Source organism: Stenotrophomonas capsici (genome assembly GCF_034961085.1).
GTDB classification, from domain to species: Bacteria; Pseudomonadota; Gammaproteobacteria; order Xanthomonadales; family Xanthomonadaceae; genus Stenotrophomonas; species Stenotrophomonas capsici.
The window spans coordinates 1-56,287 of the sequence record NZ_JAYFUH010000061.1 but is presented as its reverse complement, the minus strand read 5'-3'; the positions used below and the strand labels follow the sequence as shown (position 1 = coordinate 56,287).

Below are 56,287 nucleotides of genomic sequence, written 5' to 3'. Positions count from 1 at the left end.
CACCGGCAGGCAGACCGGTGCGGGAGGGAAAAATGAACAGGGCCGGACACGGTAACGCCGCGCGGCCATATCGCGCCTGTTTATCCGGACATGAACCCGCGTCAGCCCGCGGTACCGGCCTCCCCGCCCACCGCGTGCAACGCGCGATCTTCGGGCCGGGAACGGAATGGTAATCTAAGCCGGTGCGCAGGTCTGCCCCGGGCTATAATCGGCGGGCTGTACGAACACGGTGGGAGAAGCGGCTGACCCCGCTGCCGAAGGCGCAAACGCCCGTAAATCGCTCAGGCCCGATACCACCTGCACCAAAACTCTGGAGAGACCGGTTCAATCCGGCGCCGAAGGGGCACGAAGCACACGATCCTCGTCGCGTTGCTTCCAAACTCTCAGGCAAAAGGACAGAGGGGCGCGAGGCAAGCCACCGGCTTGCCGGCCGTGATGCCGCCTGCGCGGCAGCGGGGCCGTACCGGTGCTTGCCTGGCTCACCGCCCCAGCCCTGCATGCCTTCTCCGGACGTCAGCCATGACCCAGAACACCCCTTCGCTGCGCGAACTCGAACACTCCTCCGCGTTCGTCGACCGCCACATCGGCCCCAACGATGCAGAAATCGCGCAGATGCTGCGCACCGTTGGCCATGATTCGCTTGAAGCCCTGACCGACGCCATCGTGCCGGGCTCGATCAAGTCGCCGGCACCGCTGGCGCTGCCCGAATCGCTCACCGAGGTCGAGGCGCTGGCCAAGATCCGCGCCATCGCCGGCAAGAACAAGGTGCTGCGCAGCTTCATCGGCCAGGGCTACTACGGCACCCACACGCCGAACGTCATCCTGCGCAACATCCTGGAAAACCCGGCCTGGTACACCGCCTACACCCCGTACCAGGCGGAGATCTCGCAGGGCCGCATGGAAGCGCTGATCAACTTCCAGACCCTGGTCGCCGACCTGACCGGCATGGAGATCGCCAACGCCTCGCTGCTGGACGAAGCCACCGCTGCCGCCGAGGCGATGACCCTGGCCAAGCGTTCGGCCAAGTCCAGGTCCAAGGTGTTCTTCGTGCACGACGCCGTGCACCCGCAGACGCTGGAACTGCTACGCACCCGCGCCGAGCCGATGGGCATCGAGCTGCAGGTCGGCACCCCGGCCGAAGCCATGACCGCCGACGTGTTCGGCGTGCTGCTGCAGTACCCCGACACCACCGGCCACATCGGTGACCACAAGGCGCTGGTGGAGGCCATCCATGCCCGCCAGGGCCTGGTCGCCGTGGCCACCGACCTGCTCGCGCTGACCCTGATCGCCGCTCCCGGCGAATGGGGCGCGGACATCGCCATCGGCAACAGCCAGCGTTTCGGCGTGCCGTTCGGCTTCGGCGGCCCGCATGCGGCCTTCATGGCCTGCCGTGACGCCTACAAGCGCTCGATGCCGGGCCGCCTGATCGGCGTGTCGGTCGATGCCGAAGGCAAGCCGGCCTACCGCCTGACCCTGCAGACCCGCGAGCAGCACATCCGCCGCGAGAAAGCCACCTCCAACATCTGCACCGCCCAGGTGCTGCTGGCGGTGATGGCCTCGATGTACGCCGTCTACCACGGCCCGGAAGGCCTGCTGCGCATCGCCCGCCGCACCCACCGCCTGGCCGCGATCCTGGCCAGCGCACTGCGTACCGCTGGCGTTGCGGTCGGCAATGACTTCTTCGACACCCTGCACGTCACCGGCGTCGACGCCGCGGCGGTACAGGCCAAGGCCGTGGCCGCGGGCATCAACGTGCGCGTGATCGATGCAGGCGCGGTCGGCATCAGCCTGGACGAAACCGCCACCCGCGCCGACATCGTCGCGCTGGGCCAGCTGTTTGGCGCCACGGTCGACGTCGATGCACTGGACGCCGCCACCGCCGATGCCCTGCCCAAGGGCCTGCTGCGCACCAGTGCGTTCCTGACCCACCCGGTGTTCAACACGCACCACAGCGAGCACGAGATGCTGCGCTACCTGCGCTCGCTGGCCGACAAGGACCTGGCGATGGATCGCACCATGATCCCGCTGGGCAGCTGCACCATGAAGCTCAACGCCACCGCCGAGATGATCCCGGTGACCTGGCCGGAGTTCGCCAACATCCACCCGCTGGCACCGGCCGACCAGGCGCAGGGCTACAAGGAGCTGATCGACGGTCTGGAAGCGATGCTGGTCGAATGCACCGGCTACGACGCGGTGAGCCTGCAGCCCAATTCCGGCGCGCAGGGCGAGTACGCCGGCCTGCTGGCGATCCGCGCCTACCACCGCTCGCGCGGCGAAGGCCATCGCGACATCTGCCTGATCCCGGATTCGGCGCACGGCACCAACCCGGCCTCGGCGCAGATGTGCGGCATGACCGTGGTGGTCACCAAGACCGATGCCAACGGCAACGTCGATGTCGATGACATCCGCCGCAACGCCGAGAAGTACAGCGACCGCCTGGCCGCGATCATGATGACCTACCCGTCCACGCACGGCGTGTTCGAGGAAGAGGTGGTCGAGATCTGCCAGATCATCCACCAGCATGGCGGCCAGGTGTACACCGACGGTGCCAACATGAACGCCCTGGTCGGCGTGGCCAAGCCCGGCAAGTGGGGCTCGGACGTGTCGCACCTTAACCTGCACAAGACCTTCTGCATCCCGCACGGCGGCGGCGGCCCGGGCGTGGGCCCGTGCGCGGTCAAGTCGCACCTTGCCCCGTACCTGCCGGGCAAGCTCGGTGACAACGGCCCGGTCGGCATGGTCAGCGCGGCCAGCTTCGGCAGCGCCTCGATCCTGCCGATCAGCTGGATGTACATCACCCTGATGGGCACCGCCGGCCTGCGCAAGGCCACCCAGGTGGCACTGCTCAATGCCAACTACATCGCCAAGCGCTTGGCCCCGCACTACAAGACGCTGTACACCGGCCGCAACGGCCTGGTGGCACACGAGTGCATCCTGGACGTGCGTCCGCTGGAGAAGACCTCCGGCATCGGCGCCGAGGACGTGGCCAAGCGCCTGATCGACTTCGGCTTCCACGCCCCGACCCTGAGCTTCCCGGTCGCCGGCACGCTGATGGTGGAGCCGACCGAGAGCGAATCGCAGCACGAGCTGGACCGCTTCATCGACGCGATGATCCAGATCCGCGAGGAGATCCAGGCCATCGAGGACGGTCGCCTGGACCGCGAGGACAACCCGCTCAAGCACGCCCCGCACACCGCCGGCGCGGTGTCGGCCAGCGAGTGGACCCACGCCTATCCGCGCGAACTGGCCGCCTTCCCGCTGCCGTCGCTGAAGCTGCAGAAGTACTGGCCGCCGGTGGCACGCGTGGACAACGTGTACGGCGACAAGAACATCATGTGCGCCTGCATCCCGGTGGATGCGTACAAGGAAGACGTGGAAGCCTGATCGGCTTCTGCGTTGGCCTGATGTGACAAAGCCAGCCGGTGCGAACCGGCTGGCTTTTTGTTTGGGCGCTGGGGGCTGAGAGCTAGAAGCTGCCCTCACCCCAACCCCTCTCCCGTACACGGGAGAGGGGCTTCAAAGCAGCAATTGCGAGTAATGCTTCAACCTGCAGGGAACTGAGCTCCTCTCCCGCCTGCGGGAGAGGGGTTGGGGTGAGGGCCGCGTCACCGCTTCACCGCAACAACTCAGCCCCCATTTTCTCAATACCCGTTCTTCCGCAACCAGGCATCCACCTGCGGCTTGCGCTCGGCGCGCAGCTTCACCCGCGTCTGGATGCCGGCGATCACCGTCTCCGCATCGCGGCGCGAGGTGGCGGCGATGTACTTGTCGGCGAAGGCGTTGATCTTGTCGACCATCTGCAGGTTGTCGGCCGAGGCCCCCAGCTGCGGGAAGTAGCCTGCCCGCGAGGTACCGTCCACCAGCGTCTCCACCTTCTCGCGGTTGGCCACCGCGAAGTCGAAGGCCAGGTCCGGGTGCTCGCGCGACACGCCGCCGATCATGCCGGCACCGTTGGTCGCGCCCGGCTCTTCGGTCAAGGCCATGTCCAGTGCACGCTGCGCCAGCGCCACGTCCTTGCTCTGCGCCAGCAGGTGGTAGTACTGGTCCCGCACCATCGAGGACGTCTCCTTCTTCGCCAGGGCATGCAACTGCTCCCAGGTCGCGGCATCGGCGTGTCGTGCGACCACGCCCAGCACGGTGCGGCGCAACTCCGGCGACAGCGATTCGGGCTTGGCCAGGAAGGCGGCGAAGCGGCGGCGCGCTTCGGCGATCACCTGCGGGTCGTCCATCGCGCCGAGCATGGCGATCAGGCCGCCGCGCAGCTGGCGCGTCTGCGCCGATTCGCCATCCCGGTCATCCCAGCCCAGCGAGGCCAGCACCGGCTCCAGGCGGGCGTAGGCGTACTTGCGGAATGCCGCCTGGCGCGTGGCATCACCTTCGAACAGGTCGTCCAACCCACCCAGCGTGCGCGACACGCGCTGCCACAGGTCCGGCGGCGCATCGCCGGCCACCTTGGCGGTGAGGTCCAGCGTATCGGCCTCCGGCTGCAGGCCGACGGCTGCCAGCGCGCTGGCATCCATCATCACGCCGAGCTGGTCGACCACCGGCAGGCGCTCGAAGCCGTCGCTCAATGCCTTGAACTGCTCCGGCGAGTACAGCGTGCGGTAGTAGCCCTTCTGCCCGGCGTTGACCAGTACCGGCCCGGCGCAGCCCGGCAGGTCGACGGTGGCGCTGCCGTCGACCAGGGTACGCACGTCCTTGCCGTCGGCGCCGCGCACGGTCACCGGCACGCGCCAGCGCAACGGCTGCTTGTCCTTGCGGTCGATGGTGTACTCGCCCTGCTGCAGCGTCACCCGCGTCTTGCCGTCGATGCAGGCGCTGGCGCTGCGGATCAGCGGGATGCCCGGCTGCAGGGTGAAATCGTGTGCCACTTCGATGAACTGCTTGTCCGGCGCCGCCTTGGCGATCTCGCGCCAGAGGTCATCGGTGACCGCATTGCCGTAGGCATGAGCGCGCACGTAGCTGCGCACGCCATCGCGCCATGCGTCGCTGCCCACGTAGTCCTCGAACATGCTGATCACCGCCGCGCCCTTGCCGTAGGTGATGCCGTCGAAGGCCTGGCTGGCCTGCTCCACGGTGGCCACGTGCTGCACGATCGGATGCGTGGTCGCCATCGCATCGCGCCCCATCGCACCACGGCTGGTCATGGCGGCGTCGACGTTGTTCAGGTCCCACTCCGGATGCAGCTTGCGGGTGGTGCGGCCTTCCATCCAGGTGGCGAAGCCTTCGTTGAGCCACAGGTCGTCCCACCACGCCATGGTCACCAGGTTGCCGAACCACTGGTGCGCGATCTCGTGCGCGGCGATGCTGAAGACCGCCTGCTTGTCCGAGACGCTGGAAACCGCCGGGTCCAGCAACAGCGCGTATTCGAAGGTGAAGATCGCGCCCCAGTTCTCCATCGCGCTGAAGAACTGGCTGCCGCCCGGCGCGGCCACGTTGTCGAGCTTGGGCAGCGGATACGGCACGCCGAAGTAGTCGTTGTACTCGGCGATCACGTCACGGCTGGCGTCCAGCGCGAACTGCGCCTGCGACAGCTTGCCGGCCGGCACCACCACGCCGATCTCGGTGCCGTTGTCGGCGGTGACGGCGCTGCGCTCGAACTCGCCGGCCGACATGAAGAGCAGGTAGGTCGACATCTTCGGCGTGGTCTGGAAGACCACCTGCTTGAGCCCGTTGCCCAGCTCGCGGGTGGCGGTGGCCGGCATGTTGCTCACCGCCATCTGCGCGCTGGGCACGTTGAGGGTCAGGTCGAAGGTGGCCTTGAACCCCGGCTCGTCCCACGAGGGGATGAAGCGCCGCGCATCGGAGTTCTCGAACTGGGTGAACAGCGCGCGCTTCTTGCCCGAGTCGGTCGGGTAATCCAGCGCGAACAGCCCGTTGGCCTGGGTATTGATGGTGCCGCGGTACGCGGTGCTCAGCGTGTAGCGCCCCGGTGCCAGCGGCTTGTCGAAGGCGAAGGTGGCGGTCTGGTTGTCGGCATCGACGCTGACCTTGGCGACCAGCGGCTGGCCCTTGCCGCCATCACTGAGGCGGCTGTCGCCGAACTCCAGCGCAGCGGCCTGCAGCACGATGCGGTCGGTGGCCGACAACACCTCGATGTCGATGCTCACCTTGCCGTCGAAACGCATCTGCTCCGCATGCGGGGTGATCTCCACCCGGTAGTGCAGCGGCTTGGCCGTGCGCGGCAGCTGGGTGGTGATCTCGGCGACGCCCGGCGCCGAGGGAGCGACCTGCGCGAACGAAGGAACGGCAACAGTGGCCAACGCCACCGCAATGGCTGCAGCAAGGGAGCAACGCATCAAGTCTTCTCCTGGACGGAAGAAACATAGGGATGAACGACAGTGCGCCGATCATCCGCTTCGCCCAGGGGTGCCGACAGCGCCGGAAGTCATACCGGCGCCGATGCACGCGTTGCCGGCGGCGCCGTGGATCTCAAATCATCACGACGCAACGGCGATTACTTCCACTCCATCTCACCCTTGGCCACCTTGGCACTAAGCGCCAGCGAGTCGGCGCCCTTCAGGGCCGGATAGCGCTTCTGCATGGCCTCGACCAACTGCGCGGCATCCTTCGCCTTGGCGGCCTCCTCGTCGAAGGCACGGATGTAGTCGGCGGTGAACGTCACCGCGGCCAGATCCTGCGGCGCGCCTTCGGCGTAGTGGCCGGGGATCACGCGCGCCGGCTGCAGCGCGGTGATGCGCTCCAGCGCGGCCAGCCAGTCCTGGTGCGACTGCGGCGTCTGCGTATCGGCCATGAACACATGTTGCCCGGCATCCACCAGCACGCCGCCCATCACCGTGCGGATCGACGGCACCCACAGTGCGGTGCGCTCTGGGCTGGGGCCCTCCAGGCCGATGACCTTCAGCGCCTGCCCTTCCAGCGTCAGCGTGTCGCCCTGCAGCGGCGTCGGCACCAGCAGCTCGGCCGGCGCGTTCGCGCCGAGTTGTGGCCCCCACACCTTCAGCTTGGCGTCCTTGGTCGCCTGGATGTGCGCCACCGTCTGCGGCGTGGCAACGATCCGCGCGTCCGGGAATGCGGCATGCAGCGTGGACAGGCCGAAATAGAAGTCCGGGTCGCCGTGGCTGATGTAGATGGTGGTCAGCTGCTTGCCGGACGCCTTGATCTTCTCCACCAGTTGGGCGGCCTCGGCGGTGGAGAACTGCGCATCGACCAGGATGGCCTCGCGCGCGCCACTGACCAGTTCGGAGGACACCGCGAAGATGGCGCGCTCACCCGGGTTGAACACCTCCACCGACAAGGGCGCCGGCGCAGGCGTCACCGCTTCCCCGGCGGCCACCGCCGGGACCTGTGGGGCATCCGTCGTGGCCGGCGCATTCCGGTCACAGGCCGCCAGCAGGGCCGTGGTCAGCAACAGGCCAAACGGCAGCAGGTGTTGGGGGTTCGTCTTGAGCTTCATGGGGTCTCCCGGGTTCGGATCGACACCGCCGCGACGGTGGGCGGCAGCGTGCAGTGGTGCGTGCAGGCCGGCAATGCTGGCAAGGCAACGGTTAGCGGGCCGTCAAACGGCCGGCGCGTGCCCCGATGCACGCCCACAAAAAAGCCCGCCAGCGAACTGGCGGGCCATCCGGCTTGCATCAACGCGCGGGGGAGAGCGTCGTGCCGACGAGGATCAGCCGAACACCTTGAAGCGGGCTTCGTCTTCCATGTAGGTCTTTTCGCCGTGCGGGGCCTCGTTGGAACCGAACGGCATCTGCGCGCGCAGGGTCCAATGGGCCGGCACGCCCCAGGCTTCACGCACGCCCTGGTCCACCAGCGGGTTGTAGTGCTGCAGGCTGGCACCGATGTCGGCGTCGGCCAGCGCGGTCCAGACCGCGAACTGCGCCATGCCGTTGGACTGCTCGGCCCAGACCGGGAAGTTGTCGGCATACAGGGCGAACTGCTCCTGCAGGCCCTTGACCACGTCGGTGTCGACGAAGAACAGCACGGTGCCCGCGCCGGCGGCGAAGCTGTTGAGTTTGCCTTCGGTGGCGGCGAACGCTTCGGCCGGGACGATCTTGCGCAGTTCGTCCTTGGCACGCTCCCAGAACTTCTGGCTCTCGGCACCGAACAGGATCACCGCACGCGAGGACTGCGCGTTGAAGGCCGACGGCGCCTCGCGCACGGCCTGCTTGATCAGGTGGGTGACGTCGTTCTGGCTCACCGGCAGGCTCTTGCCCAGGGCGTACTGCGAACGGCGCTTCTTGAACAGGGAAATGGCTTGGCTGGACACGGTCGAATCCTCTTGGAGATGGAAGCAGACCGGCGGGCTGCCGATCCGTGCTTGACGGGGCCCATTTTATTTGCCGACAAATTCAGAACAATTACCCATTGGCCAATAAATCGTTTCATTTTCAGAACAAATATCGCAGCCACCTGCGATCCAAGGCCCGGCCAGCGGCGGCAGGCCCTGGCGCGGCCTGCTGATAACCCCCCGTTTCCAGCACAGAACCGCTGGTCATCAGCGCGCATGCGCCGCGCTAACGGTTACTGGCGATACTTTCCTGATCCCTGCAACGCGCTGTACCCATGACGCTCAACGACTTCCCCTACCTGCACGGCTTCTCCGCCACCGAGCAGGCCCGGCTGCGCAAACAGGCGCGGCTGTTCGAACCGTCCATCTTCCAGGACATCGACTTCGGCAACTCCCGCCACGTGCTCGAAGTGGGCAGCGGGGTGGGCGCGCAGACCGAGATCCTGCTGCGCCGCTTCCCGGACCTGCAGGTCACCGGCATCGACCTCAACGAGCGCCAGCTGGCCGCCGCCAACGAACACATGGCGCAGATGCCGTGGCTGCGCGAGCGCTGCAGCTTCCAGCGTGCCGATGCCACCGACCTGCCGTTCGAGCCACGCAGCTTCGACGGTGCGTTCCTGTGCTGGGTGCTCGAACACGTCCCCTCCCCGGCCCGTGCACTGGCCGAAGTACGGCGCGTGCTCAGCCCCGGCGCGCCGGTGTACGTGACCGAGGTGATGAACGCCTCGTTCCTGCTGGACCCGTACTCGCCCAACCTGTGGCGCTACTGGATGGCCTTCAACGACTTCCAGATCGACAGCGGCGGCGACCCGTTCGTCGGCGCCAAGCTGGGCAACCTGCTGCTGGCCGGCGGCTTCCGCGACGTGCAGACCCGCACCAAGACCGTGCACCTGGACAACCGCGAGCCGGCCCGGCGCAAGGTGATGTTCGCCCTGTGGGAGGAGCTGCTGCTGTCGGCCGCCGACCAGTTGCTGGAAGCCGGCAAGGTCGACGCGGCCACGGTCGACGGCATGCGCCGCGAGTTCGGCCAGGTACAGAACGACCCGAATGCGGTGTTCTTCTATTCCTACGTGCAGGCCCAGGCCACGGTCTACTGAACGCCCGCGGCGGTCGGCCGGTCCTGCGGGGCCTGCCAGATCCGCTGCCACACCTGCCCCAGCCGCTGCCGCAGCACGCCGCGGTTGCCGGCTTGCCGGTAGGCCGGCAGCACCTGGCGCGGCGCGATGCCCCGCCAGCCATCCCCGTCGGCCGCAGCCACCGCGAAGTTGAAGTTGTAGTCCGGCTCCAGCCCCATGCGCAGGTCACTGAGCACCAGCTCGCCGTCCTGCACCTGGGCGCGCATGAAACCGTGGTTGAACCAGGCCAGCCGCGCGACCGCGGGCAAGTCCGCGGCCTGGCGCAGGGCCTGCACGTTCGACGGATGGCCGCTGAACTGCATCGGGCCGTGGTCGGCCCACAGCGAGCGGTCGCCGACGACATAGCCCTGCGGGGTCATCGCCACCACCCGCCACAGGACGGTATTGAAGGGCATCGGTACCGAGAAGCGCGGCGCGTCGGCCAGCCCCATGCGGGCCAGCGCCTGGTGGGCGGCGCGATCGACCTGCGCCTTGGCCAGCAGCGACCAGCCCAGGTAGCCCGTGCTCAGTACCAACCCCAGCACCAGTGCCCGCTGCGCCAGCGGCCTGGCCCGCGCGAACCACGCCACCGTACAGCCAAGCAGCAACCACACGGTGTACAGCGGGTCGATGATGAAGACGCTGGACCACATCGTCGGTGGCGGTGCCAGCGGCCACCACAGCTGCGTGCCGTAGACGGTGAAGGCATCCAGCAGCGGATGGGTGACCAGCGCCAGCACGATCGCCCACCACCAGCGCGCCGGCGCGGCGGCTACCCGGCCCTTGCCGTAGCGGCGGAACAGCCACCAGATCAGCGTGCCCAGCAACGGCAGCACGAACAGCGAGTGGCTGAAGCTGCGGTGGATGGTCATCAGGCTCACCGGGTTGTCGGTGAAGGCCCAGATCAGCGCCCCATCCAGGTCTGGCAACGTGGCCAGCGCCGCACCTGCCAGCAGGGCGGCACGACGGTGGGCGGCAGGCGTGATGGCGGCGGCGATGGCACCGCCAAGGACGATCTGGCTGAGGGAATCCATGCGCCGATGCTAGCAGCCGTCCGGCCGCCGCTTCACCCCCGCGGGGTGCCGCGCAACCGCCAGCAGGCCAGTGCGCCGTAGAGCAGCGCCAGCAGCCCCAGGTTGAGTAGCTCCCCGCCCACCTCCGGCAGCCGCGCGCCCATCTGCTGGGCCCGGACGATGGCGTTGATGCCGGGGGTGGTTGGCAGCAGCTTGGCCAGGGCCACCAGCAGCGGCGGCGAGGCCAGCGCCGGCCAGGACAGGTTGGACAGGAAGAACAGCGGGATCGACACCCCGGTGACGTACTGGAAGGCGCGTTCGCGGGTGCTGAAGAAGCTGCCGACGAACAGCCCGAACGGCACCGTCGCCAGTGCGAACAACAGCACCGACAGCATCAGCACCGGCACGTTGCCACCGCGCGGGTAGTCCTGCACCCAGGCGGTGAAGCCCACGTAGTACAGCAACCCGCACACGCCCACCAGCACGAACGCCGCGCCCATCCCGAGCAGCGAGGGCGCGTCGAACCGCAGGCGACGGCCCAGCTGCGCGCGCCGGCTGCCCAGCAGCACGCCGATGCCGAGCAGCAGCGTCTGGTGCACGATCAGCTCCGACACGCCCGGCACCACGCTGCTGCCATAACCTTCGCGGGTGTTGTAGAGCGGGCGTTGCACCAGCACCAGCGGCGCCGCCTGCGGCGCCCCCATGAACGCGGCCTGGTGCACCGCCTGCTGGCGCGCGAACGCGGTGACGCCTTCGGCCAGCCCACTGAGGATCGCGCTGGCCCGGCTCAGGTAGGCACCGTTGCCCAGCAGCTCCAGTTCACCGCTGCCACCGCGCAGGATGTCGCGTTCCAAGCGCGCCGGAATCAACACGATGCCGTCCACCTGCCCGGCCTCCAACTGCGCCCTGGCCTGGGCCAGATCCGCCGGTTGCGATACCACCTGCACCGCGCGCAACGCATCGACATGGCGGACCAGCGCGCGGCTGGTCGCGCTGCGGTCGGCATCGACCACTGCGATCGGCAGCGCGCTGGCCACCTGGTGCCGGTACGCGGCCGGGTAGAAGAACGAGTACAGCAGCACCGCGCCGACCATCACCGTCACCGCCGCCTGGTCGGCGAACACCGCCAACAGCGTGGTGCGGAAGGCGGCCAGCACGCGCCTCATGCTGGCACCGGCGCACGCGCGGCACGCAGCAGGCGCAGCCCGCCCAAGCCACCGCTGACCACCGCCATCAGCAACAGCACCGCCAGCGGTTTCAGCGATACCTGCCATGGCGAACCCATGAACATCTGCTGCATCTGCACCTGCACGTAGGCGGTCAGCGGCAGCAGGGCGTTCCATACCCGGGTGAACAGCGGTGCCTCGATCACCGGGAACGTCGCCCCGGAGAACGCCAGTGCCGTGCCGATGGTCAGGCCCACCAGCGACAGGCCGCTGCCCATGTCGCGCGCCACCGCGACAAACAGCAACCCGAAGCAACAGCAGGCCAGGTAGAACAAGGGCTGGGCCAGCAGCAACAGGCCCAGGCTGCCGTTGATGCCGTCGCCGCGCAGGTAACCCAGGTACAGCACGCCCAGCCCGCCGTACAGCGAGAACAGCGCCACGTAGGGAAACAGCTTGCCGGTAATCGCCGCCCACGGCCGTTGTCCCAGCCAGTCGGCCAACAGGCCGTCGCGACGCTCGCGGCCGAACGCACCGCCGGCCGCCAGCGCGGCCAGCAGCGACAACACCGCCGGGAAGACCAGCGGCAGCAGGAACAATTCATAGCTGCGCGCCGGGTTGTGCAACACCGTGGCCTGCACGCTGACCGGTGCCGCGCGCAGCTTGTCCGGCCCGGTCTGGCGGGCGATCTGCTCCTTCAGCAGGCGTGCGTTGTAGGCTGCGACCGCATCGGCGATATCACGCCCGGCCGATTGACCGGTGGCCATGTAGGTGGCGTTGTAGAACGCATAGACCGGCGCCTCCTCGCCCCGCAGTGCACGCCGGCTCATGTCGCGCGGCACCAGCACCACGGCGAATACCTCCAGCGCGCGCAGCTGTGCCTGCGCCTCCTGCAGCGAGGCCGGCTGGCTGACGATCGCCAGCCCGGGGCTGGCATCGAGCGTGCGCGCCAGCCCGCGGCTGGCCGGGCTGGCGTCCAGGTCCACCAACGCCACCGGCACCTGCCGCAGCACGGCGCCGGAGAACAACCACATCATCAGCGCCATCAACAGCCACGGCAGCAGGGTGACCAGGCCCAGCTCCCAGCGGTCGCCGCGCCAATGGCGCAGCTCGCGCCGTACCGAGGCGATGAACGCGCTGCCCGGGCTCAGCCCTGCGGCCATGCGAACAGCACGCTCATGCCGGGGCGGAAACCCTCGATGGGCTGGCGCGGCCGCACCCGCACCTCGAAGCTGCGCACGTCATAACCGGACGACTGGCGGGTGCTGCGCCAGGTCGCGTAGTCACCGGCCGGGTTGATGAAGTACACCTCGAACGCGGCCTGGCGGCCGCCCAGCGCCGGAATGCTGCCCTCCACCACCGCACCGGGCTTGAGGCCATGCAACTGGTCCTCGCGCAGGTGCATGGCCACCCACATCCGGTCGATGTCCACCAGCGTGAACACCGGGTAGCCGGCCGGCACCAGTTCGCCGACATCGGACATGCGCTTGCCCACCTCGCCGGCCTGCGGCGCGCGGCCCAGGGTCTCCTGCCGCGCGGCATCCACCTCGGCCTTGGCCCCCTCGGCCTGGCGCACCTGCGCCAGCGCGGCCTGCTTGTCCTGGGTACGGGCACCGGCCAGGGCCAGGTCGTACTGCGCGCGCGCGGCACGGGCCAGTTCCTCCGAACTGCGCGCCTGCGCCTGCGCCTCGTCGCGCTTCTGCCGGGTCATCACGCCTTCGCGGTACAGGTTGTCCAGCCGCCGGAAAGTGCTGGTGGCCAGCTCGGCGCCGGCCAGCGCGCGCCGCCAGTTGGCCTCGGCGGCACGGATGTCCTCGCTGCGTGCGCCCTCCTCCGCCTTGGCCGCCATCGCCTGCGCCGCGGCCACCACCGCCTCGGCCTGGCGCTCCTTGGCCGCCACCTCCGGGCTATCCAGCTCGAACAGCACCTGGCCGGCGCTCACCCGGTCGCCCTCGCGCACCCGCAGGCGCTCCAGCCGCGCGGTGACCTTGGCCGAGACATTGATGTTGTCGGCATCGGCCATGCCCTGCACCTGGTCGCGCGGCGTGCGCAGCCCCAGCCACAGGCCGATCACGACCAGCAGCAACAACAGCACGCCACCGATGGCGAAGAGGCGGCGTTGCCGCGGGTTGGCTTCCGCCTGCAGGGAGTCGCTCATTCCAGCACCTTGTCCGCACGCCGGCGGAAGTCGTCATACCGTTGCAGTTGCCCGCTCACTTCCAGCAGCTGGGCCAGCGCCACGTCGAACTGGTAGGCGGCCTGGGCGCGCTCCACCCGCGCCCCGCCCAGTGCCAGCCGCGCGTCGATCACGTCCAGCGAGGTGGCCTGCCCTTCGCGGAAGGACAGCTCCTGCAGGCGCAGGTTCTCCTCGGCCTGGGCGATGCTGCTGTCGAGCAGGCGGAACTGCGCGCGCGCGGTGTCCAGTTCGTTCCAGGCCTTGCTGACGCCGAGCTGCAGCTGGTTCTCCACTTCGCTGATGCCGGACTGCGCCTGCTCCAGCTGCGCGCGCGCGGCGCTGACCTGCAGTGGCCGCGCGTTGGGCGAGAGGAAGGTGTAGCGCAGGCCGATCCCGAACGCCCAGTCGGCGTCGGTCAGCAGTGCATCGCGGCGGCGCAGGTCGTACTGGCCGAACAGGTACAGCTGCGGCTTGAGCTTGGCCTGTTGCACGCGCACGCCCTGCTCGGCCTGCGCCGCCAGCGCACGCATGCGGTCGACCTGCGGATGGCGCTGCAGCGCGCTGCGCTCGAATTCCTCGCGCGTGCCGAGCGGTGCGCTGATGACGAACAGCGGCGAGCTCGTGCCCACCGTGCCGCCACTGCGCAGCAGGGTTGCCAGCGCCTGCTGCAGCGTGGCCAGGTCGTTGACCGCCTTCTGGTACTCGCGCTCGGCCTTGTCGCGCGCGACGTTGGCCTGCAGCCGTTGCGCCTTGGTGGCGAAGCCCTCGCGCTCGAGCTTCTGCGCGTCCTGCAGGTGGCGCTCCAGGCCATCGCGCACCTCGCGCCGCACCTGCACCGCCTGCTCCGCCAGCTGCTGGCCGAAGTAGGCCTGCACCAGCTGCAGCGACAACGATTGCCGCTGCGCCTCGCGCTCGGCCTGCGCCATCGTGGTGGCAGCCTGCGCTGCCTGCTGGGCGGCGGGAATCAACCCGCCGCTGTACAGCGGCAGCGTTGCGGTGATGATCGGCCGGGTGCGCCAGTCCCGCTCCACGAACTCCAGCGGGGACTCGATGCCGAATGCCTCGGCCACCGGCGCCAGCGAGCCCAGCGGCAGGTTGAGGGTCTTCTGGAACTGCATGCGACGCACGTCACCGGTGATCTCCGGCAAGCGCAGGTAATGGGTGGCGTCCTGCAGGTCCTGCTTGTTGCGCACCCCGGCCTGGGCCGCGGCCAGGGCATCGGAAACCTGCTCCAGCCGCTCGCGGGCCTGCTCGAAGCTCAGCGCCGGCACATCCGCTGCCAGGGCGGCCGGTGCCAGCCACGCACAGGCCATCGCCAGGCAGATCCTTATCGTTACCGGCTGTTTCGCTGCCACCCGGACACTCCCTGTTTCCACAGCTGGCGCCAGCATAGCTGGCTGTCCAGTCATGAAAAAGGCAAGACGGGCGGTTCAGGCCACCCGCGCCAGCCCGGCCGCCCCGGGCAGGCAGGCCAGGCTGTTGCCGGCATGGTCGAGCAGGCGCAGGCTGCCGTCATGGTCCTCGGCCAGCGCGGTCAGGCTCTCGACCCAGTCGCCATCGTTGGCGTAGACCAGCCCGTCACGCTCGACCAGCGCGGCGCGGTGGATGTGCCCGCAGACGATGCCGTCCAGGCCGCGCCGCCGCACGTCGTCCAGGCCGGCCTGCACGAACCGCTCGATGTAGCGCTCGGCCGCGCCGCTCTGGCGCTTGAGGAACTCCGACAGCGACCAGTAACGCAGCCCGAAGCGCTGCCGCAGCAGGTTGAGCAGGCGGTTGCCGGTGAGGATGCGGTAGTACAGCCAGTCGCCGAAGCGCTCCTGCAGGCCCCCGAAATGGGTGACCCCGTCGTAGTCGTCGCCGTGCACCACCAGCAGCCGGCGACCATCGGCGGTGACATGGATGGCGCGGCGGCGCACCTGCATGGCCGGCAGCATCAGCCCGCAGGTACGGCGCAGCGGCGCGTCATGGTTGCCGGGGATGTAGATGATCTCGGTGCCGGCCCGGCGCAGCGCGTGCAGCGCCTCGATCACGTCATTGTGGGCAGGTCGCCAGCTGGCGCGTTTGTGCGACAACCACCACAGGTCGACGATGTCGCCGACCAGGTACAACCGTTCGCAGCGCAGGGCACCGAGGAAACGGGCCAGCTCGGCGGCATGGCAATGCCGTGCACCCAGGTGGGTATCGGAGATGAACACGGTGCGGCGGTGCGGTTGCAGCACCCGGGGCGCGTTCACGCCACCGCCCCGGCGTCGCGCAGGTAGCGCTTGCGCTTGTTGGGGCGGATCGCCTGCAGGTCGACCTCGATCAGGCCGTCGATGGAGTCGCTGAAGTCCGGGTCCACCCCGAATGCCAGGAACCGCGCCCCGCCCGGTTCGCACAGGTCGATGTACTGGCGGTACAGGGTCGGCACGCTGGTGCCCAAGGCCGCCAGGTTGGCCTTGAGCACCTCGAACGCCGCCGTGGCATCCATCTCGCCGAAGCTCGGCGGCGCGGCGAAGTACTGGAACGGTCGGTTGGATTCGACCAGGCCCGCGCCGGCGCCGTAATAGCGCTGGTAGTAGGCCACCAGCTGCTCGCGCGCGGCCAGCGGCAGCGCGGCGCTGATCGACACCGCGCCAAACAGGTAACGGATGCCCGGCTGGCGCTGCAGGTAGGCGCCGATGCCCTGCCACAGGTAGTCCAGGCTGCGGCTGCCCCAGTAATCGGGCACCACGAAGCTGCGGCCCAGCTCCATGCCTTCGGCGATGCGGGGGATGGCATCGTCGGAGTAACGGAACAGGCTGGCCGTGTACAGGCCTGGCAGGCCGTTGCGGGCCAGCGCGGTGGCACCGCGCATGATCCGGTAGGCCCCGGCGATGCGCTGCACCGCCGCGTCCCAGACCACGATGTGCGGGTAATGCGGGTCGTAGTCATCCAGGTCACGGCTGCGCCCGGTGCCCTCGCCGACCTGGCGGAAAGTCAGCTCGCGCAGCCGGCCCAGCTCCAGCAGCAGCGGCGAACCGGCCGCGCAACGCGCCAGCCGGATCTGCTTGCCGTCGCTGGTCTGGCCAAGCAGTTCGGCCGCTTCCAGGGCCTGCGCCACCACATCGGCATCGATGGCGTCGGCCAGTGGCTCGGGGCCGGCCTCCGCCATGCGGGGGGCCAGCGGCGCCTCGCCCAGGGCGTACAGCGCGCGGCGGACCTGTTCCAGTTGCTGCGCCGGGTCGCCGTCGCTGCCCAGCAGCATCGGCTGTCCCACCTGCAGGCGCAGCGGCCGGCCACGGCGGGCGAACATCTCCCGCGCCAGCAGCGCGGTGCCGGCCGGCTTGAACACGGCCGAGGCGCCATAGAACAGCGCCGAGTTGCGCGCCTGTACCCGTACCGGCAGCACCGGTGTCTGGCAGGCCCGGGCGAAACGGACGAACCCCCGGTTCCAGCGACCATCGCGGATGCCCTGCAGCGACAACCGCGACACCTCGCCGGCCGGGAACACGATCACGCACTGTTCTGCCTCCAGTGCCTGCTCGATGGCCTGCAGGCTGGCGCGCTGCGCCCGTCCGCCCAGGATCCGCACCGGCAGCAGCAGCTCGCGCAGCGGCTCCAGCGCCAGCAGCATGTCGTTGGCGATGATCCGGACGTCGCGGCGAACCTTGCCCACCGCGTCCAGCAGCGCCAGCGCATCCAGCGCGCCGGAGGGGTGGTTGGCCACGATCAGCAGCCGCCCGCTGGCCGGGATCCGGGCCAGTGCGGCGGCGTCGACCGTGTAGCCGGCCTGCAGGAACGCCAGCGCGGCGCTGACGAAGTCGAAGCCGTGCTGATCGGCGCTGCGCGCCAGGAAGGCGTCCATCCGGTCAAACCCCGACCAGCGCCCCACCGTGCGCAGCAACGGCCGCGCCAGGTGGCCGCGCCGGCCACGGAACCAATCGGGATAGCGCTGCTGCAGGCGGTGCTCGATCTGTTGCATGGGGATACCCCGACGGCCCTGTTGGCCGGCAGCCTGCGCCCGCCAGAAGGCAGGCCGGTTGCGGTTTTGCGGCAGTTCGATGACCCCGGCTTAACCGTATGGCAACGGCGCCCCCTGCACTATTCCCCCCCGGCCCCGAGCGTGTATCATTCGCAGCTATCTTTTCATCCGCATACAGGGATACAAGCTCATGTCCAGCTATCTCTTCACCTCCGAGTCGGTCTCCGAAGGCCATCCGGACAAGATCGCCGACCAGATCTCCGACGCCGTGCTTGACGCTATCCTGGCCCAGGACAAGCGCGCCCGCGTCGCCTGCGAGACGCTGGTCAAGACCGGTGCCGCCATCGTCGCCGGCGAAGTCACCACCTCGGCCTGGGTCGACATCGAGGAGCTGACCCGCAACGTCATCAACTCGATCGGCTATGACAACTCCAACGTCGGCTTCGACGGTCATACCTGCGCCATCATCAACATGCTCGGCAAGCAGTCCCCGGACATCGCCGCCGGCGTGGACGGCACCGACAAGAAGAGCAAGAAGCCGGAAGAACAGGGCGCTGGCGACCAGGGCCTGATGTTCGGCTACGCTTGCAACGAAGCCCCGGAGTTCATGCCGGCGCCGATCTACTACTCGCACCGCCTGGTCGAGCAGCAGGCCAAGGTCCGCAAGAAGAAGAACTCGCCGCTGCCGTGGCTGCGCCCGGACGCCAAGAGCCAGGTCACCCTGCGCTACGGCCAGGACGGCAAGATCGAAGGCCTGGACGCGGTGGTGCTGTCGACCCAGCACGACCCGGGCGTGAAGCAGAAGGACCTGATCGAGGCCGTGCGCGAGCACATCCTCAAGCCGGTCCTGCCGAAGGCATGGCTGGACAAGCTGCCGAAGAACAAGGTGCACATCAACCCGACCGGCATCTTCGTGATCGGCGGCCCGGTGGGCGACTGCGGCCTGACCGGACGCAAGATCATCGTCGACACCTACGGCGGCATGGCCCGTCACGGTGGTGGCGCGTTCTCCGGCAAGGACCCGTCCAAGGTTGACCGTTCGGCCGCCTACGCCGCCCGCTACGTCGCCAAGAACGTGGTTGCCGCCGGCCTGGCCGACAAGTGCGAAGTGCAGGTCTCCTACGCCATCGGCGTGGCCGAGCCGACCTCGATCTCGGTCACCACCTTCGGCACCGGCAAGATCCCGGACGCGCAGATCGAGAAGCTGATCCGTGCGCACTTCGACCTGCGCCCGTACGGCATCATCAAGATGCTCGACCTGATCCACCCGATGTACCAGCAGACCGCCGCCTACGGCCACTTCGGCCGCAAGCCGAAGGAATTCTCGTACGTCGACGGCGATGGCAAGACCCAGAACGCGACCGCCTTCTCCTGGGAGAAGACCGACCGCGCCGAGGCCCTGCGCAAGGCTGCCAAGCTGAAGTAAGCGCGACCGGCATCGCCCGTTGCACCCCGACGGGCCGCGCAAGCGGCCCGTCGTCGTTTGCGCAGTTGCCCTTGCAATGCCGCCATCACCGCGCCCACGATGGCTGGCATTCACAAGGAGCGTTGGCATGTTGCAGGCATTGATCGGCAAGCTGTTCAAGGACAAGCCCGACCCGGACCGCTTCGCCGGGAAATTCATGGATGCCGTCCGCGCCAACGGCTACCCGCATCCGCTGGAGTACGAGTCGGATACCTTCCGCATCCGCCACGCCAACGGCTCCTACTTCAATCTTCACAATGCCTACCAGGCGTACCTCAATGCCCCGCGCGGCCAGCAGCGCAAGGCCCTGCTGGCCTTCAGCGGCCTGCTCGGCATCCATGAGGACGACGAGGCGATGACGCTGGAGCAGGCGCGCCCGCTGCTGCGTCCGCTGATTCGCAGCATCACCCAGCTGGAGGAGATCACCCTGCACCATGCCGAGCAGGAGGGCTGGAATGCACCGCCGCAGCGCCTGCAGTACCGCCGCCTGAGCGAGGAATGCGTGGAACTGCTGGCCGTCGACCACCCCGACCATACCGCCACCCTCACCCAGGGCCCACCGGAGGAGTGGGGCATCAGCTTCGACGAGGCGTTGGTCATCGCCCGCACCAACCTGCGCCAGAGCCCGGACGAACCCTTCGTCGAGGTGGCCCCCGGCCTCTACCAGGCCGCCTGGGGCGACGCCTACGACAGCAGCCGCGCCCTGCTGCCGGACCTGCTGCACCGTGTGCCGGTCGCCGGCCTGCCGGTGTTCATGCTCGCCACCCGCGACATGCTGCTGGTCGCTGGCGAAGGTGACCTGCGCGCGCAGGCGGCGATGCTTGAACTGGCTGGCCAGGCATTCGCCGACGGCCGCGTGATCTCCTGGGAAGTGCTGCGCTATGACGATGGCCAGTTACATCCGCACGTGCTGGCCGACCCTGCGTTGCGCGAGCGGCAACGGCAGCTGCGGCTGGAACTGGACGGCGATGCCTACGCCATGCAGAAGCAACTGCTCGACCGCGTGCACCAGGCCCACGACGAGGATGTATTCGTGGCCAATTTCATGGTCCACAGCGAGGAGCGGCATTCGCTGTGCGCCTGGACCGAAGGGGTGGCCAGCTCGCTGCCGCGCACCGACCGCATCGTGCTGGTGATGCCGGTCAACGAGGACGATGCGCACACGCTGGTCGTGGACTGGGAGCAGGCCCAGCCGCTGATCGGCCACCTGCTGCAGCAGGACAGCCGCCACCTGCACCCGCCCCGCTACCTCACCCTGGGCTTCCCGGACGCCGAAACGCGCGCCCGCTTGCAGCCGCTCTGACTCGCTCACCGGATGCTCCTGCCACCCCGGCGATGCACTACCATCGCCGCCATGGGGAAAGAAGACCGCAGACCAATCGCCGCCCGTTCCACCGGCTGGGCCCAGGCCCTGAGCGCCGCGTTGGCACGCTCCTCCGTCACGCCGAACCAGATTTCGGTACTGAGCATCTTCTTCGCCGTGATCGGCGCGGTGGGATTGCTGGCCGCGCCCAGCCTGCTCGGCCTGGTCGCCTGCATCATCGGCGTGCAGCTGCGCCTGGTCTGCAACCTGCTCGATGGCATGGTCGCCATGGAAGGCGGCAAACAGACCCCGACCGGGGCGCTGTACAACGAATACCCGGACCGGATCGCCGATTCGCTGCTGATCGTCGCGCTCGGCTACGCCGCCGGCATGCCCTGGCTGGGCTGGCTGGGCGCACTGCTCGCCGCGCTTACCGCCTATGTGCGGCTGTCCGGGGCCAGCCTTGGCCTGCCGCAGGACTTCCGTGGCCCGATGGCCAAGCAGCACCGCATGTTCGTGCTGACCCTGGCCTGCGTGGCGGCGATCATCGAGCAATGGGTCAGCCACACCGGCTACGCCCTGCAGGTGGCCGCCGTGGTGATCGCCGCCGGCGCGCTGCTGACCTGCATCACCCGCACCCGCGCGATCGCCGCGCAACTGAAGGCAAGGTCCTGATGCTCTCCAGCCTGCTGGTCGCCGCCGTCAAGGTCTTCATCGGTGCCTACCCGCGTTGGGTCGGCAGCCGCCCCAACGACACCCAGCGCATCTACTTCGCCAACCATTCCAGCCACCTGGACACGGTGGCGCTGTGGTCGGCGCTGCCGCCGGCCCAGCGCGAGCACACCCGCCCGGTCGCCGCCCGCGACTACTGGAGCAAGGGCATCCGCAAGGTCATCGCCGACAGGGGCTTCAACGCCGTGCTGATCGAGCGCGACCGCAACAAGGTCGAGGGCGACCCGCTGCAGCCGCTGTACGACGCGCTGGACGGCGGGGCTTCGCTGATCATCTTCCCGGAAGGCACCCGCAACCACGAACCGATGCCACAGCCGTTCAAGGCCGGCCTGTTCCACCTGGCCCAGCACTACCCGCACGTGGAGCTGGTGCCGGTGTACCTGGACAACGCACGCCGCGCCCTGCCCAAGGGCAGCCTGGTGCCGGTGCCGCTGGTATGCACGGCGCGCTTCGGCCCGTCGCTCAACCGCATCCCCGATGAAGACAAGGCGCAGTTCCTGCAACGCGCCCGGCAGGCCGTGGTGGACCTGGCATGAACAACGTATTCCAGCAATTGCCCCTGGGCAGCTTCCTGCAGCAGGCCATCGAGCGTGCACCGCCCAAGTTCTGGTGGATGATCGGCGGCGTGTTCGGGGTGCTGGTGCTGGCCAGCCTGATCGGCTTCATCATCGGCCGCTTCAAGTCCGGCTCGGTGGTGGACAACCTCAACGCCCGCATCCGTGCCTGGTGGGTGATGGCCGCGGTGCTGTTGTTCTGCTTCGTGCTGGGCAAGATCGCCACGCTGGTGTTCTTCGGCCTGCTCTCGTTCTTCGCGCTGCGCGAGTTCATCTCGCTCACCCCGACCCGACGCGGCGACCACCTGGCGCTGTGCCTGTGCTTCTACATCGCCATCCCGCTGCAGTACTGGTTGATCGGCATCGACTGGTACGGCCTGTTCGTGATGTGCATCCCGGTGTACGGCTTCCTGACCCTGCCGGCGGTGTCGGCGCTGTCCGGCGACACCGAGAACTTCCTGGAACGCAATACCAAGATCCAGTGGGGCGTGATGCTCACCGTGTTCTGCCTGAGCCATGCGCCGGCGCTGATGCTGCTGCGCATCCCCGGCTACGAAGGGCAGAACCTGATGCTGCTGTTCTACCTGCTGCTGGTGGTCCAGCTCAGCGACGTGCTGCAGTACGTGTTCGGCAAACTGTTCGGCAAACACCTGCTGGCCCCGCAGGTCAGCCCGTCCAAGACCGTCGAAGGCCTGGTCGGGGGCGGCCTGGCGGCCACCGGCGTGGGCGCGGCGCTGTACTGGATCACCCCGTTCTCGCCGCTGCAGTCCGCGGCGCTGTCGCTGCTGATCGTGGTCTGCGGCTTCCTCGGCGGCCTGGCGCTGTCGGCGGTCAAGCGCAGCCTCGGTGCCAAGGACTGGGGCGAGATGATCGAGGGCCACGGCGGCATCCTGGACCGGCTGGATTCGGTGGTGTTCTCCGCACCGGTGTTCTTCCACGTGGTGCGCTACAACTTCCAGTAAGCGGCGGCCACGCCATCACCCCTGCCGCACCGGCACGGGGTACGGCCCCTACCCCCTTCACCCGCAAGGGAGTAGCCTGCGGCTCCCGCCGTCGCAGCCAGCGCCATGATGTCCGAACACAAATCCCACCAGCTCTCGATGACCGTGCTGATGTCCCCGGAGATGGCCAACTTCTCCGGCAAGGTGCACGGCGGCGCGGTCCTGCGCCTGCTCGACCAGGTCGCCTACGCCTGCGCCAGCCGCTACGCCGGCAACTACGTGGTGACGCTGTCGGTGGACCAGGTGACGTTCCGCCAGCCCATCGCGGTCGGCGAGCTGGTCAGCTTCCTGGCATCGGTCAACTACACCGGCACCTCGTCGATGGAAGTAGGCATCAAGGTGGTGGCCGAGGACATCCGCAAGGGCAGCGTGCGCCACGCCAACAGCTGCTTCTTCACCATGGTGGCCGTTGACGACGACGGCAAGCCGACCCCGGTGCCGCCGCTGCAGCCGGAGACGTCCGACGAGAAGCGTCGCTTCGCCGCCGCGCAGATCCGCCGCCAGCTGCGCCAGGAGATGGAACAGCGGCATCTGGAGCTGCTCAAGAGCAACCCTTCGCCCGACGCCTGAGCCCCCCTACGCCCGCAGGCCGGGATGCACTCCCAGCCCGGTGGCGCGCAACTATCGTCGCGACGCCGGGATCAGGCCGCGCTGCATCCCGGCCCATGGCCGGACCCTCAACCGGTGTTCTGCACGCCCTGCGAGACACCGTTGACGCAGGCCACCAGGGCGCGCAGCAACGCCTCATCCTGGCGGTCGCTCGCCCGCCAACGCTGCAGCAGGTCCACCTGCAGCGTGCTGATCGGGTCGATGTACGGGTTGCGCAGGCGGATGGACAGTGCCAGCCGCGGGTCATGCTCCAGCAGCTCCTGCTGCCCGCTCAGGCGCATCACCCAGCGCTTGGTCAACGCCAGCTCCTCGCCGATGCGCGGGAAGAACTGGTCATGCAACGGCCCGGCCAGGCGCGAGAACTGCTCGGCGATGTGGATGTCGCCCTTGCTCAGCACCATCGACATGTCGTCCAGGAAGGTCTCGAAGAACGGCCAGTCGTGCGCCATCTCGCGCAGCAGATCTTCCTGCCCGGCATCGGCGGCCGCCTGCAGGCCGCTGCCCACGCCGAACCAGCCCGGGATCGCCGCACGCGCCTGGCTCCAGGCGAACACCCACGGGATCGCACGCAGGTTGCCCAGCGCCGCATCCTGGCCCAATCGCCGCGACGGGCGCGAGCCCAGAGTCATGCGCTCGATCACGTCGATCGGCGTGGCCTGGCGGAAATAGTTCATGAACTGCGGGTCACCCACGAACGCCCGGTAGGCCTGCGAGCTCTGCTCGGCGACCCGCGCCATCACCGGCTTCCACAGCGCCTCGCGCGGCTCGGCCGCACGCGGGCGCAGGCTGGCGCGCAGCACCGCACCGGCGGACTGCTCCAGCGAGCGCAGCGCCAGTGCACGGATGCCGTACTTGCGATGGATCACCTCGCCCTGCTCGGTCACGCGCAGGCGCCCGTCGATGCTGCCGCGCGGCGAGGCGTTCACCGCATGCGTGGTCTTGGTGCCGCCGCGGCTGATCGAGCCGCCGCGGCCGTGGAAGAAGGTCAGGTGCACGCCGTGCGCGCTGGCCACCTCCAGCAGTTCGACCTGCGCCTGCTGCAGGCCCCAGCGCGAGGCGGCGATACCGCCGTCCTTGCCGCTGTCCGAGTAGCCCAGCATCACCATCTGCACGTCGCCGCGTGCGGCCAGATGGGCGCGGTAGACCGGGTCGGCCAGCAGGTCGCGCAGGGTGTCGGTGCCACGCCCCAGGTCGTCGACGGTCTCGAACAGCGGCGCGATATCCAGCGGCACCGCACCGTTGTCATCGTGCAGGCCGCCGCGGCGTGCCAATGCCAGCACCGCCAGCACGTCGCCACGGTCATGCGCCATCGAGATGATGTAGCTGCCCAGCGCATCGGCACCGTGCCGGCGGCGCGCATCGGCCAACGCCGCGAACACCTTGTCCAGCCGCTGCCCCCCTTCGTCGGCCCCCGCCGGCAACACGGCGTCGCCGGCCGCATACGGCGCCAGCGACCGCGCACGCGCCGCGCCGTCCAGCGCATCGAATGCCTCCTGCCCGCCGAGCACCTCGGCCAATGCACGCGAATGCACGCTCGACTCCTGGCGCACGTCCAGCCGCGCCAGGTGGAAACCGAAGGTGCGCACGCGCCACAGCAGGCGACGCACCGAGAACCAGCCGGCGTGCTTGCCCTTGTTGGCCTCCAGGCTGTCCAGGATCAGCTGGATGTCGTGGATGAGTTCTTCCGGCGCGGCATACGCACCGGGCGCATCCTGCAGCGTCGCCTGCAGGCGCGCACGCATGCGGTCGTTGAGCAGCCGGTAAGGCATGTCGGCATGGCGCGGGCGCGACTGCACGTCGGGCAGCAGTTCGCGGTATTCCTGCACGCGTGCCTGCACCGCGTCACTGACACCGATCAGCTCGGTGGACTGGCTGAGCAGGCTGGCCAGCTTCAGCAGGTCCTGGATGTACAGCTCCAGCACCGCGCGCCGTTGTGCATTGAGCGTGGCGGCGACCGTGCTGGCGTCCACGTTGGGATTGCCGTCCATGTCACCGCCCACCCAGGTGCCGAAGCGCAGCAGCCGCGGCAACGGCAGGCTGCGCCCCCAGGTATCGAGCAACGCCTGCTCCAGCGATTCGTAGAACACCGGGATCACCCGGTACAGCACGCGGGTCAGGTAGAAACCCACGTGCTCACGCTCGTCATCCACCGTCGGGCGTACCGGTGAGGAGTCGGCGGTCTGCCACGAGGCGGTGAGCGCCATGCGGAACCGCGCGGCATCGGCGGCCTGCTCGCCGGGGGTGCGCTGGCCGTCGAGGTTGTCGACCAGCGCGGCGACCATCAGTTGTTCTTTTTCAAGTAGTGCACGGCGCACCGCTTCGGTTGGGTGTGCGGTGAACACCGGCTCGATGTCGATGCGCGGCAGCCACTGCGCCAGCTCTTCGAGCGTCACGCCCTGGGCCTTGAGTTGGATCAGCGCGTCATGCAGGCCATCGGGCTGCGGGCGCTTGGTGCCGGCGCGCTGGTAGTCACGGCGACGGCGGATGCGGTGCACGCGCTCGGCGATGTTCACCACCTGGAAGTAGGTACTGAACGCACGCACCAGCGCCTCGGCTTCGCGTGGCGAACGCCCGGCCAACTGCGCGCTGAGACCGGCCAACGGCCCCTGTGTTTCGCGGCGCGCGATGGCGGCGGTGCGCACCTCTTCCACTTCGTCCAGGAAGCCCGGCGACACCTGCTCGGCAAGAAGGTCACCCACCAGCGTGCCCAGCCGGCGCACATCGTCGCGCAGGGGCAGATCGGGAGTGGCGAAGACAACGCTGCTACGGTACTCGTTCATCCAGGACGCACAAGCCTTGAGAGCGGGAATCCCCCAAGCCTAACCGAAAAAATGTCCGGTTTTTGCAGTGCATCAAAGGTGAAACAGTTGCATGTGAACCTTGTCCGGACGCTGTCTTTGCAGACAGGAAACGACGCAATTCCGGCGTCTTGGTGGACATTCGTTGGCGTGTGAACGGGACGCACCTACGTCGGGAGCGCCCCCTCCCCAGCCCTCCCCCGCGCTTCGCGCAAAGGGGGGAGTAGGGCGCTGCGTCGCGCACTGACAGATTGCGCAGAGCCGCCCTCCCCTGCGCTGCACGCAAGGGAGGGCGCTCGTCCTCAGCGCTTCTTGCCAGCCTTGCCGTCGGCCGCGCCCAACCACTGGTCCAGCCAGCTTTCACTCTCGGCCAGCATCGTCATGATCGACTCGCGTGCGCGGTAGGCGTGCGATTCATTCGGCAGCATCACCAGCCGCGCCGTGCCACCCAGCCCCTTCACCGCGGCGAACATGCGCTCGCTCTGGATCGGGAACGTGCCGGAGTTGTTGTCGTTCTCGCCATGGATGAACAGGATCGGGTCCTTGATCTTGTCGGCGCTGTTGAACGGCGACATCTTCAGGTACACGTCCTGCGCCTGCCAGAAGTTGCGTTCCTCGGCCTGGAAGCCGAACGGCGTCAGCGTGCGGTTGTACGCACCCGAACGCGCGATGCCTGCCTTGAACAGACGCGTATGCGCCAGCAGGTTCGCGGTCATGAAGGCACCGTACGAATGCCCGCCCACCGCGATGCGGTCGCGATCACCGACGCCGCGCTTGACCACTTCGTCCACCGCCGCCTGCGCACTGGCTACCAACTGTTGCACGTAGGTGTCGTTCGGCTCGGCATCACCTTCACCGATGATCGGCATGGTCGGGTTGTTGAGTACCACGTAGCCCTTGGCCAGGAATGCCTGCGGGCCCCAATAGCTGATGGCGTTGAACCGGTACGGCGAGCCGGTCACCTGGCTGGCGTCCTGCGCGGATTTGAACTCGGCCGGGTAGGCCCACATCAGCACCGGGCGCGGGCCGTCCTTCTTCGGATCGTAGTCCGGCGGCAGCAGCAGGTCGGCGGTCAGTTCGACGCCATCATTGCGCGTGTAGCGGATCTGCTCCTTCTTCACCCCACGCAACGCCGGCAGCGGATGCGCGAAATGGGTCAGCTCCACCGGCACCGCGTCGGCGGCCAGGCCGCGCGCAAACAGGTTACCCGGTACATCGTTGGACTCGCGGTAGGTGAGGATGCGTGCATCCCCGCCTTCGATGATGGCCAGCGGCTGCTCGTAGTACGGCGCCTGCGAATGGAACAGGCGCTCGCTCTTGCCCGAGGCCAGGTCCACGTGGTCCAGGAACGGGCGGTCGCCCTCCGCCGACGCACCGGTGCCGATGCGGAAGAAACTCTTGCCATCGGTGCCCAGCTGCAGCCGCTCGCGCCCGCTCTCATCGGACTGCAGCAGCGGATCGCCCGGATCAGCGTAGCGGTCATCCTCCGACCGCTCGACCAGCAGCACCGGTGCCTGGTCCGGACTGCCCGGGTTGATCTTCCACTGCTTCATCTGGCGGCTCTTCCACCAGTACTCGTCCAGCAACGCGACATCGTCCTTGCCCCAGGTGATGCCGGCGTAGCGCGACCCCAGCTGCATCAGCGTGGCCGGCGGCCTGTCGAACGGCGCCGACTGCACCAGCACCGCATCGCGGATGGCCGCCTGTCGTGACGGGTCACCGCCGTCCTGCGCTTCGGCCCAGACCAGCGTGGCCGGCGCATCGGCGCGCCAGCTGATCGAACGCACGCCGGTCGGCACGGCATCGTTGCCGGTCGGCAGCCCGTCGACCAGCGGCAGGCGGGCAACCGTGTGCACCTGCATGCCCTGCGCATCGAGCACGTCGATGCGGCGCGGGAAGCTGCTCACCGGTACCGAATACGAGAACGGCCGCTCGACGCGACGGCTGAGCAGGTACCTGCCGTCCGGCGACGGCGACAGCCCCATGAACAGGCCTGGCAGGCCCACCGGACTGGCCTGGCCGGTGATCGACACCCGCACCGGCTGTGCCTGCAGGTAGTACTCGAACAGGCGCGCATCGTCCTCGTTGCGCAGCAGGTCCTGGTAGGTCCGCACCGAACGCACGCCCTGCCCGGCCACGGTCTCCTGCACGGCGGGGCCGGTCGGCACGCCATCCCCCTTCGGCGGCGCGCCCTGCCCGGCCGGGCGCTGCAGCACCAACAGCCCGTCGCTGCCCGGCAACCACGAATACCCCCGGCCGACGATGCTGTTCAGGCGCTCGGCGATGCGACGGGCGCTGCCCGCCTCCACATCCACCAGCCACAGCTCGTTGCTGCCGCTGGCCGGGTCCACCTGGTTGAAGGCCAGGTACTTCTGGTCCGGCGACCAGCCCAGCGAGGCCACCGACAATGGCTGCGGCAGGCCACTGATCTGGCGCTCCCTGCCGTCCAGCGTGGACACCAGCGACAACTTGTTGCCGAACGAGAAACGGCTGTCGGAGAAGGTCTTCGGGTTGATGCGCAGGCCGGCCAGCTTCAGCTCCGGCTGCGCCACCTGGGCGATGGACGGCAGCGACGGGGTCTGCAGCATCGCCGCCAGGTCGCGCCTGGGCGACAGCGACAGGCTGGGCGCACGCGGGGCATCGACGATGGCCTGCAACGCGGCCGAGGGCAGGCGGTAGCCCTGCGCCTGTTCGGCCGCCTGCGGCGGGGCCAGCGCCAGCACTGGCGGCACCGCCAGCAGCAGGCCGGCGCACAGGACCAGGGCCGCGGAAGTACGGCGGCGGCGGGCGGGGGACAGGTTCATGGCGCTCCTTGGCAGGGGAATAAACCCCCAACTTAACAATCTCTGTCGCCCCCCTCCCCTGCCGTTGGTTGGGCTGGCCGCCGCGATATAATCACCGGCTCCGCTCCGAGGGGCGCTGCGACTGTCCGGGAACCCCCGCCACAGCCAGGCTCGGGGCGGCATCCATGCAACAACGGCGCCCGGCGAACGCGAGCCTGCTCGCACCACACCGGAGCTCTACATGAATGCTGTTGCCAGGACCTTCTCCCAGGAAGGTGACTACAAGATCGCCGATATCTCGCTGGCCGATTGGGGCCGCAAGGAACTGGACATCGCCGAGCACGAGATGCCGGGCCTGATGTCCATCCGCCGCAAGTACGCCGCACAGAAGCCGCTGGCCGGCGTGCGCGTGACCGGCTCGCTGCACATGACCATCCAGACCGCGGTGCTGATCGAGACGCTGAAGGACATCGGCGGCGACGTGCGCTGGGCCTCGTGCAACATCTTCTCCACCCAGGACCAGGCCGCCGCCGCGATCGCCGCCACCGGCACCCCGGTGTTCGCCTGGAAGGGTGAAACGCTGGAGGAGTACTGGGACTGCACCCTGGAAGCGCTGACCTTCAAGGCCGCCGACGGCACCCTGCTGGGCCCGGAACTGGTGGTCGACGACGGCGGTGACGTCACCCTGCTCATCCACAAGGGCTATGAGCTGGAAAACGGCAGCGACTGGGTCAATACCGCGTCCGGCTCGCACGAAGAGCAGGTCATCAAGAACCTGCTCAAGCGCGTGGCCACCGAGCGCCCGGGCTACTGGACCCGCGTGGTCAAGGACTGGAAGGGCGTCTCCGAGGAGACCACCACCGGCGTGCACCGCCTGTACCAGCTGGCCGAAGCCGGCACGCTGCTGGTCCCGGCCATCAACGTCAACGACTCGGTCACCAAGAGCAAGTTCGACAACCTGTACGGCTGCCGCGAGTCGCTGGCCGACGGCCTGAAGCGCGCGATGGACGTGATGCTGGCCGGCAAGGTGGCCGTGGTCTGCGGCTACGGTGACGTCGGCAAGGGCTCGGCCCACTCGCTGCGCGCCTACGGCGCCCGCGTCATCGTCACCGAGATCGACCCGATCTGCGCCCTGCAGGCGGCGATGGAAGGCTTCGAGGTCAACACCATCGAATCCACCCTGGGCCGCGGCGACATCTACGTCACCACCACCGGCAACAAGGACATCATCCGCATCGAGCACCTGAGCGCGATGAAGGACCAGGCCATCGTCTGCAACATCGGCCACTTCGACAACGAGATCCAGGTCGATGCGCTGGTGAAGTTCCCGGGCGTGCAGCACATCAACATCAAGCCGCAGGTGGACAAGTACGTGTTCCCGAACGGCAACGCGATCTTCCTGCTGGCCGAAGGCCGCCTGGTGAACCTGGGCTGCGCCACCGGCCACCCGAGCTTCGTGATGTCCAACAGCTTCGCCAACCAGACCCTGGCGCAGATCGACCTGTGGGCCAACAAGGACAGCTACAAGGCCGACGTCTACCGCCTGCCGAAGAAGCTGGACGAGGAAGTGGCGCGCCTGCACCTGGAAAAGATCGGCGTCAAGCTGACCACCCTGACCCAGGAACAGGCCGACTACCTCGGCGTGCCGGTGGAAGGCCCGTTCAAGCCGGAACATTACCGCTACTGATCGGCGAAAGCCTGCAGGCAGCCCCCCCCTCTCCCGCACGCGGCAGAGGGGGGGGGGAGTGAGGGCCACTGCCCCGTGCAAGCCCTCACTCCCGCCGCGTCACCAAGCGCTGGAATGCCTCAGCATCGTTCCCGACAAAACGAGCACCGAAAGGTGCTCGTTCTGTTTTCAGGGCCGATGGATCGGAGATGCCACCGGGAAAGCCCCTTCAAGCCAACACCGCCTCGGGTCAATTCCCGCACCAGCCCCCATCCACCGGGTCGCTTCGCCGCTCGGCATGGCTCGCACGATTCGTGTCCTGTCCCGCATCCGCGATGCGCGCCACGCTCTGCCTGACTCTGCGCACGGTTTCGCCGCGGTCCATTTCCGTGCAGCATTGCGGACAGGACCACTACCGCCTCATGGCACCCAACGGACACCTCCATGCATCCCAGCGACGAGCGAAAGGTACTCGAGCAGCTCCTGAAAGAGATCGACTCCCCCGGCAAGGCGTCATCGGGGTGGAGTGATCTACCGGCCTGGATCTCGATCGCGGTGATCACGGCGTCCTGCTTCCATTTCTTCGGCCGCCCCAGCCTTCCCCATGCCCTGCTGATGGCAGGCTTTTTCCTGGCCGGGCTGGTGTATGCGCAGGTGCGCCTCCGGCGAAAGTCGGCCAGGAACTGGCCAACGCTGCGTCCCTTCCTCGACCGGGCGCGGGTCGAGGCACGGCTGCGCGAAATCCTGCTGACCGGCCACTGACGCCCCCTGCGCCCTGCCCTTCCTCGAATCGAACCCGGCATCCCCGCGAATGCATCCCATCGTTTCCCTCTGGCACGTCACCCATGGCGGCCCACAACATGGCCAGATGCTGCGCAAGCTGGAGCGCCTGGCGGGTTTCACCGCCGTTTCACCGATGGTGGAGCGGCTCGTGTGGGAGGGCCGCAAGGAGGCGCATGTGACGTTCGAAGTCCACCACGCCACCGGATCCCATGAGGCGACCGAAGCGGCCCTGCTCGCGCTTGCGTGGCAACTCGCACCGACGTGGCGGATCACCCGTGCTTCCGGCGACCTGGGGGGCGAATGGTCCCAATCGGCGGTCGGCCCCGATCATCCCTTCGAGGCGATCATCGCCGGTTGCACGCGCATCCGCTGGCAGTTGCATGCATCACAGCAGTACACGCGGCCGAACTTCCTGGGGGGCGGCGACAACCACTGGTAGGCACCTGGCGTCGCTGCCGTGCTGCACGTGCTCCGCCGGAGCGCGGCCATTGCCCTGTGGCATCATCCGCAGCACATGCCGGGGCCTCGCATCTACCCGGCCATTTCAGACAGGACAGCAGGACGCATGCCCGTGGAAACCCTGGAAGCGCAGATCACCCGTACGTTGTTGCCCGGCATGCATCTGCCGCCGGCGCTGAAGGCACTGTTTGGCTGGATCGAGGACAACGGCCTTTACATCGACCGGCCGGACAGCACCCGCATCGGTTTCCTGTTCCCCGAGGAAGCCCTGCGCGAGAGCTGGGCGGACGACGAGCGTCAGGGCGGAACCAACATCACCTTCTTTGCCGAGGGCAATGCCAACCTGAAGTACTGGTTCGGCCACGCGCGTGCCGAAGTACTCGACCGGCTCTGCGTGTTCGCCAAGACCGGCGCGGAAGGATCGATGGCGGCACTCTGGCTCGCGCCCGACGGCACGCAGAAGATCGTCCATCTGGGCTCGGGCTCCGGCTCGGTCACCGTCTGCGTGCTGGCCGATGATGCGCTCGATTTCCTGCGACTGCTGGCCATCGGCTACGACGAAATCTGCTGGGGTGGTGAACTGGGATCGCCGCCGCCACGCGAGGGCGAATTCGTCGTTCATCCGAATGCGGCCTACCAGCAGTGGGTCCGCAGCCGGTTCGCCACGACCATCCCGGAGGTCGGCACCGAGATCGTCAGACATCCCGAAGACATGCATATCAAGGACGCGGCAGACCCGTTCAACCGCTGGGTCAGCGCGAACTGCGCCTGACCCGGGCCGTTCCACCCGCAGTCGATGATTTCGCGCAGTAGGCGGCGCGGCACCCAGCGCGTCTGCGCATGCGGTGGCAATACCCTGTTGAGCCCCGCGCTCGCCCCTTCCAACAAGGCCTTCCGATGATCCGCGCCCTGCTCCTGGCATCACTGCTCGCCACCTCCACGAACGCGGCGGCCATCGTCATCCGCCACGATGTCGATGATGCGCAGTACCGGATACCGGCATCCGAACTGCCGGCGCTGGTCGACATGCCCGGCGAAGGACACGGCGTGCTGATCGCGCCGCAATGGGCGGTGACCGCCGCACACACGCTCCCCCGCCAGGGTCGTCTCGAACAGGTGGTCATCAACGGGGTGGCACGGGACGTGGAGCGGGTCGTCACCCACCCGGGGTACCGCACCCCGCCGCAGGCGCTGATCGACCAGGCGATGGCCAGCGGTGAAGCGATGCTGCTGGTGGTCTTCCTTGGCGGCTCGGACGACATCGCGCTGATCCGCTTGCGCCAACCCATCACCGACATCCCGCCGATCCGCCTGTACAGCGGCAGCGACGAGCCCGGCAAACGCGTCACGCTGCTGGGAAAAGGGGCCACCGGCACCGGCGCCGATGGGCATGATCCACGAGGGCCCAACCGTACCGGGTTGCGGCGTGCGTTCAACACCGTCACCAGTGCGTATGGCCGCTGGCTCTGCTACGTCTTCGATGCACCACCGGATGGCCTTCCGCTTGAGGGCATGCTCGGCAATGGCGACAGCGGCGGCCCGGTACTGCTCCAGTCCGGCGCGCAATGGCAGCTGGCAGGGCTGGCCTCCTGGAAGGTCGTGCAGGGCAACGTGATGACCGCCCGTCCCGGCCGCTACGGACAGACCGCCTGCAACGTCCGCCTGAGCCACTACCATCACTGGATCGAACAGGTGATCTCCGCAGCACCGCAGGCAAGCGACCAGGATGGATCCCACGCAGGCCCCTGACTGATTCCCCTCCCACCCGCCGCACCGGAACACGCATGAGAGACCCCGCCCGCATCGACACCGTCCTGGCCACGCTTCGCGCGCTTTGGGAAACCTCGCCCGACCTGCGACTGGGCCAGCTGATCGTCATCGCCGCCGCGCCGCGCGAGCCGGTTCCGGAAATCTTCCATATCGAAGACGACGTGTTGCTGGAAAACCTCGAGCAGCACCTGCGCCGCGCGCAGCCGTCGCGGCCCTGAGCCCTCCGGAACCGTCGAGGCCCCTGCTCGATGCCCCTGGATGACCTGGCCGGCGAAGCCCTGCGTGGCGCATTGCGCGTCGTCGGCCGCATGCTGTTCGAGCTGGTCTTCGAGATCCTGCTCAAGGGTACCGGCCACGTGGTGATCCGTCTGTTCCGCCCCGGCAAGGAACCCGGTGATGCGGCGTGCGCTCTGGTCGGCCTGCTGGTCTGGGCCGGTGTCGCTGCCGGCGCCTTCCTGCTCCATCGGCAGATGACCGGCTGATACCGCGGGAGTGGGTTCTGGATAGAATCCACCGCTGTACGGAACCAGGACGGCAGGGATCGCACGCCCGCATCCAGCCGCGTCCCTCAATCCCAGGAACCCCGATGGCTGACCCCTACAACTCCCCCGCGATCCCCGCCGCAACCCCTCACCTCACCGATGCCATGGTCACCACCGCCATGGAACTGCCCGGCCTGCGCGTCACCCGCAGCCTGGGCCTGGTGCGCGGCATCACCGTGCGTTCGCGCTCGGTCGTGGGCAACTTCATCGGCGGCCTGCAGACCCTGTTCGGCGGCAACATCACCATCTACACCGAGCTGTGCGAGCAGGCCCGCAACGAGACCTACCGCGACATGGTGCAGCACGCGCGCATGCTCGGCGCCAATGCCATCATCGCGGTCCGCTACGACGCCACCGAACTGATGACCGGCCTGACCGAAGTGCTGTGCTATGGCACCGCCGTGGTGGTCGAGCCGCAGCGCTGAGGCCTGCCTCGCACAACACCCGCGATCACATCATTGGGCAGGAAGCCGGATTCCATGGGTATTTTCAGCAGGTTCTTCAAAGGTCCGCCGGCGCCCGAGCCGGCCTTGCCACTTCGGCTGCTGCTCGAAGCGACCAGGGCATCGGACCCGCACGCCCGCCTCGTCGATGGGCAGGTACACCTGTCCAGCGGCATCACGCTGGGCGTCGAACATATCGAGACGTTCCGCTTCGACAACGGCAACGTACGCACTGCGACGGTCACCACGGCCAGGCACCCCACGTTCTTCACCGAAGGGCTGGTCGAGTTCCAGCATGCAATGGGTGCCGATGAGCAGGCCTCGATGTCGAGCGGCTTCCGCAGCTGGGCGCAGATGGATCTGGCAACCCTGTCCGATGCAGTCCAAGCCGATCCACGGCATTGCGCGTTGATGGAAATCACCCTGCCCGCCTCGGAACAGGCGCCGGAGGCGGTGCGCCAGATCGTGCTGGGCCCGGTCGCGCACTACGCCTCCGAGCCGGTGGATGCCGACGAGGAGCACCCGTTCTGCCCGTGCTGCCTGCTCACCCGGAGCCTGGAGGCCTTCATGCCGGTCCTGCGCGCGGAGCAGTTCCTCGGCGTGCGCCTGTTCGCCAGTCGTGCCGACGATGGGAGTTTCAGCGCCGATTGCCGCATCAACGGGCAGGACCATCCCGATGCACTGCCCGCCCTAGTCGAGTACGCCCGGCAATGGGCAGGTACCGGCACGGAGTTCCGCAAGCAGTACGTGATCATTCGCCCGCGGCCATGAGCGTCGGCGCGAGCGCCGGCTTCCCCGCACTTACCTCCCACGCAGACAGGCGCATCGCATGCCTTCCAACGCCGAACTCGAACGTCGCAAAGCCCTGCTGCGCGGGCTCGCCGAGCAGCATCACGCCCAGGCCATCGCGGCGCTGCCGCTGCCGCGGGAAGCACTGACGGCCCTGTTCGATCACCTTGACCAGGCACTGGAGGCCGGCTGCGACCATTCGCTGCGGTTCACCCGCCAGTTCCTGCAACAGCAGGCGCTCGACGAAGCCACGGTGGTGCCGTGGCTGCAGGCCAACGGCGGCTACTGTGACTGCGAGGTGCTGGCCAACGTCGAGGACGCCTGGCAATGATGTTCCTGATCGGCCAGGGCGAGCGCGTGGTCGCGCTGGGCGAACCCGAACAACGTCACTGCCCGAAATGTGGCCAGCTCACCGCATTCCAGAAGCAGCTGCGCTACAAGTACGGCAGCTTCGACATGCTGTTCGGCTTCGCTTACGACAAGCGTTACCAACTGGCCTGCCTGCAATGCAACCATGGCTGGATCCTGGATGCGCGCACCACCGAACGCGAGCTTGGCCGCGTGCCGATCCCGTTCCACCTGCGCTATGGCCTGTGCGTGCTGGCGGTGCTGGCCGCCCTGCTGGGCGCGTCGGCCATGGCCGTGAACGGCCTGCTCTGAACCCGGCGCTACAGTGGGCAACCCGTCGCTGCCGGATGCCCCGCCATGACCCTGAAACAGCTGATCCCGATGCAGCCGGTGACGCACCTGCCGGCCAGCATCGCCTTCTACCGCAAGCTCGGCTTCGAGGTCGAGGACCACAATGACGCCTGGGGTTGGGCGATGCTGCGCTGCGGCCCCTGCCAGGTCATGCTCGATCAGTCCATCAATCCAGCGGCCGGCAGTGCGCGCAGCGCCGTGCTCTATCTCTATCCCGATGACCTGCGTGCCTTCCATGCACAAGCGCGACAGAACGGCCTGGAGGTACCACCGCTGGAAACCACGTTCTATGGGATGAGCGAGTTCCGGTTGCAGGACCCGGACGGCAATCGGCTCTGGATCGGCCAACCCGACGACTGAGCGATGCCGGCCCGGCCACGATGGACGACGCCAACCGGCCGAATCCGCGCTATAAAGCGCGTGTTTCCCCAGGAGCCACCGTCATGAGCAAGTCCGGATTCAGCGCCGAAGAACGTGCCGCCATGAAGGAGCGCGCCCGCGAACTGGCGGCCGAGGCCAAGGCCGGCCGCAGGAAAGCCGAGGGCGAGGCCGAGGTGTTGGCCCGCATTGCCGAGATGCCAGCGGCCGAGCGCGACATGGCCGGACAGCTGCACGGGATCATCACCACCACCGCGCCGGCACTGTCACCCAAGACCTGGTATGGGATGCCGGCCTATGCCAATGCCGACGGCAAGGTGGTGGTGTTCTTCCAGGGCGCGAGCAAGTTCGGCGCGCGCTATTCCACGCTGGGGTTCAACGACAGTGCCGCACTCGACGACGGCGACATGTGGCCCACCTCGTTCGCGCTCACCGCGCTCACCCCTGTAGTGGAGAAGAAGGTCACCACGCTGGTGAAGAAGGCCGCACGCGCCGCCGGCACCACCCGCCGATAGCCATGCGCGGGGGTGGGCAGCTATCGTGTCCTGCCACGCACCGACCGAAACGCATGCCTTTCTGGACCTGGTTGTTCCCCCGTACGCCTGCCGTGTTCCCCAGCCCGCTGCCGCGCGCGCAGGCCGTGCAGAACCTGCGCGCGGCCACCGCACGCGGCAACATCACCGCGACCGGCACCATCGTCGGTTCGGTGGAGGCCGCACGGGTGAACCTGTATCACCGCAGCGCGTTGCGCAACTCGTTCAAGCCGCATTTTCGTGGCCACTTCGTGGACACCGCGCAGGGCTGCGCGCTGCACGGCCGCTTCGCGCCGCCCGCGCTCGTGCATGCCTTGATGGTGTTCTGGCTGGGCTTCTGCGTGCTGGGGACGACGATCAGCGTCGTGCAGCTTGGCAGGATGGACCCGATGCTGATCCCGGCCGCCCTGCCCGGCGTGTTGATGGCCGCCTTCGGCATTGGCCTGGTGCGGCTTGGGCAACACCTGTCCGCCAACGACCCTGCCATCCTGTCGCGCGTGATCCGTCAGGCGTTGCAGTCACACCACACCGAGCCATGAGATCGCGCCAGGCCCGCATGCCCCACCACGACCCGATCGTTGAACTGCACAGACTGCAGACCGAGACGATGCAGCAACTTGAACGCATCGCCGAGGACATCAAGGCTGGCCGTGTTCCGGCAGAGGAAGGCGGGCAACGCGCCCGCGCCCTGATGGCCGCCAGCGACGCACGCCGCAGCGCATTGTTTGCCGCCGGCGCTGCGGCGGCGGACCGGCGTACACGCCGCGCCTGGCTGATGGTGCTGGCGGTCGTGGTGGCTGCCGCTGTCGCCGTGCTTGGGCGGGTGCTGCTCGGCTAGCCCGGCGCGTCTCTGCCCTTACCCAACCCCTCTCCCGCCATGCGGGACAGGGGCTCGCATTGTTTCGATTCGCCGTCTACTGGCCCCTCTCCCGCAGCGCGGGAGAGGGGTTGGGGTGAGGGCCGTTCCGGGCTCAGGCATCGGCCGCCACGAACCCACCGGTCTGGCGCGCCCACAAGCGCGCGTACAGGCCACCGGCGGCGACCAGCTCGGCATGGGTGCCGGTCTCCACGATCCTGCCCTGGTCCATCACCACCAGCCGGTCCATCCGCGCGATGGTCGACAACCGGTGCGCGATCGCGATCACCGTCTTGTTGCCCATCAGCTCGTCCAGGCTGTCCTGGATCGCCGCTTCCACTTCCGAATCCAATGCCGAGGTCGCTTCGTCCAGGATCAGGATCGGCGCATCCTTCAGCAGCACCCGCGCGATGGCGATGCGCTGGCGCTGGCCACCGGAGAGCTTCACGCCGCGCTCGCCGACATGCGCGTCGTAACCCTGCCGGCCCTGCCCGTCCACCAGCGCGTCGATGAAGCCTTCCGCACGCGCCTTGGCCACGGCCGCGCGCACCTGGTCTTCGGTCGCATCCGGGCGCCCGTACAGCAGGTTGTCGCGGATCGAACGGTGCAGCAGCGAGGTGTCCTGGGTCACCACGCCGATCTGCGCGCGCAGGCTGTCCTGGGTGACGCGGGCGATGTCCTGCCCGTCGATCAGGATGCGTCCGCTCTCCAGGTCGTACAGGCGCAGCAGTACGTTCACCAGGGTGGACTTGCCGGCACCGGACGGGCCGACCAGGCCGATCTTCTCGCCCGGCTTCACCGACAGGTTCAGCCCGGCCATCACGCCGCCGCGCTTGCCGTAGTGGAAGTGCACGTCCTTGAAGTCCACCGCGCCGGCATGCACCTGCAGTGGCACGGCATCGGCCTGGTCCTGCACGGCGATTGGCTGGGCGATGGTTTCCATGCCGTCCTGCACCGTGCCGATGTCCTCGAAGATGCCGTTCACAGTCCACATGATCCAGCCGGACATGTTGTGGATGCGGATCACCAGGCCGGTGGCCAGGGTGATCGCGCCAACGCTGATCAGGCGATCGTTCCACAACCACAGCGCCAGCCCGCAGGTACCGACGATCAGGAAGCCGTTGAGGATGGCGATCACCAGCTCCAGCCCGGTGGTGATGCGGGTCTGCGCGCGGTGCTTCTCGGCCAGCTCCTGGATCGACTCGGCCACGTAGGCCTGCTCGTGCCCGCTGTGCGCGAACAACTTGAGCGTGGAGATGTTGGTGTAGCCGTCGACGATGCGGCCCATGGCCCGTGACCGTGCATCCGAGGCGATCCATGCCCGCTGCTTCATGCGCGGCACGAAGTACACGCCGATGGCCACGTACGCCACCAACCACACGGCCAGCGGCACCATCAAGCGCCAGTCCACCTGTGCGAACAGGTACAGCGCGGTGCCGGTGTAGACCACGATGTACCAGAGCGAATCCACCATCTGCACGGCGGATTCGCGCAGCGAGGTACCGGTCTGCATCACCCGGTTGGCGACGCTGCCGGCGAAGTCGTTCTGGAAGAAGGTCAGGCTCTGCCGCACCACGTAGTTGTGCATCAGCCAGCGCGAGCGGTTGCTCAACCCCGGCACGATGGCCTGGTTGACCAGCAGGTTGTGCAGGGCCACCAGCACCGGGCGCGCCAGCAGCGTGATGCCGGCCATCCATAGCAGCTCCGTTGCGTGCCGCCGGAAGAACCCCGGGCCCGCGTTGTCCGAGAGCATGTCCACGATGCGCCCGAGGAAGTCGAACATCGCCACTTCCACCAGCGCCAGCAGCAGGCCGGCCACCAGCGTGGCCAGCAGCACCGGCCACACCGGGCGCAGGTAATGCAGGTAGAAACGCACCACGCCGCGCGGTGGCATGCGGGCATCCACCGGCGGGAATACGGGAATCAACGACTCGAACCAGCGCAACATCGCCACGGCCTGCAAAAACAGAACAGGCCGCGATTGTCCCATCGCGGCCTGTGTTGTGTCTGTCTACGGCATGCGCTTGCCCGCCAGCGGGAGCGATCCCGGCCGCGACGCCGTTGCCCTCCCCGTCCACGATCCTCCGAAGCGCCGCGGGCAATGCCACGGCGGGAACGCCATCCCCGCAGTGGCCGCGGGACCGTGGCGCGCTGCTTACTCCGCCTTGGGCTTGAGCAGCAGGTCCTGGAAATCGAAGCTGAAGTCGGTCAGCGACGACACCGCTTCCATCCGTACCTCGCGCACCTTGCCGTCCGGGGTCAGGCTGAAGTTGACGAAGGCATCGGCGTTGAGCGAGCGGTTGTCCCAGCGCACGATGAAGGTGTCGTGCTGCCAGTGCTCCATCGTGCCGACCAGATCGGCGGTGGCACCGAAGCGCAGGCGCAGCTTGCCGCCCTTCTGCTCGATGACCACATCGCCATACCACGCATCGCGGTATGTGCCGGCATAACCACTCAGCGGCAGCGAGGGCGTGCTCCTGGCGTCACGCGCAGCCACGTGCCGGGCCCAGCCTTCGTCCGCGTTGTCCTGCGCCTTGGCGACGCTGGCCGCATATGCCGCCACCCAGTCATGCGGCGGGGCCCCGAGCATCGCGTCGAGCACGCTCATGGTGATGGCGTTGAAGGCCGCACCCGATTCCTGGTTGGTCAGCACCACCACGCCCAGGTCCTGCCCGGGCACCAGCGTCAGCCGCGACACCTGCCCCGGCCAGCCGCCGGTGTGCCACACCAGCTTCTGCCCGCGGTAGTCGCTCAGGCTCCAGCCTTCACTGTAACCGGCGAAGTTCGGGCGCGCGGCTTCCAGCTCCGGCACCGACGGCTTGGGCACCACCTGCGGGATCTGCATCTGCCACATCTGCTGCTGGGTCTTTTCACTGAACAGCGGCGTGCCGTCGGCCAGCTTGCCCTCGGCCAGCTGCACGTTCATCCATTTGGCCAGGTCGTGCACGCTGGAGTAGATGCCACCGGCGCCGGCGTTGTTGGACCAGGTCAGCGGCGCCACCGGGCGCAGGTCGGTGAAGTCGAACTTGGCATGGCCGACGGCGGCCTTGTCGCCGGGCTTGAGATGGTCGGCGTTGTAGCGGGTGCCGGCCATGCCGACCTTGTCGAAGATGCGCTGCTGCAGGAACGCGGCGAACGGCTGCCCGGACACCTTCTCGATCACCTGCTGGGCAACCGCGTACAGGATGTTGTCGTAGGCGTAACGGTCGCGGAAACCGTTCTTCAACGGTACCTGGCCCAGTCGCGCCACCACCTCGGCGTTGCTGTAGCTGGTGGTCGGCCAGAACAGCAGGTCGCCGGCGCCCAGGCTCAGTCCGCTGCGGTGCGAGAGCAGGTCGCGGATGCGCATCTCGCCGGTGACGTAAGGATCGGACATGCGGAACGACGGCAGGTGGTCGATCACCCGGTCATCCATCTTCAGCTTGCCTTCCTCGGCCAGCAGGTTCAGCGAGGTGGCGGTGAATGCCTTGGTGTTGGAGGCGATGGCGAACAGCGTGTCGGCCTGCACCGGCTCGGGCTTGCCCAACTCGCGCAGGCCCCAGCCGCGCTCCAGCACCACCTTGCCGTCCTTGACCACCGCCACCGCCACGCCCGGCACGTCGAACTGCTGGCGCACGCGCTCCACCGTGGCATCGAGTTGCTGCAGCTCCGCCGGCACCGCCGCCTCCTGTGCATCGGCCACCTGGGCCACCACGCTCATCGCGAGCACCAGCCCGCCCCCAAACCATTTATTCAAAGCGCTCTCCCTCTGGATCGATGCCGGCCCATGGCCGGGCCGGCCTTCTCGCGATGGTAACGCGAGCGCGTCCACGCTCGCCTTTCCGTTCCTGCCCTGAGGCCGCCATGGACCTCGCCGCCACGACCACCGCCACCATCATTCCCTGCCTGCGCTACCGCGATGCCCCGGCCGCCATCGACTGGCTGTGCGACGCCTTCGGCTTCCAGCGCCACGCGGTCTACCAGGAGGGCAACGTCGTGCTGCATGCCCAACTGGTATTCGGCAACGGCATGGTGATGCTCGGCTCGGTGCAGCCCAGCGAATGGGGCAGCAACATGATCCAGCCCGACGAAGTCGGTGGCATGGAAACCCAGAGCGCCTGCGTGATCGTCAGCGACGCCGACGCCCACTACGCCCGGGCCAAGGCAGCCGGCGCGGAGATCGTCATCGACATCGCCGACCAGCACTATGGCGGCCGCGGCTACGCCTGCCGTGACCCGGAAGGCCACCTGTGGTGGTTCGGCAGCTACGACCCCTGGAAAGCCGCGTAAGCGCGGCCTTGGCCGCCGAGCCGTTGAATCCCCGGATCAGGACATTCCCGATGTCGCGGCCCAGGCCGCTCCCACCGGTTGGCTTGCGGGTACATTGACGGCTTCGCGGCCACGGCCGCTCCTGCCCCGGGGTGTGACTTGAACGACTTGTTTGCCGGTACGGCCAATACCCCCGGGGTCCATATCGGCATCGGCGGCTGGACCTATGTGCCGTGGCGCGGCGGCACCTTCTATCCGGTCGGGCTGGTGCAGCGCCGCGAGCTGGAGTTCGCCAGCCGCCAGCTGACCAGCATCGAGATCAACGGCACCTACTACGGCACCCAGAAGCCAGCCATCTACGCCGGCTGGCGCGATGCCACGCCGGAAGGTTTCGTGTTCTCGGCCAAGGCGCCCAAGCGCATCGTCAGCGCCCGCAAGCTGGCCGGGACCGGCGCGCAGATCGATGACTTCATCGATGGCATCGGCCACCTCGGTGACCGGCTCGGTCCGCTGGTGTGGCAGTTCGATGCCGGTCGCACGCTGGACCCGGACGACTTCGCCGCGTTCCTGCAGCTGCTGCCGCGGCAGGTCAACGGCCGCCGCCAGCGCCACGCGCTGGAAGTGCGCGACCGTGCGTTCTTCGACGAACGGCTGGTTGGCCTGGCCCGCCAGCACGGCCTGGCACTGGTCTACACCGACTCACCGGACTACCCCAACGCGGCCGACCTCGGCGCGGACTTCGTCTATGCCCGGCTCATGCGCAGCCGCGATGCCTGCGACACCGGCTACCCGGCGGCGGAACTGGCGCAATGGGCCGAGCGCGTGATGGCGTGGCGGCGCGGACAGGACCCGCACGACCTGCCCCACCTCGCCGCGCCTGCAAGGCCTGCGCCGGAGGGGCGCGAGGTATACCTGTACTTCATCAGCGCCGCCAAGCACCGCAACCCGGCCGCGGCGCGCCAGCTGCAGCAACGCGTCGACCAAAACTGAAGCGATCGATGCGGCAATGCGTCGGCACATCGGCGACAATTCGCCGATGGCGACGAACGAACACCGCAAGGCCCTGCTGCAAATCCATTTCTGCGTCCTGCTGTGGGGCATTACCGCCATCCTCGGCAAGCTGATCACCCTGCCCGCCCTCCCGCTGGTGTGGTGGCGCATGCTGCTGGTGGTGGCCATGCTGGCCCTGCTGCCGCGCGTATGGCGCGGGCTGTCCACGCTCAGCCCGAAGGTGGCGCTGGGCTACGCCGGCATCGGCGCGCTGGTGGCGCTGCACTGGCTCACGTTCTATGGCTCGGTGAAGCTGGCCAATGCTTCGGTCGCGGCCACCTGCATCGCGCTGGCGCCGGTGTTCACCTCGGTGATCGAGCCGTGGATCGCGCGTCGGCCGTTCCAGATGAAGGAACTGGCGCTGGGCATCGTGGTGCTGCCGGGCGTGGCGCTGGTGGTGGGCGGCGTTCCCGACGGCATGCGCCTGGGCGTGGCGGTCGGCGCGTTGTCGGCCCTGCTGGTGGCGGTGTTCGGCTCGTTCAACAAGCGCATGGTCGGCCACGCCGACCCATTGACCGTCACCGGCCTGGAACTGGGTGCCGGCGTACTCACGCTGACCCTGCTGGCCCCGGCCATGCCGGTGCTGCTGCCGGCCCTGGCCAGCGACCTGTGGGTGCTGCCCAACCTGCACGACGGGCTGTTGCTGCTGGCGCTTTCGGGCCTGTGCACGCTGTTGCCGTTCGCCTTGGCGCTGGTCGCCCTGCGCCACCTCAGCGCCTACACGGTGCAGTTGGTGACCAACCTGGAGCCGGTCTACGCCATCGTGCTGGCCATGCTGTTCCTGCGCGAACAGCATGAGCTGACCCCGCAGTTCTACCTGGGCGTGGCGATCATCCTCGGCGGCGTGTTCCTGCACCCGCTGCTGAACCGGCGGCGCCCGGCCGCCACCGCGTAGGCGCGGTCAGGTGGCCACGACCACCCGGTCGCGGCCGTCCTGCTTGGCCTGGTAAAGCGCGCTGTCGGCACGTTGCAGGGTGTCCTGCGGGCTTTCGCCGGCACGATGCGCGGCCAGGCCGATGCTGACCGTGACCGGCAGCCCGATCGGCAGCAGGCCCACCGACTCACGCAGGTACTGGCATTGCAGCTCGGCCTGCTGCAGCGGCGTGTCCGGCATCAGGATCACGAACTCCTCGCCACCGTAACGGGCGGCCATGCCGCGCCCGGCAAACTGCGCGCGCAGCACGCCAGCCATCTCGGTCAGCACCCGGTCGCCCTCGGCGTGGCCGTGGATATCGTTGACCAGCTTGAAATGGTCGATGTCGACGATGGCCACCGCCGGCGGCACCTCGCCGGCACGCTCGATGGCCTCGCTCAATGCGGTGGCCAGCGCACGGCGGTTGGACAGGCCGGTCAGCGGATCGGTGCGGGTCTGCTCGGACAGCTCGCTGTTCACCTGTTCCAGCTGCAGGTAGTACTCGCCCAGACGGGCCTCGTACCAGTCATGTTCCTGCTGGTGATGTTCCAGCTCGTGGCGCAGCATGCGCATCTCCATCATTCGCCCGACCTGGCGTGACAGCGCGCGCAGCGCGTCGGCCTGGCGCTGGCCCAGTACGCCGGGCACCGAGTCGAACACGCACAGCGAGCCCAGTGCGTAGCCGTCGCTGCTCAACAGCGGTGCGCCAGCATAGAAACGGATGTGCGGGTCCCCCACCACCGACGGATTGCCACTGAAGCGCGCGTCCAGCCGCGCGTCCTCGACCACGGTCAGCTCCTGCGGGCGCAGGATGGTATGCGCGCAGAAGGCATCCTCGCGCGGGGTCTGCTCGCCTTCGAGCCCCTGCATCGACTTGAACCATTGCCGCTCGCGGTCGATCAGCGTCACCGCCCCGCAGGCGGTGCCGCAGATGGTGCGGGCGATGGTCACCAGGTCTTCGTATTCCTGCTCGCGCGGCGTATCCAGTATCCGGTAGCGCTGCAGGGCAGCCAGGCGCTGGGATTCATTGGCAGGGATCGCAGGCTTGATCATGCGCGGTTCCGTATCGTGCGGTGGTCAAGGTAAGGCTGGCGCCAGTCTAGCGGCGAGGCGGAATCACCGCGTCAAGGCAGTCACACTTCACCACTCCCGCTGTTGCGGCAGCAGGCCACGCAGCTCCTGTTCGGTGAGGTTGCGCCACTGGCCGGGCTTGAGTGCGCCGATCTTGATGTTGTCGATGCGCACGCGGCGCAACTGGGTGACGCGGTAGCCGAACTCGGCCGCCATCAGGCGGATCTGCCGGTTCAGGCCCTGCTCCAGGATGATGCGGAAGCCGAACTTGGCGATGCGCGAGGTACGGCACGGCAGCGTCATCTGGTTGTGGATGCGCACGCCGCGGGCCATGCCGCGCAGGAACTCGTCGGTGACCGGCTTGTTCACCGCCACCAGGTATTCCTTCTGGTGGCCGTTCTCGGCGCGCAGGATCTGGTTGACGATGTCGCCGTTGCTGGTCATCAGGATCAGCCCTTCGGATTCCTTGTCCAGGCGGCCGATCGGGAAGATGCGCTGCTCATGGCCGACGAAGTCGACGATGTTGCCCTTCACCGCACTTTCGGTGGTGCAGGTCACGCCCACCGGCTTGTTCAGCGCGATGTAGACATGCTTGCGCCCGGTGCTTTTCTGCACGGTGCGTGCGCGCAGCGGCTGGCCGTCGACGCGGACTTCGTCCCCCTCGCCCACCTCGGCGCCGGTGCCGGCGACGATGCCGTTGACGGTGACGCGGCGGGCGCTGATCAGGCGGTCGGCCTCGCGGCGGGAACAGAAGCCGGTTTCGGCAATGTGCTTGTTGAGTCGGTTGGTCATCGACGGATTATCCGCCATCGCCCCGTCCCGGGACAGCGTGGTTCAGGCGATCTGCTGCTCGTCGCGCGCATCCACCACCTGGTTGCGCCCGCCCCGCTTGGCCCGGTACATCGCGTTGTCGGCACGGCGCAGCAGCGCCGCCATGTCCTGGTCGTCGGGCTCCAGCTCGGCCAGGCCGATGCTGGCGGTGACCAACAGCCCCGCGTGCTGCAGCGCCTGGCTGTTCTGGGTCACCCGTTCGCGCAGCTGCTCCAACCGTGGCAGCGCATGGTCGGCGCTGTTGCCGGGCAGCAGGATCAGGAACTCCTCCCCGCCCATGCGGATCACGTCGTTGCGGCTGCGCACGCCGGCCTCCAGCGTGCGGGCGACCGACACCAGCACCTCGTCGCCGACATCGTGGCCGTAGCGGTCGTTGATCTGCTTGAACAGGTCGATGTCCAGGAAGCCGATCGACAGCGGCTGCTGGCTGGCCTTGGCATCGCGCAGGTAGCGCTCCAGCTGGCGCAGGCCGGCACGCCGGTTGGGCAGCCCGGTCAGCGTGTCGGTGTCGGCCAGCTGGCGCATCTCGTCACGCTGCTGGCGCAGCTGGCCCAGGCCGCGGTTGAGCGAATAGGCCGACATCATCAGGAACCAGGTAACGGCCACCTGGATCACCTCCACCCGGTACTCCACCAGCAGGCGGCTGCCGAGCAGGTCGGCCAGGTTCATCAGCAGCAGCGGCACCACCGCGACGATCCCGTCCACCGCGGTGTAGCGCCCAGCCCGCACCGATACCGCCGCCAGCAGCAGGATCACCAGGCAGATCACCGTGAACAGGTCGTCCAGCGCCGCCGCCGTCCAGCCCAGCACCTGCCAGGACATCAACGGGGTCGCCAGCGCCACCACCAGCAGGGCCAGCATCATGCCCAGCACCCAACGCCGCGATGCGGGCAGCAGGCGACGACCGCCGCTCATCCGCCACAGCACCCAGCCCATCACCGCATAGCTGAGTGCGCTGACCGCTACCATCCACACCGGCGCCGCGCGGCCCAGCGGCAACCACGGCTCGGGATAGCCGCTGAGCCCGCTGAGGATCGCCTGCCAGGTCACCAGCAGCGCGCAGACCAGCACGTACATCAGGAAGTTGCGGCTACGCGTGGTGAAGAACCCCATCAGCGCCGACAGCGCCAGGGCCAGGGCCACCGCCAGGCAAGCGGTGCGCACCAACAGGCGCGCGGTGTCGATCTGCTGCACCGGGCTGGGCGCGCCCAGCCGCACGGTGGGAATCCAGCGCGACTTGAGCGGGGTTTCCCAGGCGACCAGGATCGGGTCGGTGTCGCCCTTGCGCGGCACCACCACCATGCCGATGCCGGCACGGAATCGGGAATCACGGGTGCGCGCGTCCTGCATGTGGCCGCATACCTCGCGGTCGCCATGGCTGATCATCACTTCGCCGCCGTAGATGTTGAACACATCCACCGCCTGAGGGGCACCGGACCACCCGCCCGCCGGCGCGTCGATCTCCACCGGCTCCTGCAGGCGCGCCATGATCTCCGGCGTGCAGGCGCGCACCGGCGCCTGCTGGTCGGTGGCCGCCCCTACCTGCAGCAGGTCGCGGCCCACCTGGGGCGTCTGGGCCGGGGACAGCGCCGGCAACCACAGGACAAGCAGCACGAACAGCCAACGCACTGTCCAGCCCCACCTGTTGTGCCCCGCAACCGCGCCCCCGTCCTCCGCCATGACCATCCTTTCGCGTTCCCCGACGCGCTTGGGCGGATTATCGCAACAACCCACTGACAGCAGCACGTGAAATCTGTCGCGTGTTCAGCTTGTCGTCTGCGTGCAGCGTGCCGGCATGAAACAGAACAGCCCCGGTTTCCCGGGGCTGTTCAGGCAGGCAGGTGCCGGCGTGGGGCTCAGAACTTGCGCGGGCCACGCGGCGGCTTGTTGAAGCCACCGTCACGGCGCGGACGCTCGCCCGGGCCACCCGGACGCGGGCCGGGACGGCCGCCCGGCTTGCCGTCCTTGTTGAAGCGCGGCTTGAACGACGGGCCGGCGTTGACGTCCTCGCCCGGCTCGACCTTGCGCATCTGCAACTGCTGGCCGGACACCCACACCTTCTTCAGGTGCTGCAGCACGTCGCTGGGCATGTCGGCCGGCAGGTCCAGCACCGAGTGGCCGTCATGGATGTCGATGCGGCCGATGTAGCGGCTTTCCAGGCCGGCCTCGTTGGCGATGGCGCCGACGATGTTGGCCGGCTTCACGCCGTGCTGGTGGCCCACTTCGATGCGGTAGGTTTCCATGCCGAATTCCGGGGCGCTGCGCGGCGGCATCTCACGGCGCGGACGCTCGCCGAACTCACCTTCGCCACGCGGCGGGCGCGGGCCGCGCTCGTCGTCCTGGCGCGGGCCACGCTCGAAGCGCGGCTCGAAGCGGGCCGGACGCTCGCCACGCTCCTCGCGCTGGCGCGGGAAGCCGCCATCACGCTGCGGACGCTCCGAACGCTCCGGGCGATCGCTGCGCGGCTCGCGGCGCTCGCGCACCGGCGGGGTCAGCAGGAACGGGGCATCGCCCTGCAGCAGCTTGGCCAGCGCGGCGGCGATGTCGATGGCCGGCACGTTGTGCTCGCCTTCGTAACGCTGCAGCAGGTCGCGGTAGAAATCCATGTCGCCACTGGCCAGGGTCTGGCTGATGCGGTCCATGAACTTGCTCACGCGGTGGTCGTTGACCGCGTCCACGCTCGGCAGCTGCATCTCTTCGATCGGCTGGCGGGTGGCGCGCTCGATCTGGCGCAGCATGCCCTTCTCGCGCGGGGTGACGAACAGGATCGCCTCGCCGCTGCGGCCGGCACGGCCGGTACGGCCGATGCGGTGCACGTAGCTTTCGGTGTCGTACGGGATGTCGTAGTTCAGCACGTGGCTGATGCGCTCCACGTCCAGGCCGCGCGCGGCCACGTCGGTGGCGACCAGGATGTCGAGCTTGCCTTCCTTCAGCTGGCCGATGGTGCGCTCGCGCTGGGCCTGCTGCATGTCGCCGTTGATGGCGGCCGCGGCCAGGCCACGCGCCTGCAGCTTGCCGGCCAGTTCCTCGGTGCCGGCCTTGGTGCGCGCGAAGATGATCATCGCATCGAAGGTTTCCACCTCCAGGATGCGGGTCAGCGCGTCCAGCTTGTGCATGCCCGCCACCCACCAGTAGCGCTGGCGGATGTTGGCCGAGGTGGTGGTCTTGGACGCAATGGTCACTTCCACCGGGTCGCGCAGGTAGGTCTGGGCGATGCGGCGGATCTGCTGCGGCATGGTGGCCGAGAACAGGGCGACCTGGCGGGTCTCCGGCAGCTTCTTGAGCACGGCCTCGACGTCGTCGATGAAGCCCATGCGCAGCATTTCGTCGGCTTCGTCCAGCACCAGCGTCTTCAGCTCGGACAGGTCCAGCGTGCCGCGGTCCAGGTGGTCGATGACGCGGCCGGGGGTGCCAACCACGACGTGCACGCCGCGGCGCAGGGCCGACAGCTGCTGGCCGTAGGGCTGGCCGCCGTACACCGGCAGCACGCGGAAGCCCGGCATCGAGGCCGAATAGGTCTGGAACGCCTCGGCGACCTGGATGGCCAGTTCGCGGGTCGGGGCCAGCACCAGCACCTGCGGCTTGGTGGCGGAAAGGTCGATGTTGGACAGCACCGGCAGCGCGAAGGCACCGGTCTTGCCGGTACCGGTCTGCGCCTGGCCGAGCACGTCGCGGCCTTCCAGCATCGCCGGGATGGTGGCGGCCTGGATGGGCGACGGGGTCTCGTAACCGACGTCGGCGACCGCTTTCATCACAGGCTCTGAGAGGCCGAGATCTGCGAACAGCAGCGGCGCGGGGGATTCTTGGGACATGGGAACTCCGGGGGCACCGCCGCGAACGGGCGGGCGAAAAGACGCATATTGTGCGCCCAGAACCCCCTTGCTGTCGCGGGGTTTGCCGATGTCCGTTCAGCTTGCCACCACATGGCCAACGGGTTCAGCCCCCTGCCCCGTTCGCCTTGCCGCACAATAACGCCCGCTTTTTACCCGGGAACACCATGCAGACCATCGATTTCGAACTGGACCGCGAGTACGTGGAACTGAAGCAACTGCTCAAGCTCACCGACCTGGTGGCCAGCGGCGGCGAGGCCAAGATGATCATCGGCGAGGGCCAGGTGAGCGTGGATGGCCAGATCGAGCTGCGCAAGGCCTGCAAGATCCGCGCGGGCCAGCAGGTCGAGCTGGGCGACGTCCGCATCCGCGTCCTGGCCGCCGAATAACACCGGCAGCAGCGGCCTGGGCCGCGAAACCGACGGCGCTGCCGCCCTGCCGGCGCCTTGCGATGACGTGCATCAGGGCAACGGACGGGACGCCGGCCTCGCGGCCGGGACTCCTACCGGTGGATCAGGCCAGGCGCTGGGTCAGGTGCCCGGCGATCATTTTCCTGAACGGAACCAGCCCATGCGCGGCCCGCAAGGCGGCCCCGCGCAGCAGCCGGGCCGGCAGGCGGCTGTCGTTGTAGAGGGTGGCGATGGCATTGGTGGCCTCGTACAGCGGCCGGGTCGCCAGCCGGTGGCTGCGCTCGTAGCGGCCCAGCAGGTCCGCCTCGCCGATGTCCCCGCCCCGCTGCGCCGCCGCAGTGACCAGGTCCGCCAGCCGCTGCTGGCTCTGCAGGCCGAAGTTGAAGCCGTGCGCGGTGACCGGATGCATGCCCACCGCCGCGTCACCAACCAGCGCATGGCGCGGGCCGACGAAACGGCGCGCATACACGCCGACCAGCGGGTACACATGGCGGGTGCCGGCCGGCACCATCTCCCCCAGCCGGCGTTCGAAGAAGCCGGTGACGGCGGCACCGAACTGCGCCGCATCCATCGCCATCAATGCCTGGACCTGCTGCGGCGGCAGCGTGATCACCGCCGAGGCCTGGTTGCGCGGCAACGGCAGCATCGCCAACGTGCGGCCGTAGCCGAACCATTCCCAGGCTTCATGGTGATGCGGCCGTTCGCATTGCAGGCGGCAGACGAGCATCGACTTGCCGAAGTCACGCATCTGCGCGCCGATCCCCATCATCCGCCGCGTGCTGGAGAAGCGGCTGTCGGCCGAGACCACCAGCCGGGCCTGCAGGCGGCGCCCATCGCCCAGGGTGACGGTGTTGCCGGCGGTGCCGGTTTCGATCGCGGTGACCGAGGTGCCATCGAGCAGCTCCAGCCCCTGCTGCCCCTGCACCACCTCCCAGGCGGCCTTGCGGATCAGGTGGTTGGGCACCAGCCAGCCCAGTTCATCGACGTTCTCGCGCTCGGCGGCAAAGCCCAGCGCGAACGGCGAGCTGCCGTTCATGACACGGGCACTGCGCAGCGGGGAGATCTCGGCCGGGTCGATGCATTGCCACATGCCCATGGCCTGCAGGATCTGCCGCGAGGCGTGGGTCAGCGCGATCTCGCGCCCGTCGAACGCCGGCTCGGCCAGCGCGGCCGCGCTCTGGGGCTCGACCAATGCCAACGACAGGCCGCTGCCGGCCAGGCTCCGGGCCAGGCTCAATCCCGCCGGCCCGGCACCGACCACCAGTACATCCACCTTGCGCATATCCAGCTCCGCTTTCGCACCGGGACGCAGGGTAGGCCGCGCGATGTAAGGATTCATTGATCTGGATCAGCCACCCGTGGGAGCGGCTCCGGCCGCGAGGCCGGAAACGCCGGGCCACCGCGACCACCTCCGCCATCCCGGGAAGGTCAGTCGTCGCGCCGGGGGATAGCTCAGCCAGTGTCGCTGCCGAGGCCGCTCCCACCGGTCAATTGGTCGCCGCGCGCACGCTGTAGCCCGAGGTGCGCCAGACCTTGTCTTCGTCCAGGCGGAAGGACACCAGTTCGCGCACCGGCTGTGCGTTGTTGGCGAAGCGGGTCGGGAAGCTCACGTTGATGTAGATGCCTTCCGGCACCGCAGCGCCTGCCGGGTACTGCACGCGGGTGATCGAGGGCTTGCCGCGCGACACCAGCGCACCCAGCTTGGTGCGGTCGGCGCTGATGTTGCTGGCGAACTGGTCCCGCGTCACCGCCTTGCGGGCCACCCCGGAGGCCCCGTCCCAGACTTCGGCGGCCTTGTTGCCATCGACCAGCTGCGCCACGCGCTGCGCGGCCTGCGTCATCTGCGCGTCCTGCTGGGCCACCTGCGCCTGCTGTGCGGCACTCAATGCCGGGCCCGGTGCCCGCGTGGCCTGCGTTGCGGCGGCGGCCGGGGCAGCGGCCGGCGCGGGGGCCGCCTGCTGCGCCAGGGCATTTCCACCGACCAGGGACAGCAGCACCAACAAATGACTGGGACGCATGATTGGCTCCATGACGCGTTCGCTTGAAGGGACGCTCATCCAATCATGAAAGCGCGACCGGCGTTGTAAATTTCAGGTCAATGCTGGCCGGCCTGCGCATTCAGCTGGGCGGCGGCCGGCGCGGTGGCCGGCGCCTGCGGGTCAGGCGTGGCCTCCGGCCGCGGCACCAGCAGGGCGGTGTCGATTTCCGACAACGGGCTTTCGTCCGGGCACACCTCGTCCGGGAAGCCGAACTGCTCCTTCAGCGTCTGCCCGCAGTTGTTCACCGCTTCCAGATCGGCGCCTTCAACCTTGCACTCGCGGTCGAAGGCGATCAGGAAGGCGTCCTTGCGGCGCACGAAGTCGTCGCCGCACTTGCGCATCTGCTTGATGCGCTCCAGGTCGTCCTGCACCGCATTGGTGCCATCCAGGCCGTACTGCTTGAGTTCGTCGCTGGTCAGCAGGCGCAGGCTGCGGTTGGGCACGGTCATCATCAGGTCGGCCACGCCCACCGCCACGCCGTTGCGCTGCAGGTAGTCCTTCACGTTGTCGTAGACCTCGTGCAGCTCCTTGTTCAATTCCGCACGCGAGGTGGCGGTGGAACTGATGCGCATCATCCGGTGGATGCCCACCTTGCCGGAGATCAGCCGGTTGTCGCCGGCGGCCAGCACGAACACGCAGGCACTGTGGCAGATCGAGCCTTCGCGCACCCAGATGGTCCAGCCCGACTCACCGATGCTGTCACCGGCCACGATCGCCGCTTCCACCTGCCCGCCGCTGGAGTCCAGGTCCAGGATGCGCTTGCCGATCTTCATCGCATCGGCCACCACCGCCAGCCGCGACACCAGCCCGGCGAAGGAAGGGTTGATCTTGCCCGCATAGCGCACGCGCACCAGCCCGCGCTCCTTGCACGGCTCCAGCGCGGCGTCCAGGCTCTTGCGGTCCAGCGCCTCGAGCACGGCGCCATCACCGTTCTCGCCGCTGTAATCGGTGTCGCAGCTCACCCATGCCTTGCCGTTCTCCAGCACCAGCTCCGGCCATTCACGGTCCTTGGCCGGCACCACCACCGGCGGCGGTGGCGGCGCGTCGGCGGCGTTGATCGAGACCATGTGGTCGCCATCGGCCGCCAACGCCGTGGCCGGGTCGGCCACCGGCTTCTTCTCCTGCTCCTGCCCATTGCAGGCCAGCAGCCCGACACACAACAACGGCGACCACCAGAATCTGGGCAACATAGGGATGCAATCAGGTCCATGCAGGGCGCAGGCGCGCCGGAAAGTGCACACAGTCTAGTGCCCCTTGGCGCGATGTCCTCAATTGAACCTAAACAACGGTTCGGCATGAGCATTGATGTCCGGAAATGGCCAGTCAGCACGGTCCGATCGGCCTAGACTGGCCGCATGCACAATCCAGCCCTGCCCAGCTACGAGCAATGCGAACAGGCGCGCCTGGCGCGGGACGCCCGCTTCGACGGGCTGTTCTTCACCGCCGTGCGCAGCACCGGCATCTACTGCCGGCCGGTCTGCCCCGCCCCGCCGCCACAGCGGCGCAACGTCAGCTACTACCCCAGCGCGGCAGCGGCCACGGCCGCGGGCTACCGCCCGTGCCTGCGCTGTCGCCCGGAGCTGTCCCCGGACGACGCCAGCCTGGTGCAGGACCACACCCTGCACCGCGCCCTGGCACTGCTCAACGAAGGCATCCTGCAGGACCAGCCGGTCGATGCGCTGGCCCAGGCCATGGAACTGAGCCCGCGCCAGCTGCAGCGGTTGTTCGTGGCCCGGCTTGGCGCGACCCCGGCGCAGCTGCATTCCACCCGCCGCCTGCTGCTGGCCAAGCAGTTGCTGACCGAGACCGCGCTGCCGGTGACGCAGGTGGCGCTCGCCGCTGGCTTCAACAGCCTGCGCCGCTTCAACAGTGCCTTCCTCGCCGGCTGCGGCATGCCCCCCAGTGCACTGCGCAAGCAGCATGGCGCGGTGCCCGGCGGCGAGCCGGTGCTGCGGCTGGCCTACCGCCCGCCGCTGGACTTCCCGTTGATGCTGGCCTTCCTGCGCAAGCGCTCGCTGCCGGGCATCGAGTGCATCGGCCATGACAGTTACCAGCGCGTGATCGTCAGCAACGGCAGCGCCAGCCTGATCCGGGTCACCGCCGATCCCCGCCGGCCGGAGCTGCGGCTGCAACTGGGCACGACCGACCCCCGCGCGATCCCGGCCATCGTCGCGCGGGTGCGCCGGGTGTTCGACCTGGATGCCGACCTGGGCACCGTGCATGCCACGCTGGCGCAGGAGCCGCTGCTCGCCCGCGGCATCGCCCGGCGTCCGGGGTTGCGCATTCCCGGTGGCTGGGACGGCTTCGAGGTCGCCGCGCGCGCGGTGCTCGGCCAGCAGGTCAGCGTGGCCGCCGCCACGACCCTGGCGCGACGCCTGGTGGACCGCTTCGGCGCGCACCTGGACGGCATGCCGGAAGGGCTGGACCGCCAGTTCCCGACGCCGGAGGTGCTGTTGGACGCACCGCTGGAATCGATCGGCCTGCCGCGCACGCGTGCAGCCACCCTGCGCGCCATCGCTCGCGCCTGCGCCGAAGGCCACCTGGACTTCAGCCGCGCGCAGACGCTGGAGCATTTCGTCCAGCAGGCGGTCGCCCTGCCCGGCATCGGGCCGTGGACCGCGCATTACATGGCATTGCGGGCGATGGGCATGCCCGATGCGTTCCCGGCCGGCGACCTGATCCTGCAGCAGGTGCTGGGCGAAGGCCAACGCCTGAGCGAACGCGACACCGAACGCCGCTCGCAGCCGTGGCGGCCGTGGCGTGCCTACGCCGTGCTGCACCTGTGGCACCTGGCCGCGGAAACGAACAAGGAGACCTGACCATGACGATCTACTACGACCGCTTCGACAGCCCGATCGGCCCGCTCACCGTCGCCGCCGACGACAACGGCGTGCGCCACATCCTGTTCGCCGAGAACCGGCACGACGCCAAGGGACGCGAGCAATGGCAGCGTGACCCGGACGCGGTGGCCGAGCCGCGGCGCCAGTTGCTGGAATACCTGCAGGGCAAACGCCGCCGGTTCGACCTGATCCTGGCCCCGGCCGGCACCGACTTCCAGCTCGATGTCTGGCAGATGCTGGCGCAGATCCCGTTCGGCGCGACCTGGAGCTACAAGGAACTGGCCGAGCGCCTGGGCAAACCCACCGCCACCCGCGCGGTCGGTGCCGCCAACGGCCGCAACCCCTTGCCGATCGTGCTGCCCTGCCACCGGGTGATCGGCAACAACGGCGCCCTGACCGGCTTCGGTGGCGGCCTGCCGACCAAGGTGGCGCTGCTGAAACTGGAAGGCGTGCCGGTGGAAGACGAGCGGGTGCCGGATCTGTTTGGTTGACCCCTGCCGGCCGGGGCAGGCAGCGCCATTGGCCCTCCCCGGCCCTCCCTTCGGCGCCGCCAAGGGCCGGGCCATGGAGGCCTGCCTCCCAACCTGGCCTTTCGCCCTGCCCATCGCCATCACGCCAACCACCCAACCCGGCAAGCTCCCGCCCCCAAAGTCGTATTCGTCGCGTCATGCGCGCGAACTATCATGCGCGGATGACTTCGTACCGCCTTCCGCTCCTGTTGCTGGGCACCAGTCTGCTGGTTGCCTGTGCCTCCTCCCCGCATCGCGCCCCGGCCGATTCCACTCCGCCCGCCACTGTCATCCTGCTGTCCATCGACGGACTGCGCGCGGACATGCTCGACAGCGGCAACAGCCCCAACCTGTCGCGCCTGGCGCGCGAAGGCGTGCGCTCGGTGGGCATGCGCCCGTCGTACCCGTCGCTGACCTTCCCCAACCACTACACCCTGGTCACCGGGCTGCGCCCGGATCACCACGGCCTGATCCACAACAGCATGTGGAGCGACGCGCTCGGCCAGTTCCGCGTGGGCGATTCGCAGTCGGTCCGCAACGCGACCTGGTGGGAGGGTGGCGAGCCGATCTGGGTCTCCGTCGAAAAGGCCGGCTACACCAGCGCGACCTGGTCCTGGCCCGGCAGCGAAGCCCCCATCCACGGCATCCAGGCCAGCCTGCGCCACCCCTACGATGAAAGCGTGGCGCTGCCCGAGCGCATGCGCACGGTGCTGTCCTGGCTG

Annotated in this window: 51 protein-coding genes and 2 riboswitches; of the genes, 30 read left to right on the top strand and 21 right to left on the bottom strand. The window is 68.4% G+C overall.

What is annotated here, in order from left to right:
* Positions 1-300 precede the first annotated feature (300 nt).
* A riboswitch (glycine riboswitch) is annotated at positions 301-409 on the top strand.
* Positions 410-519: 110 nt separating this feature from the next.
* Positions 520-3,384, top strand: coding sequence for an aminomethyl-transferring glycine dehydrogenase (gcvP, locus tag VA603_RS02095; protein ID WP_323437801.1), 2,865 nt, complete (start codon positions 520-522; stop codon positions 3,382-3,384).
* Between the two features lie 257 nt (positions 3,385-3,641).
* On the opposite strand, the gene VA603_RS02090 is transcribed toward gcvP, so the two are convergent.
* The 3 genes from VA603_RS02090 to VA603_RS02080 all read right to left on the bottom strand — a co-directional run bounded on the left by VA603_RS02090 (position 3,642) and on the right by VA603_RS02080 (position 8,230).
* Positions 3,642-6,299: a M1 family metallopeptidase gene (locus VA603_RS02090; protein ID WP_132864556.1), complete on the bottom strand. Its 2,658-nt coding sequence runs from the start codon at positions 6,297-6,299 to the stop codon at positions 3,642-3,644.
* Between the two features lie 158 nt (positions 6,300-6,457).
* Entirely contained in the window at positions 6,458-7,369 is a 912-nt protein-coding gene (locus tag VA603_RS02085; RefSeq protein ID WP_425603656.1) for an MBL fold metallo-hydrolase, read from the bottom strand.
* A 261-nt stretch (positions 7,370-7,630) separates the two neighbouring features.
* Positions 7,631-8,230 (bottom strand): nitroreductase family protein, encoded by a 600-nt coding sequence (locus VA603_RS02080; RefSeq protein ID WP_132864558.1) that lies wholly within the window; start codon positions 8,228-8,230, stop codon positions 7,631-7,633.
* 296 nt (positions 8,231-8,526) lie between these two features.
* On the opposite strand from VA603_RS02080, the gene VA603_RS02075 reads away from it, so the two are divergent.
* Positions 8,527-9,348, top strand: coding sequence for a methyltransferase domain-containing protein (locus VA603_RS02075; protein ID WP_192286345.1), 822 nt, complete (start codon positions 8,527-8,529; stop codon positions 9,346-9,348).
* Here VA603_RS02075 and VA603_RS02070 read toward each other — a convergent pair.
* From VA603_RS02070 to olsF, 7 genes are all read right to left on the bottom strand, one after another.
* Positions 9,342-10,400: a metal-dependent hydrolase gene (locus tag VA603_RS02070; RefSeq protein WP_323437799.1), complete on the bottom strand. Its 1,059-nt coding sequence runs from the start codon at positions 10,398-10,400 to the stop codon at positions 9,342-9,344. The two genes, VA603_RS02075 and VA603_RS02070, sit on opposite strands and share 7 nt — an antisense overlap.
* A gap of 32 nt (positions 10,401-10,432) precedes the next feature.
* Entirely contained in the window at positions 10,433-11,545 is a 1,113-nt protein-coding gene (locus tag VA603_RS02065) for an ABC transporter permease (RefSeq protein ID WP_323437798.1), read from the bottom strand.
* Positions 11,542-12,705 carry an ABC transporter permease gene (locus VA603_RS02060; protein WP_323437797.1) on the bottom strand — a complete coding sequence of 388 codons (1,164 nt, stop codon included), beginning with the start codon at positions 12,703-12,705 and terminating at the stop codon, positions 11,542-11,544. The genes VA603_RS02065 and VA603_RS02060 overlap by 4 nt, the downstream gene beginning before the upstream one ends.
* Positions 12,690-13,700, bottom strand: coding sequence for an HlyD family secretion protein (locus VA603_RS02055; RefSeq protein ID WP_323437796.1), 1,011 nt, complete (start codon positions 13,698-13,700; stop codon positions 12,690-12,692). The genes VA603_RS02060 and VA603_RS02055 overlap by 16 nt, the downstream gene beginning before the upstream one ends.
* A complete protein-coding gene (locus VA603_RS02050; RefSeq protein ID WP_323438066.1) occupies positions 13,697-15,031 on the bottom strand; it encodes a TolC family protein in 1,335 nt (444 codons plus the stop codon). Before VA603_RS02050 ends, VA603_RS02055 begins: the two co-directional genes overlap by 4 nt.
* A 117-nt stretch (positions 15,032-15,148) precedes the next feature.
* On the bottom strand, positions 15,149-15,952 hold the full coding sequence (locus VA603_RS02045) for a UDP-2,3-diacylglucosamine diphosphatase (RefSeq protein WP_313255476.1): 804 nt from the start codon (positions 15,950-15,952) through the stop codon (positions 15,149-15,151).
* The gene (gene olsF / locus VA603_RS02040; protein ID WP_323437795.1) at positions 15,949-17,661 is read right to left on the bottom strand and encodes a bifunctional ornithine lipid synthase OlsF; all 1,713 of its coding nucleotides are present in this window, start codon (positions 17,659-17,661) and stop codon (positions 15,949-15,951) included. Before olsF ends, VA603_RS02045 begins: the two co-directional genes overlap by 4 nt.
* A 190-nt stretch (positions 17,662-17,851) precedes the next feature.
* On the opposite strand from olsF, the gene metK reads away from it, so the two are divergent.
* The 6 genes from metK (at position 17,852) to VA603_RS02010 (ending at position 23,286) form a co-directional block, all read left to right on the top strand.
* Positions 17,852-19,087 carry a methionine adenosyltransferase gene (gene metK / locus VA603_RS02035; RefSeq protein ID WP_132864565.1) on the top strand — a complete coding sequence of 412 codons (1,236 nt, stop codon included), beginning with the start codon at positions 17,852-17,854 and terminating at the stop codon, positions 19,085-19,087.
* A 127-nt stretch (positions 19,088-19,214) separates the two neighbouring features.
* Positions 19,215-20,429: a DUF1444 domain-containing protein gene (locus VA603_RS02030; protein WP_323437794.1), complete on the top strand. Its 1,215-nt coding sequence runs from the start codon at positions 19,215-19,217 to the stop codon at positions 20,427-20,429.
* Between the two features lie 51 nt (positions 20,430-20,480).
* Positions 20,481-21,104 (top strand): CDP-alcohol phosphatidyltransferase family protein, encoded by a 624-nt coding sequence (locus tag VA603_RS02025; protein WP_132864566.1) that lies wholly within the window; start codon positions 20,481-20,483, stop codon positions 21,102-21,104.
* A complete protein-coding gene (locus tag VA603_RS02020) occupies positions 21,104-21,697 on the top strand; it encodes a lysophospholipid acyltransferase family protein (RefSeq protein WP_192286353.1) in 594 nt (197 codons plus the stop codon). The genes VA603_RS02025 and VA603_RS02020 overlap by 1 nt, the downstream gene beginning before the upstream one ends.
* A gap of 77 nt (positions 21,698-21,774) precedes the next feature.
* Complete coding sequence (locus VA603_RS02015; RefSeq protein WP_165931240.1) at positions 21,775-22,677, top strand: phosphatidate cytidylyltransferase; 903 nt, start codon at positions 21,775-21,777, stop codon at positions 22,675-22,677.
* 105 nt (positions 22,678-22,782) lie between these two features.
* Complete coding sequence (locus VA603_RS02010; protein ID WP_132864568.1) at positions 22,783-23,286, top strand: acyl-CoA thioesterase; 504 nt, start codon at positions 22,783-22,785, stop codon at positions 23,284-23,286.
* Positions 23,287-23,393: 107 nt separating this feature from the next.
* Here the strand turns inward: VA603_RS02010 and ppc are convergent, their stop codons facing one another.
* Positions 23,394-26,105 carry a phosphoenolpyruvate carboxylase gene (gene ppc, locus VA603_RS02005; protein WP_323437793.1) on the bottom strand — a complete coding sequence of 904 codons (2,712 nt, stop codon included), beginning with the start codon at positions 26,103-26,105 and terminating at the stop codon, positions 23,394-23,396.
* A 320-nt stretch (positions 26,106-26,425) separates the two neighbouring features.
* Positions 26,426-28,927, bottom strand: coding sequence for an alpha/beta hydrolase family protein (locus tag VA603_RS02000; RefSeq protein WP_323437792.1), 2,502 nt, complete (start codon positions 28,925-28,927; stop codon positions 26,426-26,428).
* Between the two features lie 101 nt (positions 28,928-29,028).
* Positions 29,029-29,115: riboswitch (S-adenosyl-L-homocysteine riboswitch) on the top strand.
* A gap of 32 nt (positions 29,116-29,147) precedes the next feature.
* Between VA603_RS02000 and ahcY the strand changes: the two genes are divergently transcribed.
* From ahcY to VA603_RS01925, 15 genes are all read left to right on the top strand, one after another.
* A complete protein-coding gene (gene ahcY / locus VA603_RS01995; protein ID WP_132864571.1) occupies positions 29,148-30,593 on the top strand; it encodes an adenosylhomocysteinase in 1,446 nt (481 codons plus the stop codon).
* Positions 30,594-31,016: 423 nt separating this feature from the next.
* Positions 31,017-31,334: a hypothetical protein gene (locus tag VA603_RS01990; protein ID WP_323437791.1), complete on the top strand. Its 318-nt coding sequence runs from the start codon at positions 31,017-31,019 to the stop codon at positions 31,332-31,334.
* Positions 31,335-31,440: 106 nt separating this feature from the next.
* Positions 31,441-31,794 carry a hypothetical protein gene (locus tag VA603_RS01985; RefSeq protein ID WP_323437790.1) on the top strand — a complete coding sequence of 118 codons (354 nt, stop codon included), beginning with the start codon at positions 31,441-31,443 and terminating at the stop codon, positions 31,792-31,794.
* Between the two features lie 126 nt (positions 31,795-31,920).
* Positions 31,921-32,586: a hypothetical protein gene (locus tag VA603_RS01980; protein ID WP_323437789.1), complete on the top strand. Its 666-nt coding sequence runs from the start codon at positions 31,921-31,923 to the stop codon at positions 32,584-32,586.
* A gap of 125 nt (positions 32,587-32,711) precedes the next feature.
* Positions 32,712-33,563 carry a S1 family peptidase gene (locus VA603_RS01975; RefSeq protein WP_323437788.1) on the top strand — a complete coding sequence of 284 codons (852 nt, stop codon included), beginning with the start codon at positions 32,712-32,714 and terminating at the stop codon, positions 33,561-33,563.
* Between the two features lie 35 nt (positions 33,564-33,598).
* Positions 33,599-33,802, top strand: a complete 204-nt coding sequence (locus VA603_RS01970) for a hypothetical protein (RefSeq protein WP_192286359.1) — start codon at positions 33,599-33,601, stop codon at positions 33,800-33,802.
* 30 nt (positions 33,803-33,832) lie between these two features.
* A complete protein-coding gene (locus tag VA603_RS01965) occupies positions 33,833-34,066 on the top strand; it encodes a hypothetical protein (protein ID WP_313255445.1) in 234 nt (77 codons plus the stop codon).
* A gap of 104 nt (positions 34,067-34,170) precedes the next feature.
* Positions 34,171-34,551, top strand: coding sequence for a YbjQ family protein (locus tag VA603_RS01960; protein ID WP_192286360.1), 381 nt, complete (start codon positions 34,171-34,173; stop codon positions 34,549-34,551).
* Positions 34,552-34,605: 54 nt separating this feature from the next.
* Complete coding sequence (locus VA603_RS01955; protein ID WP_323437787.1) at positions 34,606-35,340, top strand: DUF6348 family protein; 735 nt, start codon at positions 34,606-34,608, stop codon at positions 35,338-35,340.
* Positions 35,341-35,398: 58 nt separating this feature from the next.
* Positions 35,399-35,689: a DUF2695 domain-containing protein gene (locus tag VA603_RS01950; RefSeq protein WP_132864578.1), complete on the top strand. Its 291-nt coding sequence runs from the start codon at positions 35,399-35,401 to the stop codon at positions 35,687-35,689.
* A complete protein-coding gene (locus VA603_RS01945; RefSeq protein ID WP_225591581.1) occupies positions 35,686-36,018 on the top strand; it encodes a hypothetical protein in 333 nt (110 codons plus the stop codon). The genes VA603_RS01950 and VA603_RS01945 overlap by 4 nt, the downstream gene beginning before the upstream one ends.
* Positions 36,019-36,063: 45 nt before the next feature.
* Positions 36,064-36,417, top strand: coding sequence for a VOC family protein (locus VA603_RS01940; RefSeq protein WP_132864579.1), 354 nt, complete (start codon positions 36,064-36,066; stop codon positions 36,415-36,417).
* Positions 36,418-36,500: 83 nt separating this feature from the next.
* Positions 36,501-36,950 carry an iron chaperone gene (locus tag VA603_RS01935; RefSeq protein ID WP_132864580.1) on the top strand — a complete coding sequence of 150 codons (450 nt, stop codon included), beginning with the start codon at positions 36,501-36,503 and terminating at the stop codon, positions 36,948-36,950.
* Positions 36,951-37,003: 53 nt separating this feature from the next.
* The gene (locus tag VA603_RS01930) at positions 37,004-37,507 is read left to right on the top strand and encodes a hypothetical protein (RefSeq protein WP_323437786.1); all 504 of its coding nucleotides are present in this window, start codon (positions 37,004-37,006) and stop codon (positions 37,505-37,507) included.
* A gap of 17 nt (positions 37,508-37,524) precedes the next feature.
* The gene (locus VA603_RS01925; RefSeq protein ID WP_132864582.1) at positions 37,525-37,806 is read left to right on the top strand and encodes a hypothetical protein; all 282 of its coding nucleotides are present in this window, start codon (positions 37,525-37,527) and stop codon (positions 37,804-37,806) included.
* A gap of 133 nt (positions 37,807-37,939) precedes the next feature.
* Here the strand turns inward: VA603_RS01925 and VA603_RS01920 are convergent, their stop codons facing one another.
* Positions 37,940-39,772 (bottom strand): ABC transporter ATP-binding protein, encoded by a 1,833-nt coding sequence (locus VA603_RS01920; RefSeq protein ID WP_192286367.1) that lies wholly within the window; start codon positions 39,770-39,772, stop codon positions 37,940-37,942.
* A 207-nt stretch (positions 39,773-39,979) separates the two neighbouring features.
* Positions 39,980-41,560, bottom strand: coding sequence for a serine hydrolase (locus tag VA603_RS01915; RefSeq protein ID WP_425603642.1), 1,581 nt, complete (start codon positions 41,558-41,560; stop codon positions 39,980-39,982).
* Positions 41,561-41,667: 107 nt separating this feature from the next.
* Between VA603_RS01915 and VA603_RS01910 the strand changes: the two genes are divergently transcribed.
* From VA603_RS01910 to VA603_RS01900, 3 genes are all read left to right on the top strand, one after another.
* The gene (locus VA603_RS01910) at positions 41,668-42,093 is read left to right on the top strand and encodes a VOC family protein (RefSeq protein WP_192286368.1); all 426 of its coding nucleotides are present in this window, start codon (positions 41,668-41,670) and stop codon (positions 42,091-42,093) included.
* A 138-nt stretch (positions 42,094-42,231) separates the two neighbouring features.
* Positions 42,232-43,062, top strand: a complete 831-nt coding sequence (locus VA603_RS01905; protein ID WP_323437785.1) for a DUF72 domain-containing protein — start codon at positions 42,232-42,234, stop codon at positions 43,060-43,062.
* Between the two features lie 46 nt (positions 43,063-43,108).
* Complete coding sequence (locus VA603_RS01900; protein ID WP_132864587.1) at positions 43,109-44,017, top strand: DMT family transporter; 909 nt, start codon at positions 43,109-43,111, stop codon at positions 44,015-44,017.
* A 6-nt stretch (positions 44,018-44,023) separates the two neighbouring features.
* Here VA603_RS01900 and VA603_RS01895 read toward each other — a convergent pair whose 3' ends face one another.
* The 4 genes from VA603_RS01895 to VA603_RS01880 all read right to left on the bottom strand — a co-directional run bounded on the left by VA603_RS01895 (position 44,024) and on the right by VA603_RS01880 (position 49,749).
* Positions 44,024-45,088 carry a GGDEF domain-containing protein gene (locus VA603_RS01895; RefSeq protein ID WP_323437784.1) on the bottom strand — a complete coding sequence of 355 codons (1,065 nt, stop codon included), beginning with the start codon at positions 45,086-45,088 and terminating at the stop codon, positions 44,024-44,026.
* Between the two features lie 87 nt (positions 45,089-45,175).
* Positions 45,176-45,898, bottom strand: coding sequence for a pseudouridine synthase (locus tag VA603_RS01890; RefSeq protein WP_132864589.1), 723 nt, complete (start codon positions 45,896-45,898; stop codon positions 45,176-45,178).
* 42 nt (positions 45,899-45,940) lie between these two features.
* The gene (locus tag VA603_RS01885; RefSeq protein WP_425603641.1) at positions 45,941-47,617 is read right to left on the bottom strand and encodes a sensor domain-containing diguanylate cyclase; all 1,677 of its coding nucleotides are present in this window, start codon (positions 47,615-47,617) and stop codon (positions 45,941-45,943) included.
* A gap of 176 nt (positions 47,618-47,793) precedes the next feature.
* Positions 47,794-49,749, bottom strand: a complete 1,956-nt coding sequence (locus tag VA603_RS01880) for a DEAD/DEAH box helicase (protein WP_323437782.1) — start codon at positions 49,747-49,749, stop codon at positions 47,794-47,796.
* Positions 49,750-49,934: 185 nt separating this feature from the next.
* Here VA603_RS01880 and VA603_RS01875 point away from each other — a divergent pair, with 185 nt between their 5' ends.
* The gene (locus VA603_RS01875; RefSeq protein WP_132864591.1) at positions 49,935-50,156 is read left to right on the top strand and encodes an RNA-binding S4 domain-containing protein; all 222 of its coding nucleotides are present in this window, start codon (positions 49,935-49,937) and stop codon (positions 50,154-50,156) included.
* Positions 50,157-50,280: 124 nt separating this feature from the next.
* Here VA603_RS01875 and ubiM read toward each other — a convergent pair whose 3' ends face one another.
* The 3 genes from ubiM to VA603_RS01860 all read right to left on the bottom strand — a co-directional run bounded on the left by ubiM (position 50,281) and on the right by VA603_RS01860 (position 53,406).
* Positions 50,281-51,459, bottom strand: coding sequence for a 5-demethoxyubiquinol-8 5-hydroxylase UbiM (gene ubiM / locus VA603_RS01870; RefSeq protein WP_313255415.1), 1,179 nt, complete (start codon positions 51,457-51,459; stop codon positions 50,281-50,283).
* Positions 51,460-51,664: 205 nt separating this feature from the next.
* Positions 51,665-52,195: a DUF4019 domain-containing protein gene (locus tag VA603_RS01865; protein ID WP_132864593.1), complete on the bottom strand. Its 531-nt coding sequence runs from the start codon at positions 52,193-52,195 to the stop codon at positions 51,665-51,667.
* A gap of 77 nt (positions 52,196-52,272) precedes the next feature.
* A complete protein-coding gene (locus VA603_RS01860; RefSeq protein ID WP_323437781.1) occupies positions 52,273-53,406 on the bottom strand; it encodes a COG3904 family protein in 1,134 nt (377 codons plus the stop codon).
* 165 nt (positions 53,407-53,571) lie between these two features.
* Between VA603_RS01860 and VA603_RS01855 the strand changes: the two genes are divergently transcribed.
* From VA603_RS01855 to VA603_RS01845, 3 genes are all read left to right on the top strand, one after another.
* Entirely contained in the window at positions 53,572-55,035 is a 1,464-nt protein-coding gene (locus tag VA603_RS01855) for an AlkA N-terminal domain-containing protein (RefSeq protein WP_323437780.1), read from the top strand.
* A 2-nt stretch (positions 55,036-55,037) separates the two neighbouring features.
* Complete coding sequence (locus VA603_RS01850) at positions 55,038-55,547, top strand: methylated-DNA--[protein]-cysteine S-methyltransferase (protein ID WP_132864596.1); 510 nt, start codon at positions 55,038-55,040, stop codon at positions 55,545-55,547.
* 200 nt (positions 55,548-55,747) lie between these two features.
* Positions 55,748-56,287 (top strand): alkaline phosphatase family protein (locus VA603_RS01845; protein ID WP_323437779.1); only part of this gene is annotated, 540 nt, incomplete at its 3' end.

What these genes read in the sequence shown, in the direction of transcription:
- gcvP (WP_323437801.1), top strand. Translation starts at nt 520, where the DNA reads ATGACCCAGAACACCCCTTCGCTGCGCGAACTCGAACACTCCTCCGCG.
- VA603_RS02090 (WP_132864556.1), bottom strand. Translation starts at nt 6,299, where the DNA reads ATGCGTTGCTCCCTTGCTGCAGCCATTGCGGTGGCGTTGGCCACTGTT.
- VA603_RS02075 (WP_192286345.1), top strand. Translation starts at nt 8,527, where the DNA reads ATGACGCTCAACGACTTCCCCTACCTGCACGGCTTCTCCGCCACCGAG.
- VA603_RS02070 (WP_323437799.1), bottom strand. Translation starts at nt 10,400, where the DNA reads ATGGATTCCCTCAGCCAGATCGTCCTTGGCGGTGCCATCGCCGCCGCC.
- VA603_RS02065 (WP_323437798.1), bottom strand. Translation starts at nt 11,545, where the DNA reads ATGAGGCGCGTGCTGGCCGCCTTCCGCACCACGCTGTTGGCGGTGTTC.
- VA603_RS02060 (WP_323437797.1), bottom strand. Translation starts at nt 12,705, where the DNA reads ATGGCCGCAGGGCTGAGCCCGGGCAGCGCGTTCATCGCCTCGGTACGG.
- VA603_RS02055 (WP_323437796.1), bottom strand. Translation starts at nt 13,700, where the DNA reads ATGAGCGACTCCCTGCAGGCGGAAGCCAACCCGCGGCAACGCCGCCTC.
- VA603_RS02050 (WP_323438066.1), bottom strand. Translation starts at nt 15,031, where the DNA reads ATGGCCTGTGCGTGGCTGGCACCGGCCGCCCTGGCAGCGGATGTGCCG.
- olsF (WP_323437795.1), bottom strand. Translation starts at nt 17,661, where the DNA reads ATGCAACAGATCGAGCACCGCCTGCAGCAGCGCTATCCCGATTGGTTC.
- metK (WP_132864565.1), top strand. Translation starts at nt 17,852, where the DNA reads ATGTCCAGCTATCTCTTCACCTCCGAGTCGGTCTCCGAAGGCCATCCG.
- VA603_RS02030 (WP_323437794.1), top strand. Translation starts at nt 19,215, where the DNA reads ATGTTGCAGGCATTGATCGGCAAGCTGTTCAAGGACAAGCCCGACCCG.
- VA603_RS02025 (WP_132864566.1), top strand. Translation starts at nt 20,481, where the DNA reads ATGGGGAAAGAAGACCGCAGACCAATCGCCGCCCGTTCCACCGGCTGG.
- VA603_RS02020 (WP_192286353.1), top strand. Translation starts at nt 21,104, where the DNA reads ATGCTCTCCAGCCTGCTGGTCGCCGCCGTCAAGGTCTTCATCGGTGCC.
- VA603_RS02015 (WP_165931240.1), top strand. Translation starts at nt 21,775, where the DNA reads ATGATCGGCGGCGTGTTCGGGGTGCTGGTGCTGGCCAGCCTGATCGGC.
- VA603_RS02010 (WP_132864568.1), top strand. Translation starts at nt 22,783, where the DNA reads ATGATGTCCGAACACAAATCCCACCAGCTCTCGATGACCGTGCTGATG.
- ppc (WP_323437793.1), bottom strand. Translation starts at nt 26,105, where the DNA reads ATGAACGAGTACCGTAGCAGCGTTGTCTTCGCCACTCCCGATCTGCCC.
- VA603_RS02000 (WP_323437792.1), bottom strand. Translation starts at nt 28,927, where the DNA reads ATGAACCTGTCCCCCGCCCGCCGCCGCCGTACTTCCGCGGCCCTGGTC.
- ahcY (WP_132864571.1), top strand. Translation starts at nt 29,148, where the DNA reads ATGAATGCTGTTGCCAGGACCTTCTCCCAGGAAGGTGACTACAAGATC.
- VA603_RS01990 (WP_323437791.1), top strand. Translation starts at nt 31,017, where the DNA reads ATGCATCCCAGCGACGAGCGAAAGGTACTCGAGCAGCTCCTGAAAGAG.
- VA603_RS01985 (WP_323437790.1), top strand. Translation starts at nt 31,441, where the DNA reads ATGCTGCGCAAGCTGGAGCGCCTGGCGGGTTTCACCGCCGTTTCACCG.
- VA603_RS01980 (WP_323437789.1), top strand. Translation starts at nt 31,921, where the DNA reads ATGCCCGTGGAAACCCTGGAAGCGCAGATCACCCGTACGTTGTTGCCC.
- VA603_RS01975 (WP_323437788.1), top strand. Translation starts at nt 32,712, where the DNA reads ATGATCCGCGCCCTGCTCCTGGCATCACTGCTCGCCACCTCCACGAAC.
- VA603_RS01970 (WP_192286359.1), top strand. Translation starts at nt 33,599, where the DNA reads ATGAGAGACCCCGCCCGCATCGACACCGTCCTGGCCACGCTTCGCGCG.
- VA603_RS01965 (WP_313255445.1), top strand. Translation starts at nt 33,833, where the DNA reads ATGCCCCTGGATGACCTGGCCGGCGAAGCCCTGCGTGGCGCATTGCGC.
- VA603_RS01960 (WP_192286360.1), top strand. Translation starts at nt 34,171, where the DNA reads ATGGCTGACCCCTACAACTCCCCCGCGATCCCCGCCGCAACCCCTCAC.
- VA603_RS01955 (WP_323437787.1), top strand. Translation starts at nt 34,606, where the DNA reads ATGGGTATTTTCAGCAGGTTCTTCAAAGGTCCGCCGGCGCCCGAGCCG.
- VA603_RS01950 (WP_132864578.1), top strand. Translation starts at nt 35,399, where the DNA reads ATGCCTTCCAACGCCGAACTCGAACGTCGCAAAGCCCTGCTGCGCGGG.
- VA603_RS01945 (WP_225591581.1), top strand. Translation starts at nt 35,686, where the DNA reads ATGATGTTCCTGATCGGCCAGGGCGAGCGCGTGGTCGCGCTGGGCGAA.
- VA603_RS01940 (WP_132864579.1), top strand. Translation starts at nt 36,064, where the DNA reads ATGACCCTGAAACAGCTGATCCCGATGCAGCCGGTGACGCACCTGCCG.
- VA603_RS01935 (WP_132864580.1), top strand. Translation starts at nt 36,501, where the DNA reads ATGAGCAAGTCCGGATTCAGCGCCGAAGAACGTGCCGCCATGAAGGAG.
- VA603_RS01930 (WP_323437786.1), top strand. Translation starts at nt 37,004, where the DNA reads ATGCCTTTCTGGACCTGGTTGTTCCCCCGTACGCCTGCCGTGTTCCCC.
- VA603_RS01925 (WP_132864582.1), top strand. Translation starts at nt 37,525, where the DNA reads ATGCCCCACCACGACCCGATCGTTGAACTGCACAGACTGCAGACCGAG.
- VA603_RS01920 (WP_192286367.1), bottom strand. Translation starts at nt 39,772, where the DNA reads ATGTTGCGCTGGTTCGAGTCGTTGATTCCCGTATTCCCGCCGGTGGAT.
- VA603_RS01910 (WP_192286368.1), top strand. Translation starts at nt 41,668, where the DNA reads ATGGACCTCGCCGCCACGACCACCGCCACCATCATTCCCTGCCTGCGC.
- VA603_RS01900 (WP_132864587.1), top strand. Translation starts at nt 43,109, where the DNA reads ATGGCGACGAACGAACACCGCAAGGCCCTGCTGCAAATCCATTTCTGC.
- VA603_RS01895 (WP_323437784.1), bottom strand. Translation starts at nt 45,088, where the DNA reads ATGATCAAGCCTGCGATCCCTGCCAATGAATCCCAGCGCCTGGCTGCC.
- VA603_RS01890 (WP_132864589.1), bottom strand. Translation starts at nt 45,898, where the DNA reads ATGACCAACCGACTCAACAAGCACATTGCCGAAACCGGCTTCTGTTCC.
- VA603_RS01885 (WP_425603641.1), bottom strand. Translation starts at nt 47,617, where the DNA reads ATGGCGGAGGACGGGGGCGCGGTTGCGGGGCACAACAGGTGGGGCTGG.
- VA603_RS01880 (WP_323437782.1), bottom strand. Translation starts at nt 49,749, where the DNA reads ATGTCCCAAGAATCCCCCGCGCCGCTGCTGTTCGCAGATCTCGGCCTC.
- VA603_RS01875 (WP_132864591.1), top strand. Translation starts at nt 49,935, where the DNA reads ATGCAGACCATCGATTTCGAACTGGACCGCGAGTACGTGGAACTGAAG.
- ubiM (WP_313255415.1), bottom strand. Translation starts at nt 51,459, where the DNA reads ATGCGCAAGGTGGATGTACTGGTGGTCGGTGCCGGGCCGGCGGGATTG.
- VA603_RS01865 (WP_132864593.1), bottom strand. Translation starts at nt 52,195, where the DNA reads ATGCGTCCCAGTCATTTGTTGGTGCTGCTGTCCCTGGTCGGTGGAAAT.
- VA603_RS01860 (WP_323437781.1), bottom strand. Translation starts at nt 53,406, where the DNA reads ATGTTGCCCAGATTCTGGTGGTCGCCGTTGTTGTGTGTCGGGCTGCTG.
- VA603_RS01855 (WP_323437780.1), top strand. Translation starts at nt 53,572, where the DNA reads ATGCACAATCCAGCCCTGCCCAGCTACGAGCAATGCGAACAGGCGCGC.
- VA603_RS01850 (WP_132864596.1), top strand. Translation starts at nt 55,038, where the DNA reads ATGACGATCTACTACGACCGCTTCGACAGCCCGATCGGCCCGCTCACC.